The following is a 55,206-nucleotide window of genomic DNA, read 5'->3' as shown; positions in this document are numbered from 1 at the left end:
ATCCTGAAGGTTTTCGCCGACGCCGCGCACGTCCGCGACGACGCCGATGCCGAGCGCCTGCAGCCGGCCGCCGTCGCCGATGCCGGACAATTCGAGCAACTGCGGCGAATTCACCGCGCCCGACGCAACCAGCACTTCCGCGCGCACACGCGCGACGAACGGCGCGCCGCCGACGAGATACTCGACCCCCGCGCAGCGCTTGCCGTCGAACAAGAGCCGCTCGGCTTGCGCGCCGGTGATCACGGTGAGATTCGGCCGCGCGAGCGCGGGGCGCAGGAACGCCTTCGACGCGTTCCAGCGGATGCCGCGCTTCTGATTGACCTCGAAATAGCCGACGCCCGTGTTGTCGCCGCGGTTGAAATCGTCGGTGGCCGGAATGCCCGTCTGCTGCGCGGCCTGCGAGAACGCCTCGAGGATCTCCCAGCGCAGCCGCTGCTTCTCGACGCGCCACATGCCGCCCGCGCCGTGCATGTCGGTCGCGCCCGCGTGGTGATCCTCGCTGCGCCTGAAGATCGGCAGCACGCTGTCCCACGACCAGCCCGCGTCGCCCGTCGCGCGCGCCCAGTCGTCGTAATCGCCGCGCTGGCCGCGCATGTAGATCATCCCGTTGATCGACGACGAGCCGCCCAGCACGCGCCCGCGCGGATACGACAGCGCGCGGCCGTTCAGGCCCGCTTCGGGCTCGGTCTTGTAGAGCCAGTCGGTGCGCGGATTGCCGATGCAGTACAGATAGCCGACCGGGATGTGGATCCAGTGATAGTCGTCCTTGCCGCCGGCTTCGAGCAGCAGCACGGTCACGTCCGGGTCTTCGGTGAGCCGGTTCGCGAGCACGCAGCCGGCCGTGCCGGCGCCGACGATCACATAATCGAATTCGCCTTCGAGCGTACGTTCGGTAGCCACGGTCTGCCGTCTCCTCAATTCGGGTGCGGCGGTCTCTCTCGCGGACCGCCGTCGTGCGCCTCGGCGCCAGGCCGCGCATCGAGAGCCGATGCGCGCCGTTAAAGCATAGACCGCGCGGCCCCGTTGCGGGGGCCGCGCGGCGTCGTCAGAACGTCGAACGCGTGCGCGTCACTTCGCGACGGGCATCGTGAACTCCGCGCCCTTCGCGATGCTGTCCGGCCAGCGCTGCATCACGCTCTTGTAGCGCGTGTAGAAGCGCACGCCCTCCGCGCCGTACGCGTGGTGATCGCCGAACAGCGAGCGCTTCCAGCCGCCGAACGAATGCCACGCCATCGGCACCGGAATCGGCACGTTGATGCCGACCATCCCGACCTGGATCTTCCGCGCGAACGCGCGCGCGATGCCGCCGTCGGACGTGAAGCACGACACGCCGTTCGCGAACTCGTGCGCGTTGACGAGCGCGACCGCGCTCGCGAAATCCGGCACCCGCACGACGGCCAGCACCGGCCCGAAGATTTCCTCGCGGTAGATCGACATGCCAGTCGTCACGCCGTCGAACAGCGTGCCGCCGAGAAAGAAGCCGCGCTCGCATCCTTCGACGACGTGGTCGCGCCCGTCGACGACGAGCTTCGCGCCCGCGGCGACCCCCGCGTCGATGTACGCGGACACCTTCGCGCGATGCGCGGCCGTCACGAGCGGCCCCATTTCGACGTCGGGTTCCATCCCGTTGCCGATCTTCAGTGTCCTCGCGCGCGCGGCGAGCCGCTCGACGAGCGCATCGGCGACGCCGCCCACCGCAACCGCGACCGAGATCGCCATGCAGCGCTCGCCCGCCGAACCGTACGCGGCGCCGACGAGCGCGTCGACGGCCTGATCCAGGTTCGCGTCCGGCATCACGACGAGATGGTTCTTCGCGCCGCCCAGCGCCTGCACGCGCTTGCCGCGCCGCGCGGCTTCGGTATGAATATATTCGGCGATCGGCGTCGAGCCGACGAACGACAGCGCGGCCACGTCGGGATGCGCGATCAGCGCGTCGACGGCTGTCTTGTCGCCGTGCACGACGTTGAACACGCCGTCGGGCAGCCCCGCTTCCTTCAGCAGCTCGGCGAGCCGGATCGACGCCGACGGATCGCGCTCGGACGGCTTCAGCACGAACGTGTTGCCGCACGCGATCGCGACCGGAAACATCCAGCACGGCACCATCATCGGAAAGTTGAACGGCGTGATCCCCGCGACGACGCCGAGCGGCTGCCGCAGGTTCCAGTTGTCGATGCCGCCGCCGATCTGGTCGGTGAAGTCGGTCTTCAGCAGATTCGGAATCCCGCATGCGAACTCGACGACCTCGATCCCGCGCATCACTTCGCCCTTCGCGTCCGAGAACACCTTGCCGTGCTCGCGGGTGATCAGCTCGGCGAGCTCGTCGTGATGGCGGTCGAGCAGCTCCTTGAACTTGAACATCACACGCGCGCGCTTGAGCGGCGACGTCTCGCTCCACGCGGGGAACGCCGCGGCCGCGGCTGCGACGGCCGCCTCGACTTCCGCGACGGTCGCGAGCGGCACACGCGCCGTCACCTTGCCGAGCGCCGGGTCGAACACGTCGCCGTAGCGGTCGCTCGCGCCGTCGAGCGCGCGGCCGCCGATGAAATGGGTCAGTGCGCGCACGCGCGAATCGTTCGAATGAGTGCTGCCGGTCATGTCGTCCTCCGTGTTTGCCGTTGCCGCTTTCCGTCGGGCACGCGCATCGCGTGCTTCGGAAACGAAGCGTACCCGCGAGCCCGGCGCCCGATCCAATGAGTTATGCTCAATTGCGTTATAAGCCGCGCTAATATTGCTCGATGGACCTGACTCTGCTCCGCGCGTTCGTCGCGGTCGCGCGCGAGGGCAACCTCACGCGCGCGGCGGCGCAACTGCATCTGACGCAGCCCGCCGTCAGCCTGCAGATCAAGAATCTGCAGGACCTGCTCGGCGTCGCGCTGTTCGCGCGCACGTCGCGCGGGCTCGTGCTCACGCGCGACGGCCAGGCGCTGCTGCCGCACGCGGAACGCGCGCTCGACGCGGCGACCGACGTGAAGCGCGCCGCCGCCGCGCTCAGGCACGAGGTGCGCGGCCGGCTGCGGATCGGCACGATCCTCGACCCCGAATTCCTGCGGCTCGGCGGCTTCCTGAAGCGGCTCGTCGAGGCGCACCCGCGGATCGAGACGGCGCTGCGGCACGGCATGTCCGGCTGGGTGCTCGAGCAGGTCCGCGCGCGCGAGCTCGACGTCGGCTACTACATCGGCCGGCCGGAGGAGGACGATCCGCGCGACGCCGAGCGCTTCCACACGGTGACGCTCACGCAGTTCCGCTATCGGGTGCTCGCGCCCGCCGGCTGGAAGGAGCGCGTGCAGCGCGCGCGCACGTGGCGCGAGCTCGCGGCGCTGCCGTGGATCTGGACGCCCGCCGCGTCCGCGCACCAGCGGCTCCTGTCGCGCCGCTTCGCCGACGCGGGCGCGCAGCCCGTCAAGGTCGCGGAGGTCGATCAGGAGACGTCGATGCTCGATCTCGTCAAATCGGGCGTCGGCCTGACGCTCGCGCGCGACTCGATCGCGCTGCGGGAGGCGCACGCGCACGCGCTCACGATCGTCGAGCACATCGCGGTGCCCGCCGAGCTCACGTTCCTCACGCTCGCCGAGCGCCGCGACGAACCGGCGATCGCCGCCGCGTTGCGCCTCATCGACGAGCAATGGGCGATATGAGCGCCGCTGATGATGGTCGGCGCGGCGGCTCGCACGCATAGGGGAGCGTGAAAAAGCAACGATGCGCGCCCGCACGGCCGGCGCGCGGCCTTTTCGCATCGCGTCAAAATCGCTCGCGCCCCGATAGAATAGAAATTTCTGGATGGTTTGTCCGGACCCGCAAACGCTCTTCACAGGAGACCCGCATGGCCCGCAACATCGAGATCAAAGCCCGCGCGCGCGAATTCGAACAACTGCGCGAACGGGCCGCCGAGCTGGCGACCGAGGCGCCGCTCTTCTACCGGCAGCAGGATTTCTTCTACGACGTGCCGCGCGGCCGCCTGAAGCTGCGCCGCTTCGAGGACGGCACGCCCGCCGAGCTGATCTTCTACCAGCGCGACGATCAGGACGGCCCGAAGGCGTCGTACTACACGCGCAGCCCGGTGACGAACCCGGACGCGATGCACGCGCTCCTCGCGACGGCGCTCACGACCCGCGGCATCGTGACGAAGGAGCGGCACGTCTATCTGGCGGGCCGCACGCGGATCCACCTCGACCGCGTCGACGGCCTGGGCGACTTCGTCGAGCTGGAAGTCGTGCTCGGGCCCGAAGACGACGAGGACGGCGGCCACGCGGAAGCGCACGCGGTGTTCGCGAAGCTCGGCGTGCCGAGCGACGATCTCGTCGCGGTAGCGTACGTCGATCTGCTCAACGCGCAGGCCGAGCCCGCCGCGTAATGCGCGCCTGCGCGCGTCACGCGGCGGGCGCGCTCGACGCCAGATGGCCGAGCGGCAGCGGCCCGTTGCGCTTGAACGTCGTGAGCACGATGTTCGAGCGAACGCTGTCGACGCCCGGCACCCGCATCAGCTTCTTCATCACGAACGACGACAGCGCATTCAGATCCGGCGCGACGATCCTGAGCAGATAATCGGCGTCGCCGACCACCGCGTGGCATTCGAGCACTTCCGGCAGCACGTCGATCTGCTGCTGGAACTGCTCGATGATCGAATCGCCGTGATGCTTGAGCTTCAGGCTCGTGAACGCGGTGACGCCAAGCCCGAGCCGCTCGGGCCGCAGCACGACGCGGTAGCCGTCGATCACGCCCGCCGCCTCGAGCCGCTGCAGCCGCCGGCCGATCTGCGACGGCGAAAGCGGCACCTCTTCGCCCAGTTGCTGATGCGTCGCGCGGCCGAAGCGCTGCAGCACGTCGAGCAGCGCCAAATCGAAGTGATCGAGTTCCAGCATGAGGATTCTCCGCGTAGTTGTGCATTTTGATGCATGATTATCGCATTTATATGCCAATATACGCCGACTTTGCGTCCAATCCGCGCGAACCCCGCTCTACACTTGTATGCATCCTCACCACTGATGCGAAGCAAGGCGTACACCATGTCCACCGTCGTCACCGCGAAACTGAAGGAACAGTTCGACGCGGGCCTCGAAACCCGCGCCGATTTCACCATCGATCAGCCGCTCGCCCGCTACGGCGGCGTCGACCATGCTGTGTGGAAGCAGTTGTATACGCGGCAGGCGGCGCTGCTGCGCGGCCGCGCGTGCGACGCGTTCATCGACGGCCTCGCGCGCATCGGTCTCGCGCCCGGGCGCGTGCCGTCATTCGCCGACGTGAACCGCCGGCTCGAGCCCGCGACCGGCTGGCGCATCGTCGCGGTGCCGGGCCTCGTGCCGGACGCCATCTTCTTCGAGCATCTCGCGAACCGGCGGTTTCCGGTCACCTGGTGGATGCGTCGCCCGGATCAGCTCGATTATCTACAGGAGCCGGACTGCTTCCACGATCTGTTCGGCCACGTGCCGCTCCTGATCGATCCCGTATTCGCCGACTACATGCACGCATACGGCCGCGCGGCGCTCGGCGTTGCCCGCGATCCGCGCGCGCTCGCGCTTCTCGCGCGCCTCTATTGGTATACGGTCGAATTCGGCCTGATCCGCGGCGCGCGCGGCGAAAACGGGCTGCGGATCTACGGCGCGGGCATCGTGTCGAGCAAGGGCGAGACGCTCTACAGCCTCGAAAGCGCGTCGCCGAACCGGATCGGCTTCGATCTCGAGCGCGTGATGCGGACCCGCTACCGGATCGACACGTTCCAGAAGACCTACTTCGTGATCGACGATTTCGCGCAGCTCTTCGCGCTCGCCGACGTTGACGCGCGCGCGCTCGCCGCGCGGCTCGCCGACGCGCCCGAGCACGCGGCGGGCGCCGTGCTTGACGGCGATCATGTGCTTACGCGCGGCACGGGCGAAGGCTGGGCAACCGACACAGACGCTTGACGAACAATTATGAAAGAATGGCCGATACGGCGCCCCGCCGCGCGAACGGGCACGGCCGCGCCGCCATCGGACGAGGTATGAAAATGATTCACAAGCTCACATCGGAAGAACGCAAGACGCAACTCGCAAGCCTGCCTCACTGGACCGCCGTTCCCGGCCGCGACGCGATCCAGCGCAGCCTTCGCTTCGCCGATTTCAACGAAGCATTCGGCTTCATGACGCGCGTCGCGATCAAGGCGCAGGAAATGGATCACCATCCCGAGTGGTTCAACGTCTACAGCCGCGTCGACGTCACGCTGTCGACGCACGACGCCAATGGTCTCACCGAGCGCGACATCAAGCTTGCGCATTTCATCGACGAAGTGGGCAAGCACGCGAAGGCTGCGTGATTACCCTGATGAGGATTCGATTTCGAATCGTCAACGTATCGCTTTCCGTAAGCGTTTTCTATGCTGAATAAAGCGAAAGCCTTCAGCTTTCCAAGCCGTTGTTAAGTAGAACGTAAGCGTCCCATGCGTTGCGCGCTTCAGGGTCCAATCCTTCCAGTTGCAGCGCACTTTGGCGCTGTACAATCAGCAACGCATACGGTTTGGAAAGCGCGCTAGCCTCTTCGCAGAGTTCGAGTTCGTCGCCGCTCGACGGCGAGCGGGCCCGCCAGAAATTGATCGCGGCTTCGAGTTCATGGATCGAGATGTCGGACATGATCGAAAGGTTCGTTGCTGGCCGTCCCGCTCGTTGCCGGGCCCCCGACGTTTTCGTGGAAACGGCGTCGTGCTGTCCCGCGTGCCTGAACCGCCAACCCATTGTACTTGAGCGAATCTCATGCGACTCCTTCTGATCGAAGACGACCGCCCCATCGCACGCGGCATTCAAAGCAGCCTCGAACAAGCCGGCTTCACGGTCGACATGGTTCACGACGGCATCTTTGCCGAGCAGGCGCTCGCGCAAAACCGCCACGAACTCGTGATCCTCGACCTTGGCCTGCCCGGCATCGACGGCATGACACTCCTGTCGCGCTTCCGCCAGACCAACCGCCACACGCCCGTCATCGTGCTGACCGCACGCGACGAGCTGAACGATCGCGTGCAGGGCCTCAATTCGGGCGCCGACGACTACATGCTCAAGCCGTTCGAGCCCGCCGAGCTCGAAGCGCGGATTCGCGCGGTGATGCGCCGCAGCGGCCCGCACAGCGACATGCCGCGCCCGGAAGTGTCGCTCGGCGGCGTGCGCCTGTCGGGCGTCGATCGCCGCATCTTCAACGACGACAAGCCGCTCGAGCTTTCGCCGCGCGAATTCGCGGTGCTCGAAATGCTGCTGCTGCGCCACGGCCGCGTCGTCAGCAAGGCGCAACTGCAGGATCACCTGACGCACTTCGGCGGCGATCTCGGCGACACCGCGATCGAAGTCTACGTGCACCGGGTGCGCAAGAAGCTCGAGCAGTGCCGTGTCGAGATCGTCACGGTGCGCGGCTTCGGCTATCTGCTGCAGGAAATACGCCAGACCGCGAGCGTCTGACGGTCTGACGCCGCATGCTCGACCCGCGCCGCTTCGCGAAGCGGCGCTTATTCTTTTCTTTCGCGCGATGTCCCCTGATCCGGCTGTGACCAGCCTGCGCCGCACGCTGCTGCGGCGCCTAGCCGCGCCGCTGTCGATGCTCGCGCTGATGAGCGGCCTCATTGCGTACTGGCTCGCGTGGCAATACACGCAGCACGTCGTCGACCGCTCGCTCGCCGATCTCGCAGCGGCGATCTCGAAGCAGATCCAGATCGCCGGCCCCGACGCGCCGTTCACGGTGCCGCCGCTCGCGCAGGCGATGTTCTCCGATCCGACCGAACAGTTGATCTACCGGATCAGCGACGGCGAGCACGAACTCGCCGGCGATCCGAAGCTGCCGCTGCAGGGCGCGAGCGTGCGCCGGATGCACGTCGCGTACGTGTTCGAGGCCGAATACGACAACCAGGCGGTGCGCGTCGCGCAGGTGCGGGTCGAGCAGACGGAAAGCGGCAATCCGATGATCGTCGAGGTCGCGCAGCCGGTGCGCTACCGCTACCGGATCGCGGCGGAATTCCTGATCGCGATCATGATGCCGCTGCTGTTGCTGCTGCTCGCCGGCTGGGGGATCGTGTGGCGCGTCGTCAATCAGCAGCTCGGCCCGCTCACGCATCTCGCCGATTCGCTGAACCGGCAGACTCACACGTCGCTCGAGCCCGTCGACGAAACCGAGGTGCCGCTCGAGATCCGGCCGCTCACGAGCGCGATGAACGCGCTGCTCGGCCGCCTGAAGACCGCGCTCGATGCGCAGCGCAAATTCATCGCCGACGCCGCGCACCAGCTCCGCACGCCGCTCACCGCCATCAAGCTGCACGCGGAGCAGGCGGCCGTCGCGCGCGATCCGCAGCAGGCGCTGACCGCGGTGCGCGAGTTGCGCTCGGCGGCCGACCGCGCGGTGCGGCTGTCGAATCAATTGCTGTCGCTCGCGCGCGCGGAGCCGGGCGAGCAGGCCGCCCGCTTCGTCGACGTCGATCTCGCCGGCCTCGCGTTCGAAACCGGCGCCGAATGGGTGCCGCGCGCGCTCGCCGCGCACGTCGACCTCGGCTTTCAACGCGGCGACGGCCGCGCCGACGACGAGCCGCTCGTCGTGCGCGGCAATCCGGTGCTGCTGCGCGAAGTGATCGCGAACCTGCTCGACAATGCGTTGAAGTACGTGCCGCTCGCGCGGCCGCAAGGCGCGCGGATCACGGTGGACGTCTCGCGGATCGCGCTCGACGACGGCAAGGCGGCGGCCGAGATCGTCGTCGAGGACAACGGCTCGGGCGTGAGCGCCGCGCAGCAGGCGGACCTGTTCAAGCGCTTCTTCCGCGGCGACGCGCAGAGCGGCAACGGCGTCGAGACGGGCGCGGGCCTCGGCCTCGCGATCGTCCACGACATCATCGCGATGCACGGCGGCACGGTATCGTATGCGGACGCGCCCGAAGGCGGCTCGCGCTTCGTCGTGCGCGTGCCGCTCGCGGACAAGCCGTCCGCGCCGGCGCCGCATCCGTCCGAATCGCCGACCGCTTCGGTCTGAAGCAATCGCAGCGTGCGCGGCTTGCGCCCGCACGCTGCGGCGCGACGCAACTCGACGCGCACGGTCGAGCCGCAAACGCACCGCGCTATCGCGCCGTCTTTCTTCGCAATCCGGAACGTCGACGCGAGGCTTGAAGGCCGCACTCGCGGCAATCGGCGCCGCGCCGAACGGCGCGCGCCGCCAGGCGTCACTTCTTCTTTTTCTTGTCCTTGCCGCCCTTCTTCGCCTTCCTCTTTTTCTTGCCTTCGCCGTCTTCCGACGTTGCAAGCAGCGTGCCCCGGCACGTCGCCGTGCCGCAACGGCACGCGTATTCGCGCTTGAGCTTCTTCGTCAGGCGCGCGTCGATCACGAGCCCGTAGTCGTAGAACAGTTCTTCCTGCTCGTCGATGTCGCGCAGCGCATGGATGTACACGCGCCCGCCCACCTCCTCGGCTTCGCAGTTCGGCGCGCACGAATGGTTGATCCAGCGCGCGCTGTTGCCGTCGATCTTGCCGTCGATCACGCCGCCCTCTTCGAGCGCGAAGTAGAACGTGTGATTCGGATCGTTCGGGTCGTGCGGATGGCGGCGCAGCGCCTCTTTCCACGAGATCCGCTCGCCCTTGTATTCGACTACGCGCTCCCCCGCCTTGATCGGTGCCGCGGCGAATACGCCCTTGCCGTGAACGCCCGAGCGGCGTACCACGATCCTGCGTGAACTCATCGAACGAATCCTTTGAAGACGACTTGGAACTGAAACGATCGCGCCGCGCATTGCGCGCCGGTCGCGCGGCTTCGTCCGTCGCGCCGCGTGCGGCGTGGGATGCCGCGCGCGGCGCCGGGTGCGAATCACCCGAATCCTACACGGTAGGGATTGCTTCGTTCAACATCGAATGGCCGCTCGATGCGCGAAGTCGCGCGAAATCCGCCCGAATCGCCAACTTTCGGCCGCATCGACAATCGAATCGGCATGCGCGGCGCTCAACGCTGGCCGAACGACACGTCGCCGAACAACGCCTTGTGCTCGCGCGGCTGCGAACGCCAGTACTGCGGCGGCGCACTGACCGTCGCACCGAGTTGCGCGGCCGCATGCCACGGCCAGCGCGGATCGTAGAGCATCGCGCGCGCCATCGCGACGAAATCCGCGTCGCCCGCTTCGATCACGCGATTTGCGTGCTCGGGATCGGAGATGAGGCCAACGGCGATCGTCGGCAGCTCCACCGCGCGCTTGACCGCCTGCGCGAACGGCACCTGATAGCCGGGCGACACCGGAATATTCTGAAGCGGCGACACGCCGCCCGACGATACGTCGACCCAGTCGCAACCGCGCCGCTTCAGTTCGCGCGCGAACGCGATCGTATCGTCGAGCTCCCAGCCGCCCGCCACCCAATCGGTCGCGGACACGCGCACGCCAACCGGACGATCGTCCGGAAACGCCGCGCGCACCGCGTCGAACACTTCGAGCGGAAAGCGCATCCGGTTTTCGAGCGAGCCGCCGTACGAATCTGCGCGACGGTTCGCGAGCGGCGACAGGAACTGATGCAGCAGATAGCCGTGCGCCGCATGGACTTCGAGCGCGTCGATGCCGAGACGCGCCGCGCGCTTCGCGGATTCGACGAACGCGCGACGAACGCGCTCGAGCCCCGCCGCGTCGAGCGCGAGCGGCGACGGCTCGTGCTCCCGATGCGCAACGGCGGAAGGCGCAAGCGGCTGCCAGCCGCCCCGGTCGACGGGAATCAGTTGTCCGCCGTTCCACGGCACGTCGCTCGACGCCTTGCGGCCCGCGTGCGACAACTGCATCGCGACGCGAATCGGCGAATGCTTGCGGATCGCCGCGAGCACGGGTTCGAACGCGGCTTCCGTCGCGTCGTTCCACAAGCCGAGATCCACGGGCGAAATGCGGCCGTCGGGCTCGACCGCCGTCGCTTCGATGCAAAGCAGCCCCGCCCCGGACAACGCGAGTTGACCGAGATGAATCATGTGCCATGCGCGCGCCTCGCCGTTTTCGGCCGAATACTGGCACATCGGCGAAATCACGATGCGATTGGGAAGCGTCACGCCGCGCAGCGTGAACGAAGAAAACAACGCACTCATGGCAGCCGCCCTCACGAACGAAGTCGAGCGGCCGAGGTTAGCATGCAGCGCAAAAGCTTGCCGCGGACGCGACGGCGCGGGGCATGGAAATGGAATTCGGCGGAAACGGCCAGCGCCGGCGATCGACAGCGAACCCGATGCCGTTTTCGTTTCGGACGAGCGCGGCCGCCCTGTTGCGCTATCGCCCTACAGCCCGACGGAATCGAGCCACTCGCCGAACATCCCGCGCGCCGCGCATTCGAGCGTCGGACCGAGTTGCGCGGTCTGTTCGCGCAATCGTTTCGCGTCGGTGCCGGGCGTCGCCGCGATCTCGCCCGCATGGCCGATCAGCCAGGGCTCGAAGCGGTCCGCGCGGATCTCCGGATGGCATTGGAGCGCGAGCACGTGCGTGCCCCACGAGAAAGCCTGGTTGCGGCACGCCGGCGTCGACGCAAGATGAATCGCGCCCGCCGGCAGATCGAACGTGTCGCCGTGCCAATGCAGCATCGACGTGATCGCACCGTCGACGTGGCGCAGCGGCGACGCGCGCCCGGCATCCGTCAGCGTGAGCGGGGTCCAGCCGAGCTCCTTCGCCGCGGCCGGATACACGCGCGCGCCGAGCGCCCGCGCGATCAACTGCGCGCCGAGGCAGACGCCAAGCGTCGGCAAGCCGGCTTCGATCCGCTTGCCGACGAGCGCCGCGAGCGGCGCCGTCGTCGGATACAGATCGTCGTCGTAGGCGCTGACCGGTCCGCCGAGCACGACGAGCAGCGACGGTTCGAGCGCGTCGAGCACCTCGACGCGGGAGGCGCCGACATCGACGTACCGCACGCGCCGGCCGCGCTCGCCGAGCACCTGCTCGAAACTCCCGAGGTCCTCGAAATGCACGTGGCGAATCGCGACGACTTCAGCGTTCATCAGCGCCTCCGGGCACGGCCGAGCGTTCGCTCGACGCGCATCACGCCTGCGCGAAGAGTTTCCAGGTCTTCTTCTGCGTCAGGGCATCCGCTTCCTCGTGCACCGCGCAATCGAGACGCAGATCGCTGTCCGCCATCGCCAGATCGAGCAGCGAGCAGCGGTACGTCGGCTTGCGCGCCGCCTTGCCCGGCTGGAAATGCTTGCACGTCACGCACATGCGGTGCGGCGGAATGTCGCCGTTGACCTGCAGCTCGCGCAGCGTCTTCAGCAGCGCGCGATACAGCACGCCCTGCTCGTCGCCGCCGAGCGTGCCGACCGCCTTCGACAGGAAGTCCGGCCACTGCAGCGCCTTCTTCGCCGCCGTGCGGCCGCGCGCGCTCAGACGCACCGCGAGCGCGCGGCCGTCGTCGAGTGCGCGACGCTTCTCGACAAGCCCCTTGTGCTCGAGCGTGCTCACCGCGTCGCTCGTCGTCGCGGCGGTCAACTGCGTTTCGCGCGCAATCTCGCCCAGACGCATCGGCCCTTTGCGCTGGAGCAGCAGCACGAGGATTTCACCCTGCGTCGGCGTCAACCCCGCGCCTTCCGCCCAATCCCATGCCTGGCTCCGCATAGCCGTGCTCAACCGCAACAGGCTATGGGTCACTCGCCCCGCAGCCTGGTTCCCGTAAACACCTTCGCTCATAGTCTTTTCGCTGTTGCCGGCCGTCTTTCGAAGGCGGCCGTTTGTGGGGAGATCAGGTCTCGATCTCTGTCTCAAAAGGGCGCACCCGGGCGAGCGCGTCCGACATGTTCGCCGCGAGGCACACGCCGCGAACCTGCACGCGGTTTCAGCACCCCCGTCGGCGCCGACCACCGCGAAGCCGACATTCTAAGCGAGAGCGGAAAATCGCACAGCTAAGTTATCCCACCAAACCTGTGGATAACCACCGAATAACCACAGGAACGGACTGTGCGCCGTTTCTTGACAACCTGCCGCACAGGCGAGCCGAAAAAAATTCCGTCCCGGCGCGTCCGCCGGAATTCCGGCGCGATCCGCATCGTTGTCAATGTCACAGGTCTTTGACTTTGTGGCGAAATATCAAGTTATCCACAGAATCGGCGGAGGCTTGTTAACTACTACTACGTTTACATACGTATACGTCGAGGTAAACCTGAACCGGTGCTCGTCGAGTGCGAGGATTTGCAAAACTATTTTTCACTCGCGCCACCGCAGGCACTGCTGGCGAACCGTTTCGTTCAGTGATTTTTCCTGCTTGAAGATCGTCCGCAGCCACGACGCGTCGTTCACGCGCGCCTTCGCGAGCGCGCCGATCTCGTCGAGCGCCGCGCGCGAGCCGAGCGCAGCCGCATGCGGTGCAATGCGATCGAGCGTGTCGAGGATGTCCTCGGCGATCGTCCGGCGTTCTCCCGTCTGCGGATTCACGCAAGTGCCCTCGAGCCCGAAGCGGCACGCTTCGAAACGGTTGAACGTGTAGACGAGATAGTCGTCCTCCGACAGCTTGAGCGGCCGGTCGATCAGCAGATAGCGCGCGAGCGTCTGGATGTAGCACGCGATCGCGGCCGCGCGGTCGACCGACAGCGGCGTGTCCATCACGCGCACCTCGATCGTTCCGTAGCCGGGCTTCGGGCGGATGTCCCAGTAGAAGTCCTTCATGCTGTTGACGACGCCCGTGTTCACCATCTTCGTGAAGTATTCCTCGAAGCCGTGCCAGGTGAGCACGAACGGCGCGCGGCCCGACAGCGGAAACGCGAACACGGAATTGAGGCGTGCCGAATGAAATCCGGTGTCGACGTTCTGCACGTACGGCGAGGACGCCGAAAGCGCAATGAAATGCGGAATGAAGCGCGACAGCGAGTGCAGCAGGAACAACGCGCTGTCGGCATCCGGACAGCCGATGTGCACGTGCTGGCCGAACACCGTGAACTGCTTCGCGAGGTAGCCGTACAGCTCGGAGATGTACTGGAAGCGCGGCGCGTCGAAGATCTGCCGCTCGCTCCATTGCTGGAACGCGTGCGTGCCGCCGCCGCAGAGGCCGACGTTGAGCTGGTCGGCCGCGTTGACGAGCGTGTCGCGGATGGCGTGCAGTTCGCCCAATGCCTGATCGTGCGTTCTGCATATGCCCGTCGACAGCTCGATCATGCTTTCGGTGATCTCCGGCGTGATGTTGCCGGGAAATTTCGCATCCTTGATGAGCCGCATCAGATCGGACGACGCTTTAGTCAGATCGTAGTTGTGCGTATTGACGATCTGGATTTCGAGCTCGATGCCGAACGTGAACGGTTCGGAATTGACGAAGGTTTCGAGTGCCATGGCGTGGTTCCGGATAACGGGGCGGTAAGCGTCGGGCGCGCGGATCAGCTCGCGTCGCGCCGCTCGCCGACGGCCGACAGGCTGCGATAAACGACAGGCGGCCCGATCAATTGCAGCACGACGATCGAGCACATGATGACCGCGCGCAGGCGCGGATCGAAATTCGGGTAGAGCTGGTAGGTGTCGTCGACGAGCAGGTACGCGAGCGCCGACATCGGCACGAGCGAGAAGCCGAGCGCGACGCCCTGCTTCACGCCGAGGCCGCTCGGCTTCGCGAACGCGAGCACGCCGACGAGCTTCGCGACAAAGCGCGTCGCGATCAGCGCGCCCGCGACGAGCCCGCCCGCGACGACGTCCTGCCATTCGAACGACGTGAGCGTCAGCACGAACAGGATCACGGTGAGAAGCCAGCCGGCCGTGCCGAAATGCTCGGGCCACAACTGCGGACGCGCTTCGAGATTCTTCACGATGATGCCGGCGAGCAGCAGCGTGAGCATCGTCGACAGCTTGAGCACCTGCGCGACCGCAATCGCCAGCACGACGAGGCCGAACAGCGCGACGAACGAATGCTCGTCGCGCATCGTCGCGGCGACGTGCCTGAACAGATAATTGCATGCGCGAGCGAACAGATACGCGACGATGAACGAGCCGGCGAGCAGATAGATCGGTTGCAGGATCGTCGCGAACACGTTGCCGTATGCTTCCTGATGCAGCCAGCTCGTGACGAGCTTCGTCAGCACGACTGCGTAGACGCTGTTCAGCGCGGACAGCGTGATGAGCCGCTGCGACACCTGCCCTTCCGCGCGCAATTCCGTCTTCAACTGGATCACCATCGCGGGCGACGTCGAGATCGCGATCGCCGCGAGCACGAGCGCGATCATCCCCGGCACCTTGAGCAGCAGCAGCACCGCGAGCACGAGCACGAACGTGAGCGTCGCCTCCGCGAGACTCGACGCGATGAGCCACGGGTTGCGGCGGATCCAGCGCAGGTCGAGCCGGCTGCCGAGCTCGAACAGCAGCAGGCCGAGCGCGACGTTGACGAGGAGCCGCGACGTGTCGTCGGTGCTCGCGTCGATCACGCCGAAGCCGAACGAGCCGGCGATGAGGCCGATCACCGCATAGCCCGTGATGCGCGGCAGGCGCCATGCGCGATAGCAGAGCTCGCCGCAGAGGCCGGCGGCGAAGAGCGCGAAGCCGGCCCAGAAAATCGCATCCGGGACGAGCGGCCAGTTGGGTAGAAACGAGAACGCTGACTTCATCGTGGTGACTTCTCCTTTGGAAGGCAACCTCCGGCGACGCGGATCGAGCGAGTCGAGCGAATGATGCGCGCTGGATGAGGGGTTGCCCTGTCGTTCGTTGTTCTGTACGACCGTTAGGACATGGGGTAAGCCCGCGTCGCTGAAAAGGGTGCGGTCAGTCGGGCTTGCGGCCGATCCGGGTCGGCCTGACGTGTGCGAATGGACAGCGCGATCTCAAATTCTCAGATTCGAATTCGAGCCGGCCGTTCCGTTGATGCCATCGTGGCGCTGCGCCACGACATGCGTGAAGGAAACCGATTGTGCCACAGGTCTCCCGGTCCGGATGGAAATCGGGCAGACGGTGGCCGATTGCAGGAGGCTAACCTCTTTATCTTGAGGTAAACCTGTATACATATGTAGTAAGAGTTAACAAGGCGGCCGATTTTCTGTGGATAACCCGCGTTTACGTCGGCGGATCATGTACTTGCGGACCGCATAACCGGATGCACAGCCTGTTTGCCCGCACAGAGTTTCGATGGGCAACTTTTTCGGGTCTGTGCGGCTGTGCGAAGTTACCCCGTTTACGTCCACATCGGTTGCACAGCGGTTGAGCGGGAAATTCGCGCGGTTATCCACAGGGCTGCGTGGATAACCGGCTGGCGCATCTGTGATGGCCGTCGCCGCGAGCGGCTCAGGCGACGCGGCCGTGCCGCAATGCGCGAACGAGGAAGCGGGCCGGGTCGATCGCTTCGGCGAGTTCGCGTTCGAGCGGCCACGGCTCCCCTTCGATCTGCGCGGCGATCAGCTCGGCGCCGAGCGTCGCCCAGACGAGCCCGCGCGAGCCGTAGCCGAATGCGCCGTAGAGGCCTGTCGCGCGCGGCACGTCGCGCAGTTTCGCGCCCGCCAGCGCGGCCGAATCGCGAGCGGCCGCCGCTTCGTCGCCGAGCTCGCCGACGAGCGGCAATCGGTCGCTCGCGACGCAGCGAAAGCCGACGCGGCCCGTGAGCGCGAGCGTATCGGGCGCGTTCGCGGAAAATGCCGGCAGCAGCCGTTCGAGCCGCTCGAGGTTTTCGCGATGGCCGGCTTCGCGCAGCGCCGCATCCGTGTCGTCCGGCTCGTAGGTCGCGCCCGTCAGCGTGACGCCGTTCGCGAGCGGCAAGACGTAGCCGTCGCCGATCACGGGCAGCGGCACGGCGGGCGCGCTGCCTGGCGGCAGCAGCGTCAACTGGCCGCGCACGCGCTGCGTCGGCGCGTGCCGCAGGCCGGCGACGCGCGCGGCATCGGCCGCATTCGCGACGATGACGACGCTCGCCTGCGCAATCGTCGCGCCCGACGCGTCGAGCGTGCGCCAGCGGCCGTCGCCGCCGCGCTCGAGCCGCGCGACTTCGACGCCGACGATACGCGAAAGCCTGTCGCCCGCCGCCGCGCACTGCGCGGCCGCGAGCGCGGCGGGGCTGATCGAGCCGCCTTGCGGAAACAGCCAGCCGCCGTGCGCGACGTCGGTTCGCAACAGCGCTTGCGCGTCATCGCGCGACAGCGTCGATGCGAGCTCGGCCGGCACGCCGAGCGCGTCGATGCTCTCGCGCATCCGTGCGAATTCGTCGTCCGATGTCGCGAGCTGCACGAGGCCATGCGCGCTGCGCGCGAACGCGTGGCCGGCGCGCTCGAGCGCGCGCCAGCGATTCAGCGCGTGCAGGAAGCCGGCGCGCGACAGACGGGCCGCGAGGTTGTCGTCGCGCGCGATCATCGGGTGGAACACGCCGGCGGGGTTGCCTGACGCCTCGCTCGCGATCCGTTCGCGGCGCTCGATCAGCGTCACGTGCCAGCCGCGCGCGGCGAGCCGTTCGACGAGCGCGCATCCGGCGAGCCCCGCGCCGATCACGATGGCATCGCGCGTGCCGACGTCGAGCGCGCGCGGCGGCTCATGGCGCCGCACGCGCCAGCGCGGCGCGAACTCGCCGACGAGCATCGCGCGCTTGCCGGCGAAGCCCTCGACTTTCCGATGCGCGAAACCCGCTTCGTCGAGCGCGCGCTTGACGGCGCCCGAGCTCGTATAGGTCGCGAACGTCGCGTGGTCGTCGGCGAGCTTCGCGAGCGACTTGAAGATCGCGGGCGACCAGAAATCCGCGTTCTTCGACGGCGCGAAGCCGTCGAGATAGAACGCGTCCGCGCGCAGCGCGAGATTGCGCAGCACGTCGAGCGCGTCGCCGAACACGAGCGTGAGCGTGACGCGCCCATCGTCGAATTCGAGGCGATGCACGCCCGGCGTCAGCGGGGGCCATACGTTCGCGAGCGCGTCGACGAGCGGCTCGATGGTTGTATATGCAACGATAGGCGCGGCCGCGCGACGCAGATCGCCGCGCGCGAACGGATGCTTTTCGACCGACACGAAGTGAAGCCGCTCGCCGTGCGACGGATCAGCGCGCCATGCGACCCACGTCGCAAGAAAGTTGCAGCCGGTGCCGAAACCCGTCTCGACGATCGTGAAAGTTCGCTTGTTCCGCCAGCGTTCGGGCAGGCCGTTGCCGCGGATGAACACGTGATCGGCCTGGGCGAGCGCGCCGGCCGCGCTGTGGTAGATGTCGCCGTAGAGGGGCGAGACGACGGTGCCGTCTTCGCGGAAGACGAGCGTCGCCGGAACGATTCGATCGGTCATGCGAAACAAAAAAGAAGGCGGCGAAAATGCGGCGAACCGCCGCGAAAGCCCCGTCCCGCCTGGCGTTGGCAAAATCCAACGAAACCGCGTGCGGGCTTCGGCCGAGCCGCGGCAAAGCCGGCTCGCGCGGCGCGAAAGCCGCGCGGAACGCGGCTAACTCGACAAAATTCGCTCGAAAATCTTTGAAACCCTTGTCGTTATTGGGTTTGCGCTGCGCTATCATAGCAAGCGCCGTATCGCGGAGCTGCCAGGAGGCAAACCCGACGGTGCGTTGCGCGGTGCAATACTTTGCGCCGTGCCGTTGCCACACACTATAGACGGCACGGTTCGCGCACGTATAATCGGCGCGTTCGCGCTGTTCGTGTCAACCTAACCTGGAAAGGAACCTTAATGAACAAACAGGAACTGATCGACGCCGTCGCCGCCCAAACGGGCGCCAGCAAGGCTCAAACCGGCGAAACGCTGGACACGCTCCTCGAAGTGATCAAGAAGGCTGTGTCGAAAGGCGACTCAGTTCAACTGATCGGCTTTGGCAGCTTCGGTTCGGGCAAGCGCGCAGCGCGCACCGGCCGTAACCCCAAGACGGGCGAGACCATCAAGATCCCGGCAGCCAAGACGGTCAAGTTCACGGCTGGCAAGGCGTTCAAGGACGCAGTGAACAAGCGCTGAAACGAGCTGTTCGCGAACAAAAAACCCGCTGGAAGCAGCGGGTTTTTTCTTTTCGGCGCGGCTTTTTTGCCACGCCGCATCGCCTTTTTCAATCTTTGACGATCAGTGGCGGTGGACGATTTCGGCGTCGTCGCCGCGGTCGTGATCATGATCGTGGTGGTCATGGTCGTGGTCATGATCGTCGACGTCCCACGCCGGGAACGGATCCGCGTAGCTCGTCCACGCGTCCTTGCCTTGCGCGTACTCCGCGTCGGTGAGCAGGCACGCGTCGAACTTCGCGCGCCACGCCGCCGCGTCGAGCCCGACGCCGATCAGCACGAACTCCTGCCGGCGATCGCCGATCGAGGTGTCGGCGAGGTCGCCGTGCCAGTCCGCGACGATCTCGTCGTACAGCGCGTCGCCCTCCTCCGGCCATTCGGCGCGATCCTGCGCCGCCCACCAGTGCCCGGCCGGACCGTGCCGGCACACGCCGCCCGCCTGCGACAGCGAGCCCGCGATGTCGTTGCGCGTCGCGAGCCAGAAGAATCCCTTGCTGCGCAGCACGCCTTTCCATTCTTCGTGCAGGAGCGCCCAGAGCCGCTCCGGATGGAACGGCCGGCGCGCGCGATAGACGAAGTGGCCGATGCCGTATTCGTCGGCCTCGCTGTGCACGTGGCCATCGCCTTGATCGCATTCGTCCTCATCGTCGCCGTGCCGATGCTCGAGCGACGCGAGCCAGCCCGGCGCGTTCGCGGCCGCGTCGAAATCGAAGCGGCCGGTGTTGACCACTTCGGCGAGCGGCACGTCGCCGAAGCGGCTCACGATCTGCCGCGCGCGCGGATTCAGGTTCGCGAGGATCCGCTGCAGGCGCGCGAGTGCGCCGGCGTCGACGAGATCCGCCTTGTTGATGACGAGCACGTCGCAGAATTCGATCTGCTCGATCAGCAGTTCGACGAGCGTGCGGTCGTCCTCGGCGGTGGCGGCGAGGCCGTGCTCCGCGAGCGCGTCATCGCGCGCGTAGTCGCGCAGGAAGTTGAACGCGTCGACGACGGTGACCATCGTGTCGAGGCGTGCGACGTCCTCGAGCGACGAGCCGTCGTCGTCGACGAACGTGAAGGTCTCGGCGATCGGCATCGGCTCGGCGATGCCCGTCGATTCGATCAGGATCGCGTCGAAGCGGTTTTCGGCCGCGAGGCGGCGGATCTCGACGAGCAGATCGTCGCGCAGCGTGCAGCAGATGCATCCGTTCGACATCTCGACGAGATGCTCCTCGACGTGCGACAACTCGGCCGCGTCGCGCACGAGCGTCGCGTCGACGCTGACGGCGCCGAGATCGTTGACGATCACGGCGACCTTCAGGCCGTCGCGATTCGCGAGGATGTGATTGAGCAGCGTGGTCTTGCCGGCGCCGAGGAAGCCGGACAGCACGGTGACGGGCAACGGCTGGTTCATTGCGGTGAGCACCAACGAAAAAAGCGGGAAGCGAGCCGCCGCGCCCCGAGGACGGGGGCGCCGGCGGGAAAGCCGCATTGTGCATCAAATATGGACAGACGGCCGCGCGCGGCCCGGCGCGCTAGCGCTGCGCGCTTTGCGTATCCTGCGCGGCGGGCGCGGGCATCAGCTTCCATCGAACGAGAATGTCGGCGATCTGCCGCGCGTACTTGTCGCGCAGCGAAGGCGTTTCCGAATGGTACGCGCCGACCGCCTGCCACGTGTTGCCGTACTTGTCCATCTTGCTGCGCAGATGCCAGGCGGCAATATAGACGCTCTTGCACGGCTCCATCAGCGTGTTCTTCGTGATCCCGTAGCGGGACAGCGTCGGCAGATGGATCGAGTTGATCTGCATGAGGCCGTAGTCGGTCGATCCGTTCGCGTTCTTGTTGAGCGCCTCCGGACGATTATGCGATTCCTGCCACGCGATCGCGCGCAGGATCAGCGGGTTCACCTTCTGGTACTTTGCGGCTTCGTCGTAACAGTCGGCGCGAGCCGGCGCGCTGGCGAACCATGCGCCGGCGGCGAACATCGCGATAATGACGAATCGCTTCCCCATCTGGAAATGAACCGGTGAATTGTTTTACGCTTCGCAGAAGGCCGGGAAAACCCGCACGCGCTTTTCGCGCGATGCCGCTCCGGCCGCCCGTATCATACCTGCAACCGAACGGTTCGCCACGCGGGGAGGCCACTCGGTTGGTTCGGACTACGGCGTTTGCCAATCACGTTTATACCGCATTATCGTGCCGGCGCTGGTCGAAACTTCGCATGCGAAAACTTACGTGCGGCATACGCGCCCGATTTTTTTATGGCGTAAGTGAGACAGTTCCCGGTTCAATGTGATATTTCGGACATGAAAAACTGCTAATGTCTGCTTTTTTGATCCTGACCTTACGTAATACCATCGGAAACGGTCGCCGCCGGCATCGATCCATCACTCCATGACAAGAACTCGCTTTGCTTTGCGGCGCGTCGCAACGGCGCTCGTCGTCGCCGGAATTGTCGCCGCGCAGGCCGCTCACGCTCAGGTCACGCTCAATTTCGTCAATGCGGACATCGACCAGGTCGCGAAGGCGATCGGCGCCGCGACGGGCAAGACGATCATCGTCGACCCGCGCGTCAAGGGACAGTTGAACCTCGTCGCCGAACGCCCCGTGCCGGAAGACCAGGCGTTGAAGACGATGCAGTCCGCGCTCCGGATGCAAGGTTTCGCGCTCGTCCAGGATCACGGCGTCCTGAAGGTCGTGCCGGAAGCCGACGCGAAGCTGCAGGGCGTGCCGACCTACATCGGCAACGCGCCGCAGGCGCGCGGCGACCAGGTCGTCACGCAAGTGTTCGAGCTGCGCAACGAATCGGCCAACAACTTGCTTCCGGTGCTGCGCCCGCTGATCTCGCCGAACAACACGATCACCGCGTATCCGGCCAACAACACGATCGTCATCACCGATTACGCGGACAACGTGCGCCGGATCGCGCAGATCATCGCGGGCGTCGACAGCGCGGCGGGCTCGCAGGTCGCCGTCGTGCCGCTGAAGAACGCGAATGCGATCGACATCGCCGCGCAACTCACGAAGCTGCTCGATCCGGGCGCGATCGGCAACACCGACGCGACGCTGAAAGTCACCGTGCAGGCCGATCCGCGGACCAACGCGCTGCTGTTGCGCGCGTCGAACGCGCAGCGCCTCGCCGCGGCGAAGAAGATCGCGCAGCAGCTCGACGCGCCGAGCGGCGTGCCGGGCAACATGCACGTCGTGCCGCTGCGCAACGCCGAAGCGGTGAAGCTCGCGAAGACGCTGCGCGGGATGCTCGGCAAGGGCGGCGAGAGCGGCTCGTCGGCGAGCTCGAACGACGCGAATGCGTTCAATCAGGGCGGCTCGCAGAGCGGCTCGAACTTCTCGACGGGCACGTCGGGCACCCCGCCGCTGCCGTCGGGGCTGTCGTCTTCGAGCACGTCGGGCGGCACGGGCGGCACGATGGGCGGCGGCGGGCTCGGCAACGCCGGCCTGCTGGGCGGCGACAAGGACAAGAGCGACGAGAATCAGCCGGGCGGCATGATCCAGGCCGACGCGGCGACGAACTCGCTCATCATCACCGCGTCGGACCCGGTATACCGGAACCTGCGCGCGGTGATCGACCAGCTCGATTTCCGGCGTGCGCAGGTGTATATCGAGGCGCTCATCGTCGAGCTGAACTCGAATACGGCCGGCAATCTCGGGATCCAGTGGCAGGTGGCGAGCGGCGCGCTGCTCGCCGGCACGAATCTCGCGGCCACCGCCGGCACCATTACGGGCAACAGCATCATCAACCTGACGGCTGGAAATGGCACGTCCACCGGAGCCGGGGTGGCCGCCAATCTCACCAGCCTCAACCAGGGGCTCAACGTCGGCTGGCTGCACAACATGTTCGGCGTGCAGGGGCTCGGCGCGCTGCTGCAGTACTTCGCAGGCGTGAGCGACGCGAACGTGCTGTCGACGCCGAACCTGATCACGCTCGACAACGAAGAGGCGAAAATCGTCGTCGGCGAGAACGTGCCGATCCCGACGGGCTCGTATTCGAACCTGACGAGCGGCACCACGAACAATGCGTTCAACACATACGATCGGCGAGACGTCGGCCTCACGCTGCACGTGAAGCCGCAAATCACCGACGGCGGCATCCTGAAGCTGCAGCTCTACACCGAGGATTCGGCGGTGGAGACTTCGACGCAAAATGCCGTGACGGGGCCGTCTTTCACCAAGCGTTCGATCCAGTCGACGATTCTCGCGGACAACGGCGAAATCATCGTGCTGGGCGGGTTGATGCAGGACAGTTACCAGGTCGCCAACAGCAAGGTGCCGCTTCTCGGCGACATTCCCTGGCTCGGGCAGTTGTTCCGTTCGGAAAGCAAGCAGCGGAAGAAGACGAACCTGATGGTGTTCCTGCGCCCGGTGATCATCAATGACCGCGAGACCGCGCAGGCGGTGACGGCGAATCGTTACGACTATATCCAGGGCGTGACGGGCTCGTACAAATCGGACAACAACGTCATCCGCGACAAGGACGACCCGGTCGTCCCGCCGATGCCGCTCGGCCCGAGCCAGGGCGGTTCGCCCGCGATGAACCTGTTCGATCTCGACAAGATGCGCCGTCAACAGCTCGCGCCGCCCGCGCCCGCCAGCGCGCCCGCGGCGGCGAGCGACGCCGGCAGCGCATCGCCGGGAGCCCGTCCGTGACGCAGGCGCTCGCGCAAGGCACTCAGGATCAGCCGGCCGCCGGCGCGCCGTCGCCGCTCGCCGCGCGGCTGTTGCCGTACGGCTTCGCGAAGTCCGGCCAGATCCTGATCGCGCACCAGCACGCGGACACGCTCGAAGTGTGGATCAGCGAGCGCACGAGCCCGGCCGCGCTCGCCGAGGTCGCGCGCAACTTCGGCGCGATCTCGTTGCAGCGCGTGCCGGCCGACGAGCTCGCGCAGGCGATCAACCACGCGTACGCGCGCCAGGACGGCAGCGCCGCGCAGATCGTCGGCGAGGTCGAGGGCGAGGTCGATCTGTCGCGGCTGATGCAGGACATCCCCGAGGTCGAGGATCTGCTCGAATCGGAGGACGACGCGCCGATCATCCGGATGATCAACGCGCTGCTCACGCAAGCGGCGCGCGAGCAGGCGTCGGACATCCACATCGAGCCGTTCGAGAATGCGTCGGTGGTGCGCTTTCGCGTCGACGGCACGCTGCGCGACGTCGTGCGGCCGAAGAAGGCGCTGCACGGCGCGCTGATCTCGCGGATCAAGATCATGGCGCAGCTCGACATCGCCGAGAAGCGCCTGCCGCAGGACGGCCGGATCACGCTGCGCGTGGGCGGGCGGCCCGTCGACGTGCGGGTGTCGACGCTGCCGACCGGGCACGGCGAGCGCGCGGTGCTGCGTCTGCTGGAGAAGGATGCGCAGCGGCTGAACCTCGAAGCGCTCGGCATGGGCCGTGACACGCTCGTGCAGTTCGACAAGCTGATCTCGCGCCCGCACGGCATCGTGCTCGTCACGGGGCCGACCGGCTCGGGCAAGACGACGACGCTGTACGCGTCGATGTCGCGGCTCGAGACCGCGACGACCAACATCATGACCGTCGAGGACCCGATCGAATACGATCTGTCCGGCATCGGCCAGACGCAGGTGAACGAGCGGATCGGGATGACGTTCGCGCGCGCGCTGCGCTCGATCCTGCGCCAGGACCCGGACATCATCATGATCGGCGAAATCCGCGATCTCGAGACCGCGCAAATCGCGGTGCAGGCGTCGCTGACGGGCCACCTGGTGCTCGCGACGCTGCACACGAACGATGCGGCGTCGGCCGTCACGCGTCTCACGGACATGGGCGTCGAGCCGTATCTGCTCGCGTCGTCGCTGCTCGGCGTGCTCGCGCAGCGCCTCGTGCGCCAGCTCTGCCCGGTGTGCAAGGAGGAGCGGCGCGAGGACGGCCGCGCGGTCTGGCATCCGGTCGGCTGCGACAAGTGCGGGCATTCGGGCTACACGGGACGCCGCGGCGTGTATGAGCTGCTCACCGTTGACGATTCGATCCGCTCGCTGATCCACCGCAACGCGGCCGACGCCGAGATTCTCGCGACCGGCCGCGCGAACGGGATGCGCACGCTGCGCGACGACGCCGAGCGCTGGCTCGCGGCGGGGGCGACGTCGCTCGAGGAAGTGCTGCGCGTGACGGGAGGCGCATAGCGTCATGCCGGCCTTCCGTTTCGAAGCGATCGACGCGTCGGGGCGCGCGCAAAGAGGCGTCGTCGAAGCCGACAGCGCGCGTAACGCGCGCGGCCAGTTGCGCACGCAGGGCTTGACGCCGCTCGTCGTCGAGCCGGCCGCGAGCGCGCAGCGCGGCGCGCGCAGCCAGCGCCTCGCGCTCGGGCGCAAGCTGTCGCAGCGCGAGCAGGCGATCCTGACGCGCCAGCTCGCGAGCCTGCTCGTCGCCGGGCTGCCGCTCGACGAGGCGCTCGCCGTGCTGACCGAGCAGGCGGAGCGCGAGTACATTCGCGAGCTGATGGCCGCGATCCGTGCCGAAGTGCTCGGCGGCCATTCGCTCGCGAACGCGCTCGCGCAGCATCCGCGAGACTTTCCGGAGATCTACCGCGCGCTCGTCGCGGCGGGCGAGCACACCGGCAAGCTCGGCATCGTGCTGTCGCGGCTCGCCGACTACATCGAGGAGCGCAACGCGCTCAAGCAGAAGATCCTGCTTGCGTTCACCTATCCGGCAATCGTCACGGTGATCGCGTTCGGCATCGTCACGTTTCTGCTGAGCTACGTGGTGCCGCAGGTCGTCAACGTGTTCGCGAGCACGAAACAGCAACTGCCGCTGCTCACGATCGTGATGATGGCGCTGTCCGATTTCGTCAGGCATTGGTGGTGGGCGATCCTGATCGGGGTTGCGGCCGTCGTCTATCTGGTGAAGGCGACGCTGTCGCGCGACGGCCCGCGCCTCGCGTTCGACCGCTGGCTTTTGACCGCCCCGCTCGCGGGCAAGCTCGTGCGCGGCTACAACACGGTGCGCTTCGCGAGCACGCTCGGCATCCTGAGCGCGGCGGGCGTGCCGATCCTGCGCGCGCTGCAGGCGGCGGGCGAGACGCTGTCGAACCGCGCGATGCGCGGCAACATCGAGGATGCGATCGTGCGCGTGCGCGAGGGCTCGGCGCTGTCGCGCGCGCTGAACAACGTGAAGACGTTTCCGCCCGTGCTCGTGCACCTGATCCGTTCGGGCGAGGCCACGGGCGACGTGACGACGATGCTCGACCGCGCGGCCGAAGGCGAGGCGCGCGAGCTCGAGCGTCGCACGATGTTCCTGACGAGCCTGCTCGAGCCGCTGTTGATTCTCGCGATGGGCGGCATCGTGCTCGTGATCGTGCTCGCGGTGATGCTGCCGATCATCGAGCTCAACAACATGGTGCAGTGACGGAAGGCATGCGCGGCCCGCGGCTGCGGCGGGCCGGCTGAAACGAAGCGGGCCCGCCGGGCGGCGCGTTCGGCTTCAGCGGACGTAGATCGCGGGCGAGGGCGTATTGGCGGGCAGGAAGATCTCGGAGCGCGCGCCGTTGCGCTCGACGACGATCGAGCGGTCGCGCACTTCGGCGAGCTTCGCGCCCTGCGCGATCTCGCTGCCGAGCGATACCGCGTGCGGGGCGTCGCCGCCGATGCCGACGATGGCCGCCGCGCCGCGCTGCAGCGCGAGGATGCCGAACAGGTGGATGTCCTGCACCGGGTTGCGGGTGAGCTGGCCGCCGAACAGCGCTGCGGCGTCCTCCGTGCGCACCGGCGTGCGGGCGGCGGCGGCGGGTAGCGGAGCCCGATGCGCGGAGAGCGTGACGACCCAATAGGTGGCCGTCGCGCAGAGCACCGCGAAGAGGGCGAGGGAAAGGAGCCGGATCGATAGCGCGTTCATGCGCACTATTGTACGGATGAATATGAAATTTGCGTTGAGTGGAAGCCCGAAGCAAGTCGCGTCTTACAATGCGGCTTCACGCAGCGGACGCCATGCGGCTCGCACCGCGCGCGTCACGGCGTCACATTCACTCACCGCTCATTTTTTGAAGAAGAGGTAGTACTCATGCAAACGTGGATCACTCGCCGCTCTCAGGCAGCACGCCGTCAACGCGGCTTCACGCTGATCGAGATCATGGTCGTGGTGGCGATTCTCGGCATTCTCGCGGCGCTCATCGTGCCGAAGATCATGAGCCGTCCCGATGAGGCGCGCCGGATCGCGGCGAAGCAGGACATCGGCACGATCATGCAGGCGCTCAAGCTGTACCGTCTCGACAACGGCCGCTATCCGACCCAGGATCAGGGCCTGAACGCGTTGATCCAGAAGCCGACCACCGATCCGATCCCGAACAACTGGAAGGACGGCGGCTATCTTGAACGCCTGCCGAACGATCCGTGGGGCAATTCGTACAAGTATCTGAACCCGGGCGTGCACGGCGAGATCGACGTGTTCAGCTACGGCGCCGACGGCAAGGAAGGCGGCGAAAGCAACGATTCCGACATCGGCTCGTGGCAATGAGCCGCTGACCCCACGCTCTCGCGCGACGCACGCACTTTTCTCGATGTACGCACGACCCGGCACGATTTTCGTTTGCGGCACGCGGCGTCACGCGGGGGTTTCTCGCGGCCGGGCCGCGCAGGCGCGCTTCAGGACTTCCGCGGACGCTTCGCCCGGCTGCCCGGCGGGAATCCTCCCGGCGCGCCGCGCGCGCGGCTTCACGCTGCTCGAAATGCTCGTCGTGCTCGTGATCGCGGGCATCCTCGTGTCGGTCGCGTCGCTCACGCTCAGGCGCAACCCGCGCACCGATCTGCGCGAGGAAGCGCAGCGCGTCGCGCTGCTGTTCGAGACGGCGGGCGACGAGGCGCAGGTGCGCGCGCGGCCGATCGCGTGGCGCGCGACCGATCACGGTTTTCGCTTCGACATCCGCACGGGCGACGGCTGGCGTCCGCTGCGCGACGACGTGCTGCGCGCGCGCGACTGGGACGGCGGCGTGACAGGCGCAGCGATCGACTATCCCGGCTCGGACACCCATACGGACGCGGTCGTGTTCGGCACCGAAAGCATCGACGTGCCGGTGCGCGTCACGCTGTATTCGGCGGTCGGCAGCGCGACGATCGTCGGCACGGGCAACGGCCGCTACGAGGTGCGGTGACGTGCGCGCGCCCGCCCCGCTCCGCTCGCCCGCGCGTTCGCGCGGCTTCACGATGATCGAGGTGCTCGTCGCGCTCGCGATCATCGCGGTTGCGCTCGCGGCGTCGATCCGCGCGGTCGGCTCGATGGCGACGGGCGCATCCGATCTGCACGCGCGCCTGCTCGCCGGCTGGAGCGCGGACAACGCGCTCGCGCAACTGCGGCTCGCGCACGCGTGGCCCGACATCGGCTCGCAGACGTTCGACTGCTCGCAGGGCAACGTCGCGCTCACCTGCACGCAGCGCGTGAGTTCGACGCCGAATCCCGTGTTCAGGCGCGTCGAGATCGCGGTGTCGATGAACGGCCGCGCCGGCGTGCTCGCGCAGATGGTTACGGTGGTTGCGAATGAAACCAGCCGTCCGCTCTGAGCGCCGCGCGCCCGGCGAGAAGCGCCCCCGGCGGGCGCGCGCCTTCCTGCGAAGCGCGCGCGACGGCGCGCGCGGCTTCACGCTGATCGAGATGATGATCGCGATCACGATTCTCGCGGTGATTGCGATCCTGTCGTGGCGCGGGCTCGACCAGATCATCCGCGGCCGCGAGAAGGTGGCGGCCGCGATGGAGGACGAGCGCGTGTTCGCGCAGATGTTCGACCAGATGCGCATCGACGCGCGGCGCGCCGCGACCGACGACGAAGCGGGCCAGCCCGCGGTGCGCGTCGCGGGCGACACGCTGCAGATCGTGCGCGAGTTCGACGCGCCGGGCGCGGCGCCGCGGCTGCAGGTCGTGCGCTACCGGATCTCGAGCGGCCGCGTCGTGCGTTACGCGTCGCCGCCGATCGGCGACGTCAACGCGTTGCGCGACGCGCTGCGCGGCGGCGGCACCGAAGGCTGGAGCGAGGTGCCGCTGATGCGCGGCGTCGGCATGATCAACGCGCGGCTGTACGTGCCGAAGGTCGGCTGGACGACCAGCATGCCGGACGCCGACAACGCGCTCGAGCAGAACAACAACGCGCTCAAGGTGCCGATGCTCGGCAATGCGCCGCCGCCGCGCGCGGTGACGGGGCTCGAGGTCAGCATCGGCGCGACGTCGCTGCGCGTGCCGATCACGCGCGTTTTCCTCATCGGGGAGTGACATGCGCGCCTTCGCCCTCCTCGTTCGTTTCGCTTTGCTTCGCCGCTGGCGCGCGCCGCTTGGCCCGCACGCTCCGGGCCCGGCGCGCCCGGCGTCGACGCGTTTGCCGTGCGCGCCGCGCAGCAGCGGCGGCAGCGGCGCAGACGGCGATTTCCGCGTTTGCCCGCCCGCGGGCCGTTCGCAAGCGCTCGCGCATCGCGAGCGCGGCGTCGCGATCATCAACGCGCTGCTCGTCGTCGCGCTGTCGGCGATCCTCGTCTCCGGGATGCTGTGGCGCCAGCAGGTGCAGGTGCGCCGGATCGAGAACCAGCGGCTGCTCGCGCAGGCGCAGTGGGTCGCGCGCGGCGCGCTCGACTGGACGCGGATGGTGCTGCGCTCCGAAGGCGACACGGCGCCCGGCATCACCTATCTCGGCGGGATCTGGGCGGTGCCGATCGCGAAGACGAAGCTGTCCGACTTTCTCGGCCGCGTCGGCGTGACCGACGCGGCCGGAGGCGCGGACACTTTTCTGTCCGGCTCGATCGAGGACGCGCAGGCGAAGTTCAACCTGCGCGATCTCGTGTCGTCGCCCGCGCCGGGTGCGCTGCAACTGAACGCGGCGCAGGTGCAGACGTTCCAGCGGCTGCTGTCGACGCTCGGGCTCGACCAGCAGCTCGCGAAGATCGTCGCGCGCCGCGTGCGCGCGGGACTCAGGCAGTCGGCGACGCGCTTCCAGGCGGCCCAGTTGCCGGGCGCCGCGAGCGGCGTGCCCGTTCCGCTGCCGGACGGCGGCACCGAGAGCGGCGGCAATTTCACCGACGAGCCGGGCATTGCGGGCGGCGAAGGCCGCGGGCCCGCACCGCTGATGATGACGAGCGTCGATTCGCTGCTTGACGTCGAGGGTTTCACGCCGGAGATGGTCGAGCGGCTGCGCCCGTTCGTCACCGTGCTGCCGACGGTGACGCCCGTCAATCTGAACACCGCGCCCGCCGAGGTGATCGCGGCGCTCGTGCCGGGGATGTCCGTGTCGTCCGCGCAGGCGCTCGTGTCGCGGCGCGAGACCGTGTTCTTCCGCAACGTCGGCGACGTGACGCTCGCGCTGCGCGGCGCCGGCGCGCCGACCGTGAACCTCGATTCGGGCCAGATCGACGTCACGTCGAGCTATTTCATCGTGCATGGCCGGATCGAGCACGACCGGGCGGTCGTGGATCGCACGTCGCTCGTGTATCGTGATCCGACCACGCACACGACGCGCATCGTGCGCATTCGCGATCAGCTATAACAACGCCATCCGGGAGAGGAGCTCTTGAGCACGTTGATTGTCCTATTGCCGCCGCGCGAGCCGGCCGTGCCGTTGCAGGAATGGCAATGGCCCGAGCTGCCGTTCGCGCTCGTCGACAAGAGCGGCCACACGCAGCGCGCGGGCCGCGCGGCGTTCGCGCTGCTGCCTCAGGCGGCGACGACGGTGCTCGTCGTCGCCGCCCGCGACCTGCTGATGCTCGAACAGACGGTGCCGCCGCTGAAAGGGCCGAAACTGAAGCAGGCGCTGCCGAACATCATCGAGGATCAACTGATCCAGGATCCGCAGGGCTGCCATATCGCAGTCGACCCGGCGGCGCTCGACGGCGGGCGCCGCGTGCTCGCGGTGATCGACCGCGCGTGGTTCAAGTTCATCGTCGACGCGTTCGCCGCGGCGGGGCATCGCCATCTGCGCGCGGTGCCCGTCACGCGCTGCCTGCCGCCTGCGTCACGGCGCGATGCGGCTGGAGCGGCCGAGGCCGAGGCCGTTGCCGCGCTCGAGCAGCCGGCCGCGCGCGAAGCCGCAGCCGGCGCGCCGGGCAGCGGCCACGCGGCCGCCGACGGCGCGGCGGCGGACGCCATTGCGCCGGCCGAATCGATCGTCGCGGTCGCGCTCGGCCTGGCCGCGACGGCGAGCGCGCCGTCGCTCGCCGAGGAATCGGCGGCGCTGCTGCCGGAGGTGGCCGCCGCGCCGCGCGTCGAGCTCGCGCTCGCGCGCGGCGCGCTCGGCGAAGGCTTCGCCGCGCCGGTGTCGACCGCGGTGACGACGCTCGAGGCGCTCGCGAACGGCACGCCGCTCGAGCTCTACGAGCTCGGCGAGCCGGGCGCCGAGCCGCAGCTCGCGTCGGTGCGGCCGCTCGACGACAAGCGCCTGCTGCCGGGCGCCGCGATCTGGCCGTTCGACGCGCTCGTGCGCCGCGCGCTCGACGCCCGTTTCGACCTGTGCCAGTTCGAATTCGAGTTCGCGCCGTGGCGCTTCGACCGCGCGACGTTCATGCGCCTGCGCGCGCCGCTCGCGCTCGCGGCGGTGACGCTCGTCGTCGCGGTGATCGGCGCGAACGCGCACTGGTGGAAGCTCTCGCGCGAACGCGACGCGCTCGCCGCGCAGATCACCGAGACGCTGCTGTCGGCATTCCCGAAGACGACGACGGTGCTCGATCCGGCCGCGCAGATGACGCGCCAGCTCGACCGGCTGCGGATCGCGGCGGGCGAGCTGTCGCCGAACGATTTCCTGTCGCTCGCGAGCGGCCTCGCGCGCTCGCTCGGGCCGTTGCCGCCGAACGGCATCGCGTCGCTCGACTATCACGATCGCCGGCTCGACGTCGGCTTCAAGCCCGAGACCAAGGTCGACCCCGATTTCGCGCAGCGCCTCGCGCGCAACGGCCTCACGGGCGAGATCGACAGCAGCACGGGCAAGTGGACCATTCGGAGCCGGTCATGAAAACGGAGTTCAACGAAGCGCTGACCCAGTTCTGGGAGGGCCGCACCGCGCGCGAGAAGCTGCTGCTCGGCTGGGGCGGCGCGGCGCTCGCGGTGGCGATCGCCTATTCGGTGCTGTGGTCGCCCGCGCAGGAGGGCCGCGCGCGAATCCAGCGCGAGCTGCCGACGATGCGTCACGAGCTCGCCGAGATGACCGCGCAGGCGAATGAAGCGCGCTCGCTCGCGGGCGCGGCGCAAGGCGTCGCGCCGACGGGCGTCGCGTTGAAGGATGCGCTCGCCGCGTCGCTGTCCGATCACGGGCTCGCGGCGGCGGCGCCGCAAGTCGTTGGCGGCGGCGTGCAGATCCAGTTGAAAAACGCGTCGTTCCCCGCGTGGACGCAGTGGCTCGACGACGTGCGCCGCCAGTTCAAGGCGCAGGTCGTCGAAGCGCACGTGAGCGCGCTCAAGGAGGACGGCCAGGTCGATCTGACGGCCGTGCTGCAGCCGGCGTCGGTCAAGTGAGCGATGTCGATGCGCTATACGGCCGGCGGAGTGCCCGGATGCCGATGACCTGGCCGATGCGCATCCGGCGCGTCGCGCCGTGGGTCGTCGTCGGCGGCGCGGCGATGCTCGTCACGCTCGTCGCGCTGCTGCCTGCGTCGTGGGTGACGCCGCAGTTCGCGCGCGCGACGGGCGGCCACGTCAATCTCGTCGACCCGGAAGGCTCGCTCTGGCGCGGCTCGGCGACGCTCCTGCTCGCGCCCGGCGCGGACCGCAGCGCGTCGACGCTGTTGCCCGGACGCGTCGAATGGCGCACGCAGTTCTGGCCGCTCTTCACCGGGCGCGTGCGGATGCGGCTGCGCCAGACCGACGCGATGCCCGACGGGGTCACGCTCGATGCGACGCTGCGCGGTGCGGTGCTGTCGGCGGGGGCGATGGCGGTGCCGGCGTCGCTGCTCGCGGGGCTCGGCACGCCGTTCAACACGCTCGACCTGCAGGGTGACGTGCGGCTCGACTGGACCGATTGGCGGCTCTTCGGCAAGGACGCGTTCGGCCAGCTCACCGTGACGATCACCGACATGAGCTCGCGCGTGTCGCGCGTGAAGCCGCTCGGGTCGTACCGCGCGGTGCTCGAGGCGCGCGGCGCGAATTCGACGCTCGACCTGTCGACGTCGAAAGGGCCGCTGATGATGTCGGGGCAAGGAAATTTCGGCGCGACGGGCGCGTCGTTTCGCGGCACCGCGAGCGCCGCGCCCGAGCAGCGCGACAACCTCGCGGGCCTGCTGAACCTGCTCGGCCATCCGATCGGCGGCGGCGCGGTGTCGTTGATCTACGGCGACGCGGCGCGCTGACGCCGAAGGCGGCAAGTTGCCGATGCGCCGATGCGCCGACCGGCGGGCCGCCGGCCGGTTTCGTCACTGCGCGGGCGTGGCGCTCGTTCGAACAGCCGGCGCATCGGTCGCGGCCGTCGCGACCACGGCCGCCGACCGGTCCGCCGGACGAACGGCCGCCGCCGGCACGGCTGCCGGTGCCACCGCCCCAGCCGGCGCGGATGCCGGCAGCGCGGCGGGCGCCTGCACGCCGCCTGTCTCGCGCGCGATCTGCGACACGTCCCATCCGCCGCCCAGCGCCTTCACGAGCCCGACCGACGACACCATCCGCTGCCCGATGATCGTCGTGAGTTTCTGCCGCGCGCTGAACGCGGTCGTCTGCGCGGTCAGCACGTTCAGATAGCCGACGGTGCCCGCCTTGTACTGATTGAGCGTGATGTCGAGCGCATGCTGCGCGGACTCGACCGCCTGCCGCTGCACGACGATTTCCTGTTCGAGGATGCGCTGCGACGCGAGGTTGTCCTCGACGTCCTGGAACGCGGACAGCACCGCGGCCCGGTACGCGGCCACGTCCTGATCGTAGGTCGCGCGCGCGGCTTCCGTCTGCGCGGCGCGCAGGCCCGCGTCGAACAGCGTCGCGGCGAGCTGCGGGCCGACCGACCAGAAGCGCGCGGGCAGCGTGAAGAGCTGCGACCACACCGAGCTCTGGAAGCCGCCCGAGGCGGACAGCGTGAGCGTCGGGAAAAACGCGGCGATCGCGACGCCGATCTGCTCGTTCGCGGCGGCCGCGCGCCGCTCGGCGGCGGCGACGTCGGGCCGCCGCTCGAGAATCGCCGACGGCACGTCGATCGGCATCGCGGGCGGCTCGGCCGTGAGCGGCATCGGCGGCAGCGCGAACGTCGATGCCGGCTCGCCGACGAGCGTCGCGATCGCGTGCTCGTACTGCGCGCGCACGATGCCGTTGTCGATCGCGGCGGCCTGCGCCGATTGCAGTTGCGTCTGCGCCTGGATCACGTCCGAGCGCGCGGCGACGCCCTGCGCATACTGGTTCTGCGTGAGCTGCAGCGATTTCTGGTACGACGCGACGGTGTCGTCGAGGAGCTTTTGCGTCGCGTCCGCGGCGCGCAACTGGAAATAGGTCTGCGCGAGCGTCGCCTGCGCGGACAGCCGCGCGTTCGCGAGATCGGCGGCGGCGGCCGCTTCGCCCGCCTTCTGCGCGCCGACCGTGCGGCTCACCTTGCCCCACAGGTCCGGCTCCCACGACGCGTCGAGCCCGACGCTGTAGGTGTTGCCGATCGTGCGCGTCGTGCCGCGCGACGCGGTGCCCGACGACAGCGCGCTCGACGCGCGCGATTCGCTCGCGGTCAGCCCGAGCGTCGGGAAGTACGACGCGCGCGCCTCGGCGACGAGCGCGCGCGCCTGCCGGTACGCGGCCGCATATTGCGCGACGGTCTGGTTCGACGCGTTGAGCTTGTCGATCAGCCCGTTCAGTTGCGGATCGTCGTAGACCGACCACCACGGTCCGCGGTCCGCGCGGTCGGCCGGCTGCGCGACCTTCCAGCCGGGCGGGGCTTCCTTGTACGCGGCGGGAATCGCCGCGTCGGGGCGGTGATAGTCGGGCCCGACCGCGCAGCCGGCGAGCAGCACGGCGGCCGCTGCGGCGACGGCGGCGCTCAGCGCGCGGCGCGCGCGCGGATGTGGGACATGCGGCATGTTCTGGATTCCTGTCGAGGCGGCCGCCGGTGAACCGGGCGAGCGGGCGATGCGGCCGAAACGCCGACGGCGTGGCCGAAATGGTAACTGACGGGTGCGGGAATGCGCAGACGCTAGGTTAAGGCGCGGATGGGGCCGGATGTGTTACCGGCGCGGCGGATCGGTTTACCGCGCGTTACGCGCGCGTCGGCAGCCGTGCGCGGACGGCCTTTCACGAGCAGCAGCGGGCGGGCTCGCCATGCGCAGCGGCGAGGCATGGCTGCGGCGTCGACGGTTCCTGAACCGACGTGGCCCGGCCGCCGCCGTTGCGCGCGCCGCGGTGCCGCCGCTGATCGAACCAGGCGAACCCGAGCGCCGCGAGCGAGCCGCCCGGCACGATCAGCAGCGCCGCGTACAGCGCGATCTTCCAGCCGCGATTCGGACCGGACAGCGTATGACGGGCGGTGTCGGACAGGTTGCGGCGCAGCGCTCCGGCGGCATGTTTCAGGAACGGCATGGGGAAATCCTCGGGACGCATGCCGAACGAAAAGCGGCGGCGCGTGCTAAGCAGGTCAGAACGAGCGAGTCAGAACATTGTCTCTGGCGGTGCGTTAAGCGCATAACTCATTGACCGAAATAATATTGACTATGCAATAAATATTCAAGATACTGGCGGCGTTTTTCCTGGAAAGCACTGTTGCGGTTCGTGCAATCGACCGGACAGCTTGACGATGAGCGGCCTTTACGACCCGGAGCACATGGAGCTCGAATCGAGCCTCGGCTATTACCTGACGAAGGCGCGGCAGGCGCTCGTCGAGCGGCTCGATCGCGCGCTCGGCCCGCTCGAGCTGACCGCGCAGCAGATCAGCGTGATCCTGTTGCTCGCGCGTGGCTATGCGCGCACGCCGTTCGAGCTGTCGCGCAAGCTGTCGTACGACAGCGGCTCGATGACGCGCATGCTCGACCGGCTCGAGAAGAAGGGCTTCATCGCGCGCGCGCGCAGCGAATCGGACCGCCGCGTGATCGAGCTCGCGCTGACCGAGCGCGGCGCGCGGGCCGCGCAGGCGCTGCCCGCGCTGATCGCGACCGAGCTGAACGCGCAGCTCGAGGGCTTCTCGGCCGACGAGCTCGCGCTCCTGACGGACCTGCTGCGGCGCTTCATCGCGAACGCGCCGGGCGTGGCCGATTCCGCGTGCGCCGCGTCGATCGCCGCGCCGCCGCCGGGCGATCGCTGACCGGGAAAGGCCATGAACGACCTTCGGATCGCGGCCCGTTTGCCGCACATTTATCTGTCTGGGCAGAAGCTGACAAGACACTTACTGCCGGCCGATATCGATGCACGAAAGCATGTCGGGGCAACAGTCGCCCCTCAGGAGAATTGACGCATGGCTGCGACGGCCCCCGCTTCCGCTTCCCTTCCCGCCGAGCCCGCGCCGTTGTCGGGCGGCACGCTCGCGCTGCTGACGGTCGGGCTCGCGCTCGGCACGTTCATGGAGGTGCTCGACACGTCGATCGCGAACGTCGCGGTGCCGACGATCTCCGGCAGCCTCGGCGTCGCGACGAGCGAAGGCACCTGGGTGATCTCGTCGTATTCGGTCGCCTCCGCGATCGCGGTGCCGCTGACCGGCTGGCTCGCGCGACGGGTCGGCGAGGTGCGGCTCTTCACGCTGTCGGTGCTCGCGTTCACGATCGCGTCCGCGCTTTGCGGCCTCGCGGAGAACTTCGAATCGCTGATCGCGTTCCGGCTGTTGCAGGGGCTCGTGTCCGGCCCGATGGTGCCGCTGTCGCAAACGATCCTGATGCGCAGCTATCCGCCCGCGAAGCGCGGGCTCGCGCTCGGCCTATGGGCGATGACGGTGATCGTCGCGCCGATCTTCGGCCCCGTGATGGGCGGCTGGATCACCGACAACTACACGTGGCCGTGGATCTTCTACATCAACCTGCCGATCGGCATGTTTTCCGCCGCGTGCGCGTTCTTCCTGCTGCGCGGCCGCGAGACGAAGACGACGAAGCAGCGGATCGACACGATCGGGCTCGCGCTGCTCGTGATCGGCGTGTCGTGCCTGCAGATGATGCTCGACCTCGGCAAGGACCGCGACTGGTTCAATTCGACGTTCATCGCGTCGCTCGCGCTGATCGCCGTCGTGTCGCTCGCGTTCATGCTCGCCTGGGAGGCCACCGAGAAGGAGCCGGTCGTCGATCTGTCGCTCTTCAAGGATCGCAACTTCGCGCTCGGCGCGATGATCATCTCGTTCGGCTTCATGGCGTTCTTCGGCTCGGTCGTGATCTTCCCGCTGTGGCTGCAGACCGTGATGGGCTACACGGCGGGCCTGGCCGGCCTCGCGACCGCGCCCGTCGGCTTCCTCGCGCTCGTGCTGTCGCCGCTGATCGGCCGCAACATGCACCGGCTCGATCTGCGGATGGTCGCGAGCTTCGCATTCGTCGTGTTCGCCGGCGTGTCGATCTGGAACTCGACGTTCACGCTCGACGTGCCGTTCAACCACGTGATCCTGCCTCGGCTCGTGCAGGGGATCGGCGTCGCATGCTTTTTCGTGCCGATGACGACGATCACGCTCTCCAGCATTCCCGACGAGCGGCTCGCGAGCGCATCGGGGCTGTCGAACTTCCTGCGCACGCTGTCGGGCGCGATCGGCACCGCGGTCAGCTCGACGTTCTGGGAAAACGACGCGATCTATCACCACGCGCGGCTCGCCGAATCGGTGAACGTCTACGCGCAGAGCACGCTCGACTATCAAGGCGCGCTCGCGCGGCTCGGCATCATGGGCGACGTGTCGACCGCCCAGATCAACCAGATCGTCACGCAGCAGGGCTTCATGATGGCGACCAACGACTTCTTCTACATTTCGGCGGTCGGATTCGTCGCGCTTGCGGCGCTCGTGTGGGTGACGAAGCCCAGGAAGGGGGCCGGGCCCGCGATGGGGCACTGAGCGGCGGGCGGCGGCGCGCGCCGTGCGTCATGCGAGTCATGCGCCGCGCCGCGCTCAGCGCGCGCGCAGGCTGCCGAACGCGAGATCGTCGCCGGGATCGACGGGGCCCTTCTCGCGCGCGACGTCGAGCCACGCGCGCGCCGCGTGCGACAGATATCCCTTCTTGAGCCAGCCGATCGCGACCGCCCATGCGATCTCCGGCTCGACGATCGGCCGGCACGTGAACTGCGCGGCGTCGAGCCGCCGGCAATACGGCTCGGGCAGCAACGCGATGCCGACGCCCGCGTGCACGAGCGCCGCCATGAAATCCCAGTGGCCGCTGCGGCTCACGATCTGCGGCGTGAAGCCGACCTTGCGGCACGCGTCGAGCACCGCGTCGTGCAGCGCGAGGCTTTCCGCATAGAACACGAACGGCTCGTCGGCGAGGTCGGCGAGCGGCACGGATTCGTCGGCGTCCCAGCGCGAGCCGTGCGGCGCGACGAGATGCAGCGGCGCGCGCACCATCGGCAGCACGTCGAACACGGCCGGATCGACGGGCTCGAGCACGCCGCCCAGCTCCAGCTCGCCCGCGACGAGCGCCTCTTCGATCATGCGCGCGCCCTCCTCGAACAGCTTCAGCTCGATTCCCGGATAGCGCTGCTTGAACGCGGCGATCGCCGGCGTGAACAGCGAACTGCCGAGCGGCGGGATTCCGATCGTCAGCTCGCCGCGCCCGAGCGTGCCGAGATCGTTCAGCTCGGCCTGAAGCTGCGCCTGCGCGGCGAGCACGTCCTGGCCGCGCTGATAGACGATCCGGCCGGCGTCCGTCAGCACCATCTGGCGGCCGTCGCGCAGCAGCAGCGGCGAGCCGATTTCGTCCTCGAGCGCCTTCACCATCTTGCTGATCGTCGGCTGCGTGACGTGCATCTGCTCGGCCGCCACGGTGAAGCTCTGCTGCCTGACGACCTCGACGAAATAACGCAACGCGCGCAGCTCCATCGGCGACTCCTGTTCAGTGAGCGAATCGGTGAAGATTCCCAAACGGAATGGTTTTTATAGAACCAAGTCATTTTATTTATGAACGCGTGAATCCTATACTGCCTCCATTCTGTAAAGCAAGGCATTTCGGGAGCGTTCGATGAGCAGGATCTCGGCTACGGCAGCAGCGGCGGCCCGCCCGGCGGCGGCGCCCGCGCGCACCGGCCGCGCGGCGCGCATCGCGCTGCAGACGGCGGCGCTCGGCGCGCTGTGGGCGGCGATCGACTGGGCGGTGCGCGCGCTCGGCGTGCCGGTGCCGTCCGGCGTGGTCGGCCTCGCGGTTCTGCTCGCGCTGCTGCTGTCCGGCCGCGTCGCGCCCGGCTGGGTGAAGGACGGTGCGAACTGGCTGCTGTCCGACATGCTGCTCTTCTTCATCCCGGCGACCGTCGCGGCGGTCCAGTACGGCGGGCTCTTCAAGGCGGACGGCTGGCGGCTCGCGCTCGTCGTCGTCGCGGGGACCACGTTCGTGATGCTGTCGGTTGCGATCGCGGTCGACGTCGCGGCGGGCTTCGAACGGCGCCTCGCGGTGACGCGCGTGCGCGCCGGCCGCCGCCGCGCGCGGGCCTGAGGCCGGTGCCCCAGTTTCACTGCCATTCGTTTATGGCACCGGTTCTAAGGACTGCATCATGACGACGCCCGATCTCTCGTTGCTTGCCGCGCCTTCGAGCGCCGCGATTTCCGCCGGCTGCTTCGCGCTGACGATCGCACTCTATTTCGCGTCGAAGCGGCTCTACGCGTACCGCAAGACGCTGTTCTTCTCGCCGCTCGTGCTCGTGCCGGCCGTGCTCGTCTCGTTCGTCGCGCTGACGGGCATTCCGTACGCGGTCTACTTCCGCGACACGCGCTGGCTGATGTGGCTGCTCGGCCCGGCGACGATCGCGTTTGCCGTGCCGATCTACGAATACCGCGAGCTGATGAAGCGCCACTGGTTCTCGCTCGCGGTGGGCGTCGTCGTCGGGATCGCGGTCGCGATCTGCGGGTCGCTGCTGCTGTCGAAGCTGCTGCACCTGTCGCCCGAGCTGCAGCGCAGCCTCGTCACGCGCTCGGTGTCGACGCCGTTCGCGCTCGCCGTGTCCGACCGGATCCACGCGCCGCGAGACCTCACCGCGCTTTTCGTGATCGCGACCGGGATTTGCGGGATGCTCGTCGGCGAATTCGTGCTCGCGCTCGTGCCGCTGCGCTCGCGGCTCGCGCGCGGCGCGCTGTTCGGCGCGGCCGCGCATGCGGTGGGCACCGCGAAGGCGCGCGAGATCGGCAGCGAGGAAGGCGTCGTGTCGAGCCTCACGATGATGATCGCGGGCGTCGCGATGGTGCTGATCGCGCCGTTGCTGACGTTGCTGCCGATCTGATTCGCCGGGCCGGCGCCCGGCGGTTCGCGTCCGGTCAGCCCGAATTTCCCGTCCGCATCGTTCTGTTCTTCCCCCGTTCTTCCCTCCCGTTCGCCCCGCCTTTTCGCCCCGCCTTTTCGCCCGCACAGCCAGGCCCGCCCGCCGCTCTCGCCCGCCGCATCGCTTGCGCCCGGCCGTGTCCGCCGCGCCCGATCGCCCCCGCCGCCCTCGCCCGCCCGACGGACAAACGGCTGAGATAGCCGCAAATCCCCCCTCTATTCCGCCCATCGTGCGCGGCCCGGATGCCGAACAATGCAGGCTACCTAGAGTCTTCCCGCAGGCACGCCATGGCTACCACCGCAAACCCGACCGTCGACAAACCGGCCTCGTCCGGCAAGCTCAAGCGCGTCGTCCTTTTCCTGCTGATCGGGATCGTCGCCGCCGCCGCCGCCGCGGGCGGCACGTATTTCGTGCTGTCGAAGGAAGGCGCGCGCGGCGCGGCGCCGAGCGCGCCCCCGCCGCTCGCGGTGCCCGTGTTCTTCGCGCTCGAGCCGCTCACCGTGAATCTCCAGTCGGACGACGGCGCTCAGCACTACCTGCGCGTCGGCCTCTCGCTGAAGCTGACCGATCCGAAGGCGCAGGAGTACCTGACCCAGCACATGCCGGAGCTGCGCAGCCGGATCCTGCTCGCGCTGTCGAACAAGCATCCCGAGCAGCTCGCGACGCTCGAAGGCAAGCACGCGCTCGCCGACGAGCTGAAGACGCTGATCGAGCAGCCGACCCAGCCGGGCAACCTGAGCGCGCGCGTCGACGACGTGCTGTTCACCGAGTTCGTCGTCCAATAACGCCGCCGGCAAAGGAGCGCGCATGGGCCACGAAGAATTCATGTCCCAGGAGGAGGTGGATGCACTCCTCAAGGGCGTCACGGGCGAAGACGACTCGGCCGACGAACCGGCCGAGGCGTCCGGCATTCGCCCCTACAACATCGCGACGCAGGAGCGGATCGTCCGCGGCCGGATGCCTGGCCTCGAGATCATCAACGATCGCTTCGCGCGCCTGTTGCGGATCGGCATCTTCAACTTCATGCGGCGCACGGCGGAGATCTCCGTGAGCCAGGTGAAGGTGCAGAAGTACAGCGAGTTCACCCGCAACCTGCCGATCCCGACCAATCTGAACCTCGTGCACGTGAAGCCGCTGCGCGGCACGTCGCTGTTCGTGTTCGATCCGAACCTCGTGTTCTTCGTCGTCGACAACCTGTTCGGCGGCGACGGGCGTTTCCACACGCGCGTCGAGGGCCGCGATTTCACGGCGACCGAGCAGCGGATCATCGGCAAGCTGCTCAATCTCGTGTTCGAGCATTACGCGAGCGCGTGGAAGAGCGTGCGGCCGCTCGCGTTCGAATTCGTGCGCTCGGAGATGCACACGCAGTTCGCGAACGTCGCGACGCCGAACGAGATCGTGATCGTCACGCAGTTCTCGATCGAGTTCGGGCCGACGGGCGGCACGCTGCACATCTGCATGCCCTACTCGATGATCGAGCCGATCCGCGACGTGCTGAGTTCGCCGATCCAGGGCGAGGCGCTCGAGGTGGACCGCCGCTGGGTGCGCGTGCTGTCGCAGCAGGTGCAATCGGCGGAAGTGGAGCTCGTCGCGGATCTCGCCGAGGTCCCGACGACGTTCGAGAAGATTCTCAACCTGCGCGCGGGCGACGTGCTGCCGCTCGACATCGCGGAATCGATCAGCGCGAAGGTCGACGGCGTGCCGGTGATGGAGTGCGGATACGGCATTTTCAATGGCCAGTACGCGTTGCGCGTGCAGAAGATGATCAGCGCAAGCGATACGATGAAGGAAGGTGGATATGACTGAGTTGAACTCGACCCCCGAGGCCGACGGCATCGACGAACAGGCGTTTGCGGACACCGCGACGAGCGCCGCCGCGGCCGACGGCGCGGCGCCCGCCGCGCCCGCCGCGCCGCAGGAAGACGCTGCGATGGACGACTGGGCGGCCGCGCTCGCCGAGCAGAACCAGCAGCCGATCGAGACGGGCGCGACGGGCGCCGGCGTGTTCCGGCCGCTGTCGAAGGCCGTGGCGAGCTCGACGCACAACGACATCGACCTGATCCTCGACATCCCGGTCAAGATGACGGTCGAGCTCGGCCGCACGAAGATCGCGATCCGCAACCTGCTGCAGCTCGCGCAGGGCTCGGTCGTCGAGCTCGACGGGCTCGCCGGCGAGCCGATGGACGTGCTCGTGAACGGCTGCCTGATCGCGCAGGGCGAAGTGGTGGTGGTCAACGACAAGTTCGGCATCCGGCTCACCGACATCATCACGCCGTCCGAACGCATCCGGAAGCTGAACCGATGAAACCGCGCAGCGCGCCGCTCGCGGCGTTGACGCGCGCCTCGCTTGCCGCGCTCGCGGCCGGCGCGGCGGCGCTGCCCGCTTCGGCCGCCGACATGAACGCGGTGAATCACGCGGCGTCGCTCGCGTCGGGCGTCGTCGTCGGCTCGGCCGCGCCGTCGCTCGGCGTCGGCGCGGTTTTGCAGACGCTCGTCGGGCTCGCGGTCGTGATCGGCCTCGTGTTCGGCTGCGCGTGGCTCGCGCGGCGCTTCGGCTTTCAGCCGCAGCGCCGCGGCGGCGCACTGAAGATCGTCGCGAGCGTCGCGGTCGGCGGCAAGGAGAGCGCGACCGTCGTCGAGATCGGCGATACCTGGCTCGTGCTCGGCGTCGCGCCCGGCAACGTGCGCCTGCTGCACACGCTGCCCGCCGGCTCGGCGGGCGTGATCGGCGCGGCGGGCGGCGCGTCCGCGGGCGCAGGTCTGCCCCGTGCGCCCGGCCCGTTCCCCGAGGGCGCTTCCTTCGGGGCGCGCTTTCGCGACGCGATGCTCGGCGAGGCCGCGAAGCGCTTCAAGCGCGACGGCGGCAAGGATCGCTGACATGCGCCTTCGTTTCGTCGCGCCGCGCGCGGATGCCGCCGCACGCGCGCACGCCCACTCCGGCAGTCGTTCGATGAAAACCGCTTTCCCGCGCGGCGCGCTACGCTGGCTGCCCGCCATCCTGATCGGCTTGGCGCCCGCGCTCGCGTGCGCGCAGGCGGCCGGCCTGCCGGCGTTCAACTCGGCGCCGGGCCCGAACGGCGGCACGACCTACTCGCTGAGCGTGCAGACGATGCTGCTGCTCACGATGCTGTCGTTCCTGCCGGCGATGCTGCTGATGATGACGAGCTTCACGCGGATCATCATCGTGCTGTCGCTGCTGCGGCAGGCGCTCGGCACCGCGTCGACGCCGCCGAACCAGGTGCTCGTCGGCCTCGCGCTCTTCCTCACGCTGTTCGTGATGTCGCCCGTGCTCGACCGCGCCTACGCCGACGCGTACAAGCCGTTTTCCGAAGGCACGCTGCAGATGGACCAGGCGGTGCAGCGCGGCGCCGCGCCCTTCAAGACGTTCATGCTGAAGCAGACGCGCGAGACCGATCTCGCGCTGTTCGCGAAGATCTCGAAGGCCGCGCCGATGCAGGGGCCGGAGGACGTGCCGCTGTCGCTCCTCGTGCCCGCGTTCGTCACGAGCGAGCTGAAGACGGGCTTCCAGATCGGCTTCACGATCTTCATCCCGTTCCTCATCATCGACATGGTCGTCGCGAGCGTGCTGATGTCGATGGGGATGATGATGGTCTCGCCCGCCACCGTGTCGCTGCCTTTCAAGCTGATGCTGTTCGTGCTCGTCGACGGCTGGCAATTGTTGATCGGCTCGCTCGCGCAGAGCTTCACCTAGACCGGTAGATCGAGGAGAGTCGAGATGACCCCCGAAAACGTGATGACGCTTGCGCATCAGGCGATGTACATCGGCCTGCTGCTCGCCGCGCCGCTGCTGCTCGTCGCGCTCGCGGTCGGCCTCGTCGTCAGCCTGTTCCAGGCGGCGACGCAGATCAACGAGGCGACGCTGTCGTTCATCCCGAAGCTGCTCGCGGTCGCGGCGACGATGGTGATCGCCGGGCCGTGGATGCTGTCGACGATGATCGACTACCTGCGCGAGACCCTGCTGCGCGTCGCGACGCTCGGCGCGGGCTGACGCCGTTGCTTCGCGCGGCGCGCCCGCCCGATTCGTCTGGCTCGTCCGGTTCTTCCGGTTCTTCCAGTTCATCGGCTTGTTCCGCTCCGTCCTAGCCTTCGACACCGACCGATGTTCTCCGTCACTTACGCGCAACTGAACGGATGGCTCACCGCCTTCCTGTGGCCGTTCGTGCGGATGCTCGCGCTCGTCGCGATCGCGCCGGTGACGGGCCACCGCGCGACGCCCGTGCGCGTGAAGATCGGGCTCGCGGGCTTCATGGCGCTCGTCGTCGCGCCGACGCTGCCGCCGATGCCCGTCGTCACCGTGTTCTCCGCGCAGGGTGTGTGGATCATCGTCAACCAGTTCCTGATCGGCGCGGCGCTCGGCTTCACGATGCAGATCGTGTTCGCGGCGATCGAGGCGGCGGGCGACATCATCGGCCTGTCGATGGGGCTCGGCTTCGCGACCTTCTTCGATCCGCACGCAAGCGGCGCGACGCCCGTGATGGGGCGCTTCCTGAACGCGGTCGCGATCCTCGCGTTTCTCGCGTTCGACGGGCATCTGCAGGTGTTCGCCGCGCTCGTCGATTCGTTCAGGCTCGTGCCGATCTCGGCCGATCTGCTGCGCGCGGCCGGCTGGCAGACGCTCGTCGCGTTCGGCGCGGCGATTTTCGAGATGGGGCTGTTGCTTGCGCTGCCCGTCGTCGCGGCGCTGTTGATCGCGAACCTCGCGCTCGGCATCCTCAATCGCGCGGCGCCGCAGATCGGGGTCTTCCAGGTCGGCTTTCCGGTGACGATGCTCGTCGGCCTGCTGCTCGTTCAACTGATGGCGCCGAACCTGGTTCCGTTCGTCGGGCGGCTGTTCGATACCGGCGTCGATTTCGTCGGACGTGTCGCGGCTGGCATGCATTGAGATTGAGCGGCGCGCAGGCGCTGCCGGCGCGCCGGTTGCCGGCATGCCGGCGATGGCGGCGTCGCTCGCGTGCCGGCTCCGGCATCGGCCGATCGCGCGACGATGCGCGCCCGCCCCAACCGCCGCGCCCGCCGCGCCCTAGCCGCGCGGCGGCTGCGGCGCCTTCTTCGCCCGGCGCGCGTCCGACGCGGCCCGCAAAATCCGCCGGAACTTCGGACATTCCATGTGGCTCGGCGCGGTGCACGCGGCCGCGTGCCGCAAGCCGTCGCGCATCGAGATCAGCTTGCGGATCGTCCCGTCCAGCTCGTCCGCCTTCGCGGCGAGCATCGCCCGGTCGATGCTCGGCCGCCCTTGCGCGTCGAACATCGATGCGATCTCGTCGAGCGAAAAGCCCGCCGCGCGCCCGAGCGCGATCAACGCGAGCCGCTCGAGCACACGCGCATCGAACGTGCGGCGCAGCCCGCGCCTGCCCGTCGATGCAATCAGCCCCTTTTCCTCGTAGTACCGCAGCGCCGACGCGGGCACGCCGGAGCGCTGCGCGACCTCGGCGATATCCAGGTTTCCCACGCGCTTGACCTCAAGTGGACTTGAATTGGCATAGTGTAGCTCCGGCCTCTCGAAGGCAAGCACTGGAGCACGACGATGAACGTCACGGATCGGAGCGATAACGGAGACAGCGGATACAGCGGATACAGTGGACAGGCGGCGCACTGGAACGGCCGCGCGGGGCGCGCGTGGGCCGACGCGCAGCAGGTGCTCGACCGGATGTTCGAGCCGTTCGCGGAACTGCTCGTGGAGGCGGCCCGCGCGGGCGGCGGGCGGCACGTGCTCGACGTCGGCTGCGGCGCGGGCGCGACGACGCTCGCCGTCGCGCGCATGCTCGGCGAGCAGGGCCGCTGCGTCGGCGTCGACGTGTCGCAGCCGCTGATCGCCGCCGCGCGCGGCCGCGCCGAGCGCGAACGCGTGCCGGTGTGCTTCGTTCACGCCGACGTGCAAACGCACGCGTTCGCGCCGGCGAGCTTCGATACGATCATTTCGCGCTTCGGCGTGATGTTCTTCGAGAACGCCGTCGACGCGTTCGCGAACCTGCTGCGCGCCGCGTCGTCCGACGCGCCGCTCGCGTTCATTGCGTGGCGCGGCGCGGCGGAGAACCCGTTCATGACGACGGCGGAGCGCGCGGCCGCGCCGCTCTTGCCGAGCCTGCCCGCGCGGCAGCCGGACGCGCCCGGCCAGTTCTTCTTCGGCGAGGTGCGGCGGATCGAAGCCGTCCTCGCGCAAAGCGGCTGGCGCGGCGTCGACGTGCGGCCGATCGACGTCGAATGCACACTGCCCGAGCGCGAGCTGATCGGCCATTTCAGCCGGTTCGGCCCGGTCGGCCAGATGTTCGCGGACCTCGACGACGCCATGCGCGCGCGGGTCGTCGACACGGTGCGCGCCGCGTTCGACCCATACGTGTACGGCGCCGACGTGCGCTTCATGGCCGCGTGCTGGCTCGTCAAAGCGCGGGCGCCGGCGAAGTGGTCGACGCGCAAGGAGGCCGTCGGTGTCTGACGCGCTCGCATTTGCCGTCTGCGCGCTCGTGATCGGCACGGGTGCGACCGTCGCGATGGACGTCTGGGCGCTCGTGCGCAAGCGCTGCTTCGGCGTTCCGTCGCTCGACTACGGGCTCGTCGGCCGCTGGCTCGGCCATCTCGCGCGCGCTCGCGTGCGCCACGCGCCGATCGCCGCTTCGCCGCGCATGGCCGGCGAGCGCGCGATCGGCTGGCTCGCGCACTATCTGATCGGCATCGCGTTCGCGGCGCTGTTGCTCGCGCTTTGGGGCCTCGGCTGGGCGGCGGCGCCTACGCTCGGGCCCGCGCTCGCCGTCGGCATCGGCAGCGTCGCGGCGCCGTTCTTCGTGATGCAGCCGGCGATGGGCGCGGGCATCGCGGCGAGCCGCACGCCGCGGCCGGCCGCCGCGCGCTTTCACAGCGTCGTCGCGCACGCGATCTTCGGCCTCGGCCTGTACGGCGCGGGCTGGACGGCGAGCCGGCTCGGCGTGCCGGCGATGCTGGGCGCGGCTTAGCGCCGTTCAAGGGCGCTTCGCCCCGCCGCCGCCGGCGTTGCTGGAAAACCCCTAAAAGAAAGCCGCGCTCGCGAAAGGTTGCGGAAGGTTTCGTCTCCCTATACTCGTTTCGACGATGCAGCAAGCATCGCTCGATACAGACAACATTGGAGACTCCCGATGCGCACCACTCTTCGCGCGCTCAGCCTGGCCGCGGTCGCGGCCGGCCTGTCCTTCGGCTTCGCTTCGCAGCCCGCCTTCGCCGACGACGGCGGCAAGATCACGATCATGGTGGGCGGCATCACGAAGCTCATCTACCTGCCCGCGCGTCTCACGCAGGAGCTCGGCTACTTCAAGGCGGAAGGGCTCGACGTGGATCTGCAGTCGCAGCCGGCGGGCGTCGACGCCGAGAACGAGCTGCTCGCGGGCGCGGTGCAGGGCGTCGTCGGCTTCTATGATCATACGATCGACCTGCAGAGCAAGGGCAAGGACGTGAAGGCGATCGCCGTGCTCGGCCAGGTGCCGGGCGAGGTCGAGATGGTGTCGACGAAGGCCGCGGGCGCGATCAAGTCGATGGCCGACGTGAAGGGCAAGACGCTCGGCGTGACGGGCCTCGGCTCGTCGACGAGCTTCCTCACGCAGTACCTCGCGCAGCAGCACGGAATCGCCGCGAACCAGTACACGATGCTGCCCGTCGGCGCCGACGCGAGCTTCATCGCGGCCGTCAAGCAAGGCCGCATCGACGCGGGGATGACGACCGAGCCGACCGTGTCGGTGCTCGAGAAGAACGGCGACGCGAAGGTGCTCGTCGATCTGCGCACGCTCGACGGCACGCGCGCCGCGCTCGGCGGCACGTATCCGGCGGCGAGCCTGTATGTGCAGTCCGCGTGGGCCGACACGCACAAGGCGCAGGCGGCAAAGCTCGCGCACGCGTTCGCGCGCACGATGCAGTTCATCCACACGCACAGCGCGGAAGAGATCGCCGCGAAGATGCCCGCCGATTACCAGAAGGACAAGGCGCTCTACGTGAGCGCGCTGAAGGCGTCGCTGCCGATGTACACGCCCGACGGCAGGATGCCCGCCGACGGCCCGGCGACGGTGCTCAAGGTGCTGTCCGCGTTCAACCCTTCGGTGAAGGGCAAGCACATCGATCTGTCGAAGACTTATACGAACGAGTTCGTGAGCGCGAAGTGAGCGTGAAACGAGCGCCGCGCCCGACGCGCGATCAGTTTTGAACCAGGCTCGCGAGGGCCGCCGGCGCCGCACGGACGGCGCCGGTTCCGATGCAGGACTTCTAGCGATGAATCAACATGTTTCGGCCCATGCACCCGCGATCGAGTTTCGCAACGTGTCGTGCCGCTTCATCTCGCCGGACGGCCGTGCGACCGTCGCGCTGCACGACTTCACGATGTCGGTTGCGCGCGGCGAGTTCGTCGCGATCGTCGGCCCGACGGGCTGCGGCAAATCGACGACGCTCAATCTGATCACGGGGCTCCTGAAGCCCGTGTCCGGCGAGGTGCGCGTGATGGGCAAGCCCGTCGACGGCATCGATCCGCGGATCGGCTTCGTGTTCCAGGCCGACGCGGTGTTCCCGTGGCGCACGGTGATCGACAACGTCGCGGCGGGCCCGCTCTTTCGCGGCCGCTCGAAGGAATCCGCATACGCGCAGGCGGAGGAATGGATTCGCCGCGTCGGGCTCGCGAAATTCACGAAGCACTACCCGCACCAGTTGTCGGGCGGGATGCGAAAGCGCGTCGCGCTTGCGCAGACGTTCATCAACCAGCCCGAGATCCTGCTGATGGACGAGCCGTTCTCGGCGCTCGACATGCAGACGCGCACGCTGATGCAGGACGAGCTGCTGCAGCTCTGGTCGGCGAACAAGGGCTCCGTCGTGTTCGTCACGCACGACCTCGAGGAGGCGATCGCGCTCGCGGACCGCGTGTTCGTGCTGACGTCGCGCCCGGCGACGCTCAAGCGCGTGTACGAGATCGATCTGCCGCGCCCGCGCATCACGTCGGAAGTGCGCTACGAGCAGCGCTTCATCGAAATCTCGAAGGACATTTGGCACGACCTGCGCGAAGAAGTGCAGATCGCATAAACAGGAAAGGACTGGAGCATGACTGACATGACGCTTCCGACGCCGCTTGGCACCACCACCTCGCTCGAAGACGAAGAGCGCGCCGCCCAGCGCCGGCTGCAGCGGCGCCGGCAACTGATCGTCGGGCTGCGCATCGCGGTGCTCGTCGTCGCGCTGGGCGGCTGGGAGATCGCGGCGCGCCTCAAGTGGATCGACCCGTTCTTCTTCTCGATGCCGTCGCTGATCGCCGCGCAGATCCAGGACTGGTTCGTCAACGGCACGTCGCAGGGCCCGCTGCTGCTGCAGGTGTGGGTGACGCTCGAGGAGACGATCGCGGGCTTTCTGATCGGCTCGGTCGCGGGCGTCTTCTGCGGGATCGTGCTCGGGCGCAACAAGCTGCTCGCCGACGTGTTCGGCCTCTACATCCAGATCGCGAACTCGATTCCGCGCGTCGTGCTGGGCTCGGTGTTCGTGATCGCGCTCGGCCTCGGGATGGCGTCGAAGATCGCGCTCGCCGTGGTGATGGTGTTCTTCGTCGTGTTCGGTAACGCGTTCCAGGGCGTGCGCGAGGCCGACCGCTACCTGATCGCGAACGCGCAGATCCTCGGCGCGTCGCGCCGGCAGATCACGACCTCCGTCGTGATTCCGTCCGCGCTCAGTTGGATTCTCGCGAGCCTGCACGTGAGCTTCGGCTTCGCGCTCGTCGGCGCGGTCGTCGGGGAATTTCTGGGTTCCAAGCAAGGCATCGGTCTGCTAATCTCGACCGCACAGGGCGCGTTCAACGCGAGCGGCGTGTTCGCCGCGATGATCGTGCTCGCCGTCGTGGCGCTCGCTGCCGACTTCCTGCTGACCCGGCTCGAGAAGCGGCTCCTGAAGTGGCGGCCCGCCGCGTTCTGAAGACGATGCATCAACGAAACGGCGCATCTTCGGTGCGCCGTTTCGTTTTCTGCGCTGGAGTTGGGGGATAACGGCATGTCGCACAGCCTGCGCGGCCGACTGCTTTGGTGGCTGCTGCTGCCGCTTGCCGTGTTCGTCGCGATCGCGGGCGCGATGTCGTACGACACCGCGCGCAAGACCGCCGACCTCGTGCAGGACGGCGCGCTCGTCGCGTCCGCGCGCGCGATCGCGGAGGACGTCGACTGGGAAAGCGGCGCGCTCGTCGCGAACGTGCCGCCCGCCGCGCTCGAGCTGTTCGAGTCGCCCGCGCGGGATCAGGTGTACTACAAGGTTCGCACGGGCGGCGGCCGGCTGCTCGCCGGCAACCCCGATCTCGCCGGCCCGGCCGTGCCGGCCGCGCCCGGCGCGCAGCCGGTGCTGTTCGACACGGCGCTCAACGGGCTTGAGATCCGCGCGGTCGCGTACACGCGCGAGCTCTACAACGCGGGCGACACCGAAACGGTGACGGTCGTCGTCGGCAAGACGCAGACGTCGCGGCAGATGATGATCGCGGCGATCTGGCATCCGCAGCTCTGGCGGCTCGCGCTGATGCTCGCGCTCGCGATGGCGCTCGTCTATCTCGGGCTCACGTTCGAGCTGCGGCCGTTGATGAAGCTGAAGGACGACGTCGCGGACCGCGGGCCGATGGAGCTCGAGCCGATCCGCACCGAGCGGCTCCACTTCGAGCTGCGGCCGATCGTCGACGCGATCAACCAGTGCATCGCGCGGCTGAACCTGCACGCGGCGACGCAACGGCGCTTCATCGCCGACGCCGCGCACCAGTTGCGCACGCCGATCGCGGTGATCGACACGCAGATCCAGTGCGCGCGGCAGCGCGAGAGCGACGACGCGGCGCTCGCCGGGCTGCTCGCGTCGATGCAGCGCAGCAGCCGCAGGATGGCGGACGTCACCGACAAGCTGCTCCTGCTCGCGCACGCGGAAGCCGCGTCGCCCGCGCGGCTCGCCGCGCGCGTCGACGTCGCGGCCGTCGTGTCGGGCGTGCTCGAGGAGGCGATCGTGCTCGCCGAGCGGCGCCGCATCGATCTCGGCGCGGAGCTCGACGACGATCTGCTGGTGGCGGGCAGCGAAAGCCTGTTGTCGGCGCTCCTGATGAATCTCGTCGACAACGCGGTGCGCTATACGCACGAAGGCGGCCGCGTGACGGTGAGCGCGCGGCGCGACGGCGACGCGGTGGTGCTCGACGTGGTCGACGACGGCCCCGGCATTCCGGCCGAAGCGCGGCCGCACGTGTTCAAGCGCTTCTATCGCGTCGCGAAGGACGAGGAAGGCACGGGCCTCGGGCTCGCGATCGTCGAGGAGATCGCGCAGTCGCACGGCGGCACGGTCTCGCTCGCGACGGGCCCGGGCAACCGGGGCGTGAGGATGACCGTGCGGCTGCCCGCCTATCGCAATTGAGAGTGTCCTGATGAAATTGCTGCTCGTGGAAGACAACGCGGAACTCGCGCACTGGATCATCGATCTGCTGCGCGGCGAAGGCTTCGGCGTGGATTCGGCGCCTGACGGCGAGAGCGCGGACACGGTGCTGAAGGCGCAGCGCTACGATGCGCTGCTGCTCGACATGCGGCTGCCCGGCATGAGCGGCAAGGAGCTGCTCGCGCGGCTGCGCCGCCGCGGCGACAACGTGCCCGTGCTGATGCTGACCGCGCACGGCTCGGTCGACGACAAGGTCGACTGCTTCAGCGCGGGTGCCGACGATTACGTCGTGAAGCCGTTCGAATCGCGCGAGCTCGTCGCGCGGATTCGCGCATTGATCCGGCGGCAATGCGGCGTCGGCGCGACGCAGCTCGCATGCGGCGATCTCGTCTATCTGTTCGCGACACGCGAATTCCAGTGCGGCGGCGTGCCGCTCGTGCTGCGCCGCCGCGAGCATGCGATCCTCGAAACGCTGATGCTCCAGCAGGGCAAGACGGTATCGAAAGCGCGCCTGATGGATAGCGTGTACGGCCTCGACGATGAGCCGAGCGCCGATGCGATCGACATCTACATCCACCGCCTGCGCAAGCACCTGTCGGGCTCGCTCGCGCAGATCATCACGCTGCGCGGGCTCGGCTACATTCTTCGGACGAAGGACGCGGCCGAATGAGCCGCCGCGCCGGGCCTCGAGCGCGGCGCCCTCGCCTGACCCAGCCGAAAAACGAGCACCACCCCGTACTTATCCGGAGATTTCCTCGGCCGGCGCGAAAGCGCCGCGAAGGATTGCGCCCACTACGATGACGTGGCCGTTCGACGCGCATCGCACCGCGTCTGCGCAGCCGACGCTGCGTACTACGAAAGAATGGCGGTCAACACGATACCGGAGGGGACGATCTTGAAACGACAATACCTGGCACTTTCCATCGCGACGGCCGCCTGCGCGGCGCCGCAAGCGCACGCGCAGTCGAGCGTCCAGCTCTACGGGCTCATCGACCTGAGCTTTCCCACCTATCAGTCGCACGCGAACGCGAAGGGCGATCACGTGATCGGCATGGGGCTCGGCGGCGAGCCGTGGTTCAGCGGCAGCCGCTGGGGCCTGAAGGGGGCGGAGGACATCGGCGGCGGCACGAAGGTGATCTTCCGGCTCGAAAGCGAATACACGGTTGCCGACGGCAACATGGAAGACCCGGGCCAGATCTTCGACCGCGACGCATGGGTCGGCATCGAAAACGGCACGTTCGGCAAGCTCACCGCCGGCTTTCAGAACACGATCGCGCGCGACGCGGCGGCGATCTACGGCGACCCGTACGGCTCGGCGAAGCTGACGACCGAGGAAGGCGGCTGGACGAACGCGAACAACTTCAAGCAGATGATCTTCTACGCGGCGGGTGCGACGGGCACGCGCTACAACAACGGCCTCGCGTGGAAGAAGCTGTTCGGCAACGGCATCTTCGCGAGCGCGGGCTACGCGTTCAGCAATTCGACGAGCTTCGGGCAGAACTCGACCTACCAGGCCGCGCTCGGCTACAACGGCGGCCCGTTCAACGTGTCGGGCTTCTTCAGCCACGTGAACCACGCGGGCTACGCGAACAAGTCGTTCTCGGTCGGCGGCAACTACACGTTCGACATCTTCCGCGTGAACGCCGGCTATTTCCGCTACCTGGGCGATCAGGGCGCGCTCGGCCAGCGCCAGGACAACGCGTGGACCGTATCGTTCAAGGTCGCGCCGAAGGGCCCGCTCGACTACGAACTCGGCTATCAGCAGATGCGCGTGCACAACGCCGCTTACAACAGCGACGGCAATGTGCCGAACGCGAACATCGGCAACTTCAGCCTCACGTCGGGCGTCGGCAACGGCTTCAAGGAAACGCTGTACGGCTCGGTGTTCTACCACCTGTCGAAGCGCACCGAGCTGTATCTCGCCGGCGATTACATGCGCCTGCACGGCGGCTACACGGTTGCGTCGACGCACGGCGCGACCAACCAGCTCGAGCTGACGACCGGCATCCGCACGCGGTTCTGATCCGCCGCGCGGCACGGCCGGCCACCGCGCCGCGCCGTGCCGCCCTTCCCGCTTCTCCCGCATCCGCCGCTTTTCCCGCCGCGCTCGCCCGATCTCCTGCGAGACCCCGCGGCATTCGACGGCCACTCACGCCGGGCCTTTTGTCATCGCGCGCGGCCTCGCGCACGCGCGGCGAAAGCCCGCGCCGGCGGCCGGCTTCCGAACCTGTGGTAAACATCTGCGTCGCCGGACGCTGGCCCGCGCCCCGCCGCAAGTCCTTGACCTGCGCGTGACGGATCGCTAGCGTTTCGCCTTTGCCGCGCCGCGCGGCCCGAAAATCGGGTCCGCATGCCGGCGCGATGACATGCAATGGATGGAAAGGATGATGCAGAAACTCGATGCGACGAGCCCGGAAGCGCAATCCGCGGATCTCGTGTCCGCGAACGTCGAGCGCCTGAAGGCGCTCTTTCCGGACGTCGTGACCGAAGGACCGGACGGCGCGTCGGTGAATCTCGACGTGCTCGCGGCGATGGTCGGCGCCGTCGTCGACGCCGACGAGAAGTACGGCCTGAACTGGCACGGCAAGCGCCGCGCGCGCCGGCTCGCGCTCACGCCGTCGACGGGCACGCTGCGCCCGTGCCCGCGCGAGAGCGTCGACTGGGCGTCGACTCGCAACCTGATGATCGAGGGCGAGAACCTCGAGGTGCTGAAGCTGCTGCAGAAGAGCTACGCGGGACGCGTGAAGCTCGTCTACATCGATCCGCCGTACAACACCGGCAAGGATTTTGTCTATCCGGACAATTTCACCGACAGCCTGCGCCACTATCTCGAGCTGACCGGCCAGACGACGGGCGGCAAGCGGGTCAGCAGCCACACCGACGCGAGCGGCCGCTTCCACACGGACTGGCTGAACATGATCTATCCGCGCCTGAAGCTCGCGCGCGATCTGCTCGCCGACGACGGCGTGATCGCCGTGCACATCGACGAGCACGAGCAGCACGCGCTCGTGCTCGTGATGCGCGAGATCTTCGGCGAAGACAACGAGCTCGGCGTCGCGGTGTGGGACAAGCGCAATCCGAAGGGCGACGCGCGCGGGATCGCGTACCAGCACGAATCGATCGTGCTGTTCGCGCGCGACGCGGAGCTGCTGTTCGAGCGCGCGCCGCTCAAGCGGGCAAAGCGCAACGCGCAACGCATGCTGGACGCGGCGCGCGGCGCGATCGCGGATGCCGCGACGATCGCGGACGCGAATGCCGCGTACCGTAGCTGGGTGAAGTCGCAGACGACGCTGTCGGGCGGCGAGGCGATGTACGACCGGATCTCGGCCGATGGCCGCGTGTACCGCCTCGTGTCGATGGCGTGGCCGAACAAGAAGAAGGCGCCCGACGACTACTTCGTGCCGCTCGTGCATCCGGTGACGGGCGAGCCGTGCCCCGTGCCCGAGCGCGGCTGGCGCAATCCGCCCGCGACGATGCAGGCGCTCATCGACAAGGGTCTAGTCGAATTCGGCGCGGACGAGACCACGCAGCCGCAGCGGATCTACTTCCTCGACGAGAACATGTACGAGAACGTGCCGTCGGTGTTGCCGTTCGGCGGCTCGGACGACGCGCTGATGAAGTCGCTCGGCATTCCTTTCGATCAGCCGAAGCCTGTCGAATTCGCCGCGTCGATCATCGGCTGGTGCACGGACG

At 68.2% G+C, this 55,206-nt stretch carries 57 protein-coding genes (2 of these 57 running past the window's edge); 39 read left to right on the top strand and 18 right to left on the bottom strand.

Annotated features, from left to right (window positions below):
• Both WS92_RS29020 and WS92_RS29015 read right to left on the bottom strand, forming a co-directional pair.
• Positions 1-900, bottom strand: the 5' portion of a protein-coding gene (locus WS92_RS29020) for a GMC family oxidoreductase (protein WP_059933132.1). It extends 786 nt beyond the left edge of the window; the window shows 900 of its 1,686 coding nt (coding positions 1-900); the start codon lies at positions 898-900; its stop codon lies off the left edge, out of view.
• A 168-nt stretch (positions 901-1,068) separates the two neighbouring features.
• Positions 1,069-2,595 carry a CoA-acylating methylmalonate-semialdehyde dehydrogenase gene (locus WS92_RS29015; RefSeq protein WP_006023958.1) on the bottom strand — a complete coding sequence of 509 codons (1,527 nt, stop codon included), beginning with the start codon at positions 2,593-2,595 and terminating at the stop codon, positions 1,069-1,071.
• Positions 2,596-2,735: 140 nt separating this feature from the next.
• Here WS92_RS29015 and WS92_RS29010 point away from each other — a divergent pair, with 140 nt between their 5' ends.
• Together WS92_RS29010 and WS92_RS29005 are read left to right on the top strand one after the other, a co-directional pair.
• Positions 2,736-3,635: a LysR family transcriptional regulator gene (locus WS92_RS29010; protein WP_059933129.1), complete on the top strand. Its 900-nt coding sequence runs from the start codon at positions 2,736-2,738 to the stop codon at positions 3,633-3,635.
• Between the two features lie 185 nt (positions 3,636-3,820).
• Positions 3,821-4,351: a class IV adenylate cyclase gene (locus tag WS92_RS29005; RefSeq protein ID WP_006023961.1), complete on the top strand. Its 531-nt coding sequence runs from the start codon at positions 3,821-3,823 to the stop codon at positions 4,349-4,351.
• 16 nt (positions 4,352-4,367) lie between these two features.
• Here the strand turns inward: WS92_RS29005 and WS92_RS29000 are convergent, their stop codons facing one another.
• Entirely contained in the window at positions 4,368-4,859 is a 492-nt protein-coding gene (locus WS92_RS29000) for an Lrp/AsnC family transcriptional regulator (protein WP_059933127.1), read from the bottom strand.
• A 144-nt stretch (positions 4,860-5,003) separates the two neighbouring features.
• On the opposite strand from WS92_RS29000, the gene phhA reads away from it, so the two are divergent.
• Together phhA and WS92_RS28990 are read left to right on the top strand one after the other, a co-directional pair.
• Positions 5,004-5,897: a phenylalanine 4-monooxygenase gene (gene phhA, locus WS92_RS28995; RefSeq protein ID WP_059933197.1), complete on the top strand. Its 894-nt coding sequence runs from the start codon at positions 5,004-5,006 to the stop codon at positions 5,895-5,897.
• 17 nt (positions 5,898-5,914) lie between these two features.
• Entirely contained in the window at positions 5,915-6,286 is a 372-nt protein-coding gene (locus WS92_RS28990) for a 4a-hydroxytetrahydrobiopterin dehydratase (protein ID WP_258006885.1), read from the top strand.
• 82 nt (positions 6,287-6,368) lie between these two features.
• On the opposite strand, the gene WS92_RS28985 is transcribed toward WS92_RS28990, so the two are convergent.
• On the bottom strand, positions 6,369-6,599 hold the full coding sequence (locus WS92_RS28985; RefSeq protein WP_059933124.1) for a DUF3717 domain-containing protein: 231 nt from the start codon (positions 6,597-6,599) through the stop codon (positions 6,369-6,371).
• A 120-nt stretch (positions 6,600-6,719) separates the two neighbouring features.
• On the opposite strand from WS92_RS28985, the gene WS92_RS28980 reads away from it, so the two are divergent.
• Both WS92_RS28980 and WS92_RS28975 read left to right on the top strand, forming a co-directional pair.
• Positions 6,720-7,412: a response regulator transcription factor gene (locus WS92_RS28980; RefSeq protein ID WP_004195796.1), complete on the top strand. Its 693-nt coding sequence runs from the start codon at positions 6,720-6,722 to the stop codon at positions 7,410-7,412.
• 85 nt (positions 7,413-7,497) lie between these two features.
• Positions 7,498-8,964, top strand: a complete 1,467-nt coding sequence (locus WS92_RS28975) for a sensor histidine kinase (protein ID WP_006023966.1) — start codon at positions 7,498-7,500, stop codon at positions 8,962-8,964.
• Between the two features lie 187 nt (positions 8,965-9,151).
• On the opposite strand, the gene WS92_RS28970 is transcribed toward WS92_RS28975, so the two are convergent.
• The 4 genes from WS92_RS28970 to WS92_RS28955 form a co-directional block, all read right to left on the bottom strand.
• On the bottom strand, positions 9,152-9,664 hold the full coding sequence (locus WS92_RS28970; protein WP_009914042.1) for an SET domain-containing protein: 513 nt from the start codon (positions 9,662-9,664) through the stop codon (positions 9,152-9,154).
• 257 nt (positions 9,665-9,921) lie between these two features.
• Positions 9,922-11,034, bottom strand: a complete 1,113-nt coding sequence (locus tag WS92_RS28965) for an NADH:flavin oxidoreductase/NADH oxidase (protein ID WP_059933122.1) — start codon at positions 11,032-11,034, stop codon at positions 9,922-9,924.
• A gap of 186 nt (positions 11,035-11,220) precedes the next feature.
• The gene (locus tag WS92_RS28960) at positions 11,221-11,931 is read right to left on the bottom strand and encodes a glutamine amidotransferase (protein ID WP_059933120.1); all 711 of its coding nucleotides are present in this window, start codon (positions 11,929-11,931) and stop codon (positions 11,221-11,223) included.
• A gap of 40 nt (positions 11,932-11,971) precedes the next feature.
• A complete protein-coding gene (locus tag WS92_RS28955) occupies positions 11,972-12,613 on the bottom strand; it encodes a MarR family winged helix-turn-helix transcriptional regulator (RefSeq protein WP_041861548.1) in 642 nt (213 codons plus the stop codon).
• On the opposite strand from WS92_RS28955, the gene WS92_RS33750 reads away from it, so the two are divergent.
• Complete coding sequence (locus WS92_RS33750) at positions 12,566-12,829, top strand: hypothetical protein (RefSeq protein WP_009914046.1); 264 nt, start codon at positions 12,566-12,568, stop codon at positions 12,827-12,829. The genes WS92_RS28955 and WS92_RS33750 overlap by 48 nt on opposite strands.
• Positions 12,830-13,126: 297 nt before the next feature.
• Here WS92_RS33750 and WS92_RS28950 read toward each other — a convergent pair whose 3' ends face one another.
• The 3 genes from WS92_RS28950 to mnmC all read right to left on the bottom strand — a co-directional run bounded on the left by WS92_RS28950 (position 13,127) and on the right by mnmC (position 18,136).
• Positions 13,127-14,242 carry a YbdK family carboxylate-amine ligase gene (locus WS92_RS28950; protein ID WP_006023971.1) on the bottom strand — a complete coding sequence of 372 codons (1,116 nt, stop codon included), beginning with the start codon at positions 14,240-14,242 and terminating at the stop codon, positions 13,127-13,129.
• A gap of 44 nt (positions 14,243-14,286) precedes the next feature.
• Positions 14,287-15,501, bottom strand: a complete 1,215-nt coding sequence (locus WS92_RS28945) for a cation:proton antiporter (protein ID WP_059933116.1) — start codon at positions 15,499-15,501, stop codon at positions 14,287-14,289.
• 670 nt (positions 15,502-16,171) lie between these two features.
• Positions 16,172-18,136 carry a bifunctional tRNA (5-methylaminomethyl-2-thiouridine)(34)-methyltransferase MnmC2/FAD-dependent 5-carboxymethylaminomethyl-2-thiouridine(34) oxidoreductase MnmC1 gene (gene mnmC / locus WS92_RS28940; protein ID WP_059933114.1) on the bottom strand — a complete coding sequence of 655 codons (1,965 nt, stop codon included), beginning with the start codon at positions 18,134-18,136 and terminating at the stop codon, positions 16,172-16,174.
• A gap of 390 nt (positions 18,137-18,526) precedes the next feature.
• Here mnmC and WS92_RS28935 point away from each other — a divergent pair, with 390 nt between their 5' ends.
• Positions 18,527-18,805, top strand: a complete 279-nt coding sequence (locus tag WS92_RS28935; RefSeq protein WP_004195781.1) for an HU family DNA-binding protein — start codon at positions 18,527-18,529, stop codon at positions 18,803-18,805.
• Between the two features lie 102 nt (positions 18,806-18,907).
• On the opposite strand, the gene WS92_RS28930 is transcribed toward WS92_RS28935, so the two are convergent.
• On the bottom strand, positions 18,908-20,236 hold the full coding sequence (locus WS92_RS28930) for a GTP-binding protein (RefSeq protein ID WP_059933112.1): 1,329 nt from the start codon (positions 20,234-20,236) through the stop codon (positions 18,908-18,910).
• A 121-nt stretch (positions 20,237-20,357) separates the two neighbouring features.
• Complete coding sequence (locus WS92_RS28925) at positions 20,358-20,834, bottom strand: lytic transglycosylase domain-containing protein (RefSeq protein WP_006023976.1); 477 nt, start codon at positions 20,832-20,834, stop codon at positions 20,358-20,360.
• A 382-nt stretch (positions 20,835-21,216) separates the two neighbouring features.
• Here WS92_RS28925 and gspD point away from each other — a divergent pair, with 382 nt between their 5' ends.
• Genes gspD through gspF form a run of 3 tightly spaced genes read left to right on the top strand, consistent with a single transcriptional unit; the run spans position 21,217 to position 26,199 of the window.
• Positions 21,217-23,487, top strand: a complete 2,271-nt coding sequence (gspD, locus tag WS92_RS28920) for a type II secretion system secretin GspD (RefSeq protein ID WP_015602274.1) — start codon at positions 21,217-21,219, stop codon at positions 23,485-23,487.
• The gene (gspE, locus tag WS92_RS28915; protein ID WP_041861546.1) at positions 23,484-24,977 is read left to right on the top strand and encodes a type II secretion system ATPase GspE; all 1,494 of its coding nucleotides are present in this window, start codon (positions 23,484-23,486) and stop codon (positions 24,975-24,977) included. Before gspD ends, gspE begins: the two co-directional genes overlap by 4 nt.
• Positions 24,978-24,981: 4 nt before the next feature.
• On the top strand, positions 24,982-26,199 hold the full coding sequence (gspF, locus tag WS92_RS28910) for a type II secretion system inner membrane protein GspF (protein WP_059933111.1): 1,218 nt from the start codon (positions 24,982-24,984) through the stop codon (positions 26,197-26,199).
• A gap of 75 nt (positions 26,200-26,274) precedes the next feature.
• Here gspF and WS92_RS28905 read toward each other — a convergent pair whose 3' ends face one another.
• Positions 26,275-26,685 carry a general secretion pathway protein GspC gene (locus tag WS92_RS28905; RefSeq protein WP_009910818.1) on the bottom strand — a complete coding sequence of 137 codons (411 nt, stop codon included), beginning with the start codon at positions 26,683-26,685 and terminating at the stop codon, positions 26,275-26,277.
• Positions 26,686-26,850: 165 nt separating this feature from the next.
• On the opposite strand from WS92_RS28905, the gene gspG reads away from it, so the two are divergent.
• From gspG to WS92_RS28865, 8 genes are read left to right on the top strand one after another with little or no spacing between them, the layout of a single operon-like run.
• Positions 26,851-27,303, top strand: coding sequence for a type II secretion system major pseudopilin GspG (gspG, locus tag WS92_RS28900; protein WP_004196811.1), 453 nt, complete (start codon positions 26,851-26,853; stop codon positions 27,301-27,303).
• A 43-nt stretch (positions 27,304-27,346) separates the two neighbouring features.
• On the top strand, positions 27,347-27,937 hold the full coding sequence (locus WS92_RS28895; protein WP_006023983.1) for a GspH/FimT family pseudopilin: 591 nt from the start codon (positions 27,347-27,349) through the stop codon (positions 27,935-27,937).
• A 1-nt stretch (position 27,938) separates the two neighbouring features.
• Entirely contained in the window at positions 27,939-28,343 is a 405-nt protein-coding gene (gene gspI / locus WS92_RS28890) for a type II secretion system minor pseudopilin GspI (RefSeq protein WP_006023984.1), read from the top strand.
• A complete protein-coding gene (locus WS92_RS28885) occupies positions 28,321-29,046 on the top strand; it encodes a PulJ/GspJ family protein (RefSeq protein WP_015600488.1) in 726 nt (241 codons plus the stop codon). Before gspI ends, WS92_RS28885 begins: the two co-directional genes overlap by 23 nt.
• A 1-nt stretch (position 29,047) precedes the next feature.
• Positions 29,048-30,307 (top strand): type II secretion system minor pseudopilin GspK, encoded by a 1,260-nt coding sequence (gene gspK, locus WS92_RS28880; RefSeq protein WP_059933109.1) that lies wholly within the window; start codon positions 29,048-29,050, stop codon positions 30,305-30,307.
• 24 nt (positions 30,308-30,331) lie between these two features.
• On the top strand, positions 30,332-31,765 hold the full coding sequence (gspL, locus tag WS92_RS28875; protein ID WP_059933106.1) for a type II secretion system protein GspL: 1,434 nt from the start codon (positions 30,332-30,334) through the stop codon (positions 31,763-31,765).
• Positions 31,762-32,265, top strand: a complete 504-nt coding sequence (locus tag WS92_RS28870; RefSeq protein ID WP_006023988.1) for a type II secretion system protein GspM — start codon at positions 31,762-31,764, stop codon at positions 32,263-32,265. The genes gspL and WS92_RS28870 overlap by 4 nt, the downstream gene beginning before the upstream one ends.
• Before the next feature lie 38 nt (positions 32,266-32,303).
• On the top strand, positions 32,304-33,095 hold the full coding sequence (locus WS92_RS28865; RefSeq protein ID WP_006023989.1) for a type II secretion system protein N: 792 nt from the start codon (positions 32,304-32,306) through the stop codon (positions 33,093-33,095).
• 63 nt (positions 33,096-33,158) lie between these two features.
• On the opposite strand, the gene WS92_RS28860 is transcribed toward WS92_RS28865, so the two are convergent.
• Positions 33,159-34,787: an efflux transporter outer membrane subunit gene (locus WS92_RS28860; protein ID WP_059933104.1), complete on the bottom strand. Its 1,629-nt coding sequence runs from the start codon at positions 34,785-34,787 to the stop codon at positions 33,159-33,161.
• A 211-nt stretch (positions 34,788-34,998) separates the two neighbouring features.
• Positions 34,999-35,283 (bottom strand): hypothetical protein, encoded by a 285-nt coding sequence (locus tag WS92_RS28855; protein ID WP_059933103.1) that lies wholly within the window; start codon positions 35,281-35,283, stop codon positions 34,999-35,001.
• Positions 35,284-35,491: 208 nt separating this feature from the next.
• Here WS92_RS28855 and WS92_RS28850 point away from each other — a divergent pair, with 208 nt between their 5' ends.
• Both WS92_RS28850 and WS92_RS28845 read left to right on the top strand, forming a co-directional pair.
• Positions 35,492-36,001, top strand: coding sequence for a MarR family winged helix-turn-helix transcriptional regulator (locus WS92_RS28850; protein ID WP_059933101.1), 510 nt, complete (start codon positions 35,492-35,494; stop codon positions 35,999-36,001).
• A 150-nt stretch (positions 36,002-36,151) separates the two neighbouring features.
• Positions 36,152-37,714, top strand: coding sequence for a DHA2 family efflux MFS transporter permease subunit (locus WS92_RS28845; protein ID WP_059933099.1), 1,563 nt, complete (start codon positions 36,152-36,154; stop codon positions 37,712-37,714).
• A gap of 54 nt (positions 37,715-37,768) precedes the next feature.
• Here WS92_RS28845 and WS92_RS28840 read toward each other — a convergent pair whose 3' ends face one another.
• Positions 37,769-38,692: a LysR family transcriptional regulator gene (locus WS92_RS28840; RefSeq protein WP_009910831.1), complete on the bottom strand. Its 924-nt coding sequence runs from the start codon at positions 38,690-38,692 to the stop codon at positions 37,769-37,771.
• A gap of 139 nt (positions 38,693-38,831) precedes the next feature.
• Here WS92_RS28840 and WS92_RS28835 point away from each other — a divergent pair, with 139 nt between their 5' ends.
• The 9 genes from WS92_RS28835 to fliR all read left to right on the top strand — a co-directional run bounded on the left by WS92_RS28835 (position 38,832) and on the right by fliR (position 45,022).
• Positions 38,832-39,299 carry a CidA/LrgA family protein gene (locus WS92_RS28835; RefSeq protein WP_059933097.1) on the top strand — a complete coding sequence of 156 codons (468 nt, stop codon included), beginning with the start codon at positions 38,832-38,834 and terminating at the stop codon, positions 39,297-39,299.
• 58 nt (positions 39,300-39,357) lie between these two features.
• Positions 39,358-40,080 (top strand): LrgB family protein, encoded by a 723-nt coding sequence (locus WS92_RS28830; protein ID WP_006023996.1) that lies wholly within the window; start codon positions 39,358-39,360, stop codon positions 40,078-40,080.
• Positions 40,081-40,406: 326 nt separating this feature from the next.
• The gene (gene fliL / locus WS92_RS28825; protein ID WP_006023997.1) at positions 40,407-40,904 is read left to right on the top strand and encodes a flagellar basal body-associated protein FliL; all 498 of its coding nucleotides are present in this window, start codon (positions 40,407-40,409) and stop codon (positions 40,902-40,904) included.
• Positions 40,905-40,926: 22 nt separating this feature from the next.
• The gene (gene fliM, locus WS92_RS28820) at positions 40,927-41,925 is read left to right on the top strand and encodes a flagellar motor switch protein FliM (protein ID WP_006023998.1); all 999 of its coding nucleotides are present in this window, start codon (positions 40,927-40,929) and stop codon (positions 41,923-41,925) included.
• Complete coding sequence (gene fliN, locus WS92_RS28815) at positions 41,918-42,424, top strand: flagellar motor switch protein FliN (RefSeq protein ID WP_015600959.1); 507 nt, start codon at positions 41,918-41,920, stop codon at positions 42,422-42,424. The genes fliM and fliN overlap by 8 nt, the downstream gene beginning before the upstream one ends.
• Positions 42,421-42,996 (top strand): flagellar biosynthetic protein FliO, encoded by a 576-nt coding sequence (fliO, locus tag WS92_RS28810; protein ID WP_015600693.1) that lies wholly within the window; start codon positions 42,421-42,423, stop codon positions 42,994-42,996. The genes fliN and fliO overlap by 4 nt, the downstream gene beginning before the upstream one ends.
• Before the next feature lie 73 nt (positions 42,997-43,069).
• The gene (gene fliP / locus WS92_RS28805; RefSeq protein ID WP_009910845.1) at positions 43,070-43,831 is read left to right on the top strand and encodes a flagellar type III secretion system pore protein FliP; all 762 of its coding nucleotides are present in this window, start codon (positions 43,070-43,072) and stop codon (positions 43,829-43,831) included.
• A gap of 24 nt (positions 43,832-43,855) precedes the next feature.
• Complete coding sequence (gene fliQ, locus WS92_RS28800; protein WP_004199882.1) at positions 43,856-44,128, top strand: flagellar biosynthesis protein FliQ; 273 nt, start codon at positions 43,856-43,858, stop codon at positions 44,126-44,128.
• Between the two features lie 111 nt (positions 44,129-44,239).
• Positions 44,240-45,022, top strand: a complete 783-nt coding sequence (fliR, locus tag WS92_RS28795) for a flagellar biosynthetic protein FliR (protein WP_059933094.1) — start codon at positions 44,240-44,242, stop codon at positions 45,020-45,022.
• A 138-nt stretch (positions 45,023-45,160) separates the two neighbouring features.
• Here the strand turns inward: fliR and WS92_RS28790 are convergent, their stop codons facing one another.
• Entirely contained in the window at positions 45,161-45,589 is a 429-nt protein-coding gene (locus WS92_RS28790) for a helix-turn-helix domain-containing protein (RefSeq protein WP_015602401.1), read from the bottom strand.
• 75 nt (positions 45,590-45,664) lie between these two features.
• Between WS92_RS28790 and WS92_RS28785 the strand changes: the two genes are divergently transcribed.
• The 9 genes from WS92_RS28785 to WS92_RS28745 all read left to right on the top strand — a co-directional run.
• Entirely contained in the window at positions 45,665-46,573 is a 909-nt protein-coding gene (locus WS92_RS28785) for a class I SAM-dependent methyltransferase (RefSeq protein ID WP_059933092.1), read from the top strand.
• A complete protein-coding gene (locus WS92_RS28780) occupies positions 46,566-47,087 on the top strand; it encodes a DUF2938 domain-containing protein (RefSeq protein WP_015601251.1) in 522 nt (173 codons plus the stop codon). Before WS92_RS28785 ends, WS92_RS28780 begins: the two co-directional genes overlap by 8 nt.
• Positions 47,088-47,246: 159 nt before the next feature.
• Positions 47,247-48,260, top strand: a complete 1,014-nt coding sequence (locus WS92_RS28775; protein WP_006024007.1) for an ABC transporter substrate-binding protein — start codon at positions 47,247-47,249, stop codon at positions 48,258-48,260.
• A 106-nt stretch (positions 48,261-48,366) separates the two neighbouring features.
• Positions 48,367-49,164: an ABC transporter ATP-binding protein gene (locus WS92_RS28770; RefSeq protein ID WP_009910853.1), complete on the top strand. Its 798-nt coding sequence runs from the start codon at positions 48,367-48,369 to the stop codon at positions 49,162-49,164.
• 27 nt (positions 49,165-49,191) lie between these two features.
• Entirely contained in the window at positions 49,192-50,040 is an 849-nt protein-coding gene (locus WS92_RS28765) for an ABC transporter permease (protein ID WP_006024009.1), read from the top strand.
• A gap of 75 nt (positions 50,041-50,115) precedes the next feature.
• A complete protein-coding gene (locus tag WS92_RS28760; protein WP_015601219.1) occupies positions 50,116-51,495 on the top strand; it encodes a sensor histidine kinase in 1,380 nt (459 codons plus the stop codon).
• 10 nt (positions 51,496-51,505) lie between these two features.
• Positions 51,506-52,183, top strand: a complete 678-nt coding sequence (locus tag WS92_RS28755; protein ID WP_059933091.1) for a response regulator — start codon at positions 51,506-51,508, stop codon at positions 52,181-52,183.
• A 192-nt stretch (positions 52,184-52,375) separates the two neighbouring features.
• On the top strand, positions 52,376-53,536 hold the full coding sequence (locus tag WS92_RS28750) for a porin (protein ID WP_041861545.1): 1,161 nt from the start codon (positions 52,376-52,378) through the stop codon (positions 53,534-53,536).
• 361 nt (positions 53,537-53,897) lie between these two features.
• Positions 53,898-55,206, top strand: the 5' portion of a protein-coding gene (locus WS92_RS28745; RefSeq protein ID WP_041861796.1) for a site-specific DNA-methyltransferase. The gene runs 701 nt beyond the window's last position; the window shows 1,309 of its 2,010 coding nt (coding positions 1-1,309); the start codon lies at positions 53,898-53,900; its stop codon lies beyond the right edge, outside the window.

It is taken from the genome of Burkholderia sp. MSMB1588 (genome assembly GCF_001546925.1).
GTDB classification, from domain to species: domain Bacteria; phylum Pseudomonadota; class Gammaproteobacteria; order Burkholderiales; family Burkholderiaceae; genus Burkholderia; species Burkholderia humptydooensis.
Note: the sequence above shows the minus strand (reverse complement) of the source record. Positions and strands in the feature narration are given on the sequence as shown.

Bases quoted from the DNA above. Each gene is read 5' to 3' on its own strand.
- WS92_RS28965 (WP_059933122.1), bottom strand. From the start codon at position 11,034: ATGAGTGCGTTGTTTTCTTCGTTCACGCTGCGCGGCGTGACGCTTCCC.
- WS92_RS28945 (WP_059933116.1), bottom strand. From the start codon at position 15,501: ATGAAGTCAGCGTTCTCGTTTCTACCCAACTGGCCGCTCGTCCCGGAT.
- fliN (WP_015600959.1), top strand. From the start codon at position 41,918: ATGACTGAGTTGAACTCGACCCCCGAGGCCGACGGCATCGACGAACAG.
- WS92_RS28830 (WP_006023996.1), top strand. From the start codon at position 39,358: ATGACGACGCCCGATCTCTCGTTGCTTGCCGCGCCTTCGAGCGCCGCG.
- WS92_RS28770 (WP_009910853.1), top strand. From the start codon at position 48,367: ATGAATCAACATGTTTCGGCCCATGCACCCGCGATCGAGTTTCGCAAC.
- fliM (WP_006023998.1), top strand. From the start codon at position 40,927: ATGGGCCACGAAGAATTCATGTCCCAGGAGGAGGTGGATGCACTCCTC.
- mnmC (WP_059933114.1), bottom strand. From the start codon at position 18,136: ATGACCGATCGAATCGTTCCGGCGACGCTCGTCTTCCGCGAAGACGGC.
- fliO (WP_015600693.1), top strand. From the start codon at position 42,421: ATGAAACCGCGCAGCGCGCCGCTCGCGGCGTTGACGCGCGCCTCGCTT.
- WS92_RS33750 (WP_009914046.1), top strand. From the start codon at position 12,566: ATGGGTCACTCGCCCCGCAGCCTGGTTCCCGTAAACACCTTCGCTCAT.
- WS92_RS28970 (WP_009914042.1), bottom strand. From the start codon at position 9,664: ATGAGTTCACGCAGGATCGTGGTACGCCGCTCGGGCGTTCACGGCAAG.
- WS92_RS28840 (WP_009910831.1), bottom strand. From the start codon at position 38,692: ATGGAGCTGCGCGCGTTGCGTTATTTCGTCGAGGTCGTCAGGCAGCAG.
- gspK (WP_059933109.1), top strand. From the start codon at position 29,048: ATGCGCGCCTTCGCCCTCCTCGTTCGTTTCGCTTTGCTTCGCCGCTGG.
- fliL (WP_006023997.1), top strand. From the start codon at position 40,407: ATGGCTACCACCGCAAACCCGACCGTCGACAAACCGGCCTCGTCCGGC.
- gspF (WP_059933111.1), top strand. From the start codon at position 24,982: ATGCCGGCCTTCCGTTTCGAAGCGATCGACGCGTCGGGGCGCGCGCAA.
- WS92_RS28985 (WP_059933124.1), bottom strand. From the start codon at position 6,599: ATGTCCGACATCTCGATCCATGAACTCGAAGCCGCGATCAATTTCTGG.
- fliP (WP_009910845.1), top strand. From the start codon at position 43,070: ATGAAAACCGCTTTCCCGCGCGGCGCGCTACGCTGGCTGCCCGCCATC.
- WS92_RS28845 (WP_059933099.1), top strand. From the start codon at position 36,152: ATGGCTGCGACGGCCCCCGCTTCCGCTTCCCTTCCCGCCGAGCCCGCG.
- WS92_RS28925 (WP_006023976.1), bottom strand. From the start codon at position 20,834: ATGGGGAAGCGATTCGTCATTATCGCGATGTTCGCCGCCGGCGCATGG.
- WS92_RS29000 (WP_059933127.1), bottom strand. From the start codon at position 4,859: ATGCTGGAACTCGATCACTTCGATTTGGCGCTGCTCGACGTGCTGCAG.
- WS92_RS29015 (WP_006023958.1), bottom strand. From the start codon at position 2,595: ATGACCGGCAGCACTCATTCGAACGATTCGCGCGTGCGCGCACTGACC.
- WS92_RS28865 (WP_006023989.1), top strand. From the start codon at position 32,304: ATGCCGATGACCTGGCCGATGCGCATCCGGCGCGTCGCGCCGTGGGTC.
- WS92_RS28855 (WP_059933103.1), bottom strand. From the start codon at position 35,283: ATGCCGTTCCTGAAACATGCCGCCGGAGCGCTGCGCCGCAACCTGTCC.
- WS92_RS28860 (WP_059933104.1), bottom strand. From the start codon at position 34,787: ATGCCGCATGTCCCACATCCGCGCGCGCGCCGCGCGCTGAGCGCCGCC.
- WS92_RS28905 (WP_009910818.1), bottom strand. From the start codon at position 26,685: ATGAACGCGCTATCGATCCGGCTCCTTTCCCTCGCCCTCTTCGCGGTG.
- WS92_RS28765 (WP_006024009.1), top strand. From the start codon at position 49,192: ATGACGCTTCCGACGCCGCTTGGCACCACCACCTCGCTCGAAGACGAA.
- WS92_RS28785 (WP_059933092.1), top strand. From the start codon at position 45,665: ATGAACGTCACGGATCGGAGCGATAACGGAGACAGCGGATACAGCGGA.
- fliQ (WP_004199882.1), top strand. From the start codon at position 43,856: ATGACCCCCGAAAACGTGATGACGCTTGCGCATCAGGCGATGTACATC.
- fliR (WP_059933094.1), top strand. From the start codon at position 44,240: ATGTTCTCCGTCACTTACGCGCAACTGAACGGATGGCTCACCGCCTTC.
- WS92_RS28960 (WP_059933120.1), bottom strand. From the start codon at position 11,931: ATGAACGCTGAAGTCGTCGCGATTCGCCACGTGCATTTCGAGGACCTC.
- gspD (WP_015602274.1), top strand. From the start codon at position 21,217: ATGACAAGAACTCGCTTTGCTTTGCGGCGCGTCGCAACGGCGCTCGTC.
- WS92_RS28950 (WP_006023971.1), bottom strand. From the start codon at position 14,242: ATGGCACTCGAAACCTTCGTCAATTCCGAACCGTTCACGTTCGGCATC.
- phhA (WP_059933197.1), top strand. From the start codon at position 5,004: ATGTCCACCGTCGTCACCGCGAAACTGAAGGAACAGTTCGACGCGGGC.
- gspG (WP_004196811.1), top strand. From the start codon at position 26,851: ATGCAAACGTGGATCACTCGCCGCTCTCAGGCAGCACGCCGTCAACGC.
- WS92_RS28885 (WP_015600488.1), top strand. From the start codon at position 28,321: ATGAAACCAGCCGTCCGCTCTGAGCGCCGCGCGCCCGGCGAGAAGCGC.
- WS92_RS28760 (WP_015601219.1), top strand. From the start codon at position 50,116: ATGTCGCACAGCCTGCGCGGCCGACTGCTTTGGTGGCTGCTGCTGCCG.
- WS92_RS28980 (WP_004195796.1), top strand. From the start codon at position 6,720: ATGCGACTCCTTCTGATCGAAGACGACCGCCCCATCGCACGCGGCATT.
- WS92_RS28935 (WP_004195781.1), top strand. From the start codon at position 18,527: ATGAACAAACAGGAACTGATCGACGCCGTCGCCGCCCAAACGGGCGCC.
- WS92_RS28835 (WP_059933097.1), top strand. From the start codon at position 38,832: ATGAGCAGGATCTCGGCTACGGCAGCAGCGGCGGCCCGCCCGGCGGCG.
- WS92_RS29010 (WP_059933129.1), top strand. From the start codon at position 2,736: ATGGACCTGACTCTGCTCCGCGCGTTCGTCGCGGTCGCGCGCGAGGGC.
- WS92_RS28930 (WP_059933112.1), bottom strand. From the start codon at position 20,236: ATGAACCAGCCGTTGCCCGTCACCGTGCTGTCCGGCTTCCTCGGCGCC.
- WS92_RS29005 (WP_006023961.1), top strand. From the start codon at position 3,821: ATGGCCCGCAACATCGAGATCAAAGCCCGCGCGCGCGAATTCGAACAA.
- WS92_RS28990 (WP_258006885.1), top strand. From the start codon at position 5,915: ATGGCCGATACGGCGCCCCGCCGCGCGAACGGGCACGGCCGCGCCGCC.
- WS92_RS28775 (WP_006024007.1), top strand. From the start codon at position 47,247: ATGCGCACCACTCTTCGCGCGCTCAGCCTGGCCGCGGTCGCGGCCGGC.
- WS92_RS28895 (WP_006023983.1), top strand. From the start codon at position 27,347: ATGTACGCACGACCCGGCACGATTTTCGTTTGCGGCACGCGGCGTCAC.
- WS92_RS28750 (WP_041861545.1), top strand. From the start codon at position 52,376: ATGGCGGTCAACACGATACCGGAGGGGACGATCTTGAAACGACAATAC.
- WS92_RS28755 (WP_059933091.1), top strand. From the start codon at position 51,506: ATGAAATTGCTGCTCGTGGAAGACAACGCGGAACTCGCGCACTGGATC.
- WS92_RS28955 (WP_041861548.1), bottom strand. From the start codon at position 12,613: ATGAGCGAAGGTGTTTACGGGAACCAGGCTGCGGGGCGAGTGACCCAT.
- WS92_RS28870 (WP_006023988.1), top strand. From the start codon at position 31,762: ATGAAAACGGAGTTCAACGAAGCGCTGACCCAGTTCTGGGAGGGCCGC.